The organism is Mycobacterium paraterrae, assembly GCF_022430545.2.
GTDB lineage: Bacteria > Actinomycetota > Actinomycetes > Mycobacteriales > Mycobacteriaceae > Mycobacterium > Mycobacterium paraterrae.
This window is the reverse complement of record NZ_CP092488.2, coordinates 1535924-1591400: the sequence shown is the minus strand read 5'-3', so window position 1 is coordinate 1591400 and position 55477 is coordinate 1535924. Positions and strand designations below refer to the sequence as shown.

The window sequence follows — 55477 nt, the reverse complement described above, 5'->3', positions numbered from 1 at the left end:
CCACGGCCAAACTCAGGCCCGATCGCCCTCGGTGTCGTCGAAGAACCGCCACTCGCCGTCGGCTTCGACCTCCATCCGCCAGCCCAGTTCAGAATTGTCGGCTTTCGCGTCGACGAACCAGGCGTGCGCGTCGTCGGCGCTCTCGATGTCCTTGGTGTCGACGACATCACCATGCGGATTGAGTACTCGATACGTTGCCATGCGGCGGGGTTACCCGCTGTGGCGCCGATGAATCCCGCTATTCGCCGGTGAACTGCGGCGCCCGCTTGGCGAAGGTCGCCTCGATGCCCTCGGACAGGTCCTTCGACGGCAGGAACGCGGCGTTCCATGCCGCCACATACCGCAGGCTGGCCGACACTTGCGAAATACGTTGTTGGTCAAGCACATCCTTGACGCCACGAACCGTCAGCGGCGGATTCGCGGCGATCTCGGCGGCAGTCGCGTGGGCGGCCTGCAGCGTGGCGTCGGCGTCGGCGAACACGTCGTTGACCAAACCGATCTTCTCGGCCCGCGTCGCATCGATGTCCTTGCCGGTCAGCGCGAGTTCACGCAGGTGTCCGTCGGACAGGATCAGGGGCAGCCGAGCCAGACTGCCGACATCGGCGACAATTGCGAGCTTGACCTCGCGCACCGAGAACTTCGCGTCGGCGCTGGCATAGCGAATGTCGACCGCGGAGATCAGGTCGACACCACCGCCGATGCACCAACCGTGAACAGCCGCGACCGTGGGTGTGCGGCAGTCGGCGACGGCACTGATGGCGCCCTGCATGCGCAGCACCTCGCGGTGGAATTCGGTGCGGGGGCCGGCCATCGCGCCGTCGGCGAGCACTGGCGCCAGCGTCCCGCCCATCGCCGGGAGATCCAGGCCGTAGCTGAAGTTACGGCCCGAGCCGGTCAACACGATGGCCCGTACGGCGGGGTCCGCGTCGAGTTCGGCGAACAACTCCGGCAGCTCCGACCAGAAGGCCGGGCCCATTGCATTGCCCTTGCCGGGCCCGATCAATGTCACCTGCGCGACATGGCCTGCGGTCTCGACGGCGACGGACTCGTATGGCGCACTCATCCGCAGACCGTACCGTGGTCTGCATGGCTTCCGACCTGAGACCCGGACCCGAATCACCGCCCACCGACGAGCTGCGCGCCGCCGAGGCTGCGCTGGGGGTTTTGCAGCACATCGTCCACCCGATCGCCAAGGACGAGCTGTCGCGTCCGACGGGCAGCGACGGCCTCGACGTCGCACAGCTGACCGAGCACCTGGTCGACACCATTGCCTCGATCGGAACGGCGCTCGGCGCCGAACTTCCGGAGCGCGACGCCGGCGACACCGTCGAGCGCCAGCTCATCGCGGCCGGCCGGCCGACGCTGGATGCGTTCCACCGTCGGCACAGCCTCGACGGCGAGGTCACCTGGCGCGGCAACGAGACGCCGGTGCGGACGTTGGCCGGGGTGCTGGCGTTCGGGATGTTGGTGCACGGGTGGGACTACGCCGTCGCCACCGGGACGCCTCCGGATGTACCCAACGCGCTGGCCGACTACGTGTTGGGCATCGCCCAGCGGATCGTCACCCCCGAGCGGCGCGCCAACGGCGAGTTCGGCGAGGCGATCGAGACGCCGGACAACGCCAAGGCCCTGGACCGGCTGGTCGCGTTCACCGGACGCGACCCGGCTCGGTTGAGCTAGACCCGCTCGAGGAAGAAGTAGAAGTAGCGGCCGTTATCGACGACGCTCTTGCCGTTCATGATTCCCATCACGGTGTCGTCGTCGACCTGCTTGAAGTGGTCGTGCACCGGCTGACCGTCGTAGACCATGGTCGCGGTCACCTCGCCGCGGAATTCTTCGAGCCACAGGCTGGCTTCGCCCTTGCCCATCTTGACGTTGGAAAACCGGTTGCCGTCGTCGTCGAGGCAGACCAGCGGCTGGACGTCGGAGGCTGAGTTGAACGTCTTGCCGAACCACCGCCACTTCTCCAGCTGACCGTTCATCCGGTGACCGGTGACGAATTCGCCGCCCTTCCACTCGCCGAGCATGCCCTCAATGGTGGCCGGCGGCAGGCTGGCCCAGTAGTCGTCCAACTCGGCGTCGGGGATCAGTTCGGTGCGGCCCCTGAATTCGTCGAACTTCTTGCGCGCCAACGTTTCACTCATCGCGATCTCCTCTGATCAGATCCAGTTCTCCGCGAACTTCACCATCGCATCGTTCTCCTGCGGCGCGCCGATGCTCACACGGACGCCGTCGCTGCCGTATGGCCGAACCACGATGCGCGAGGCAGCGGCCTGCTCGACAAAGTCCGCGGTCCGCGGTCCCAGCGGCAGCCACACGAAGTTGGTCTGCGATAACGGGAGGTCGAATCCGGCGTCGCGCAGCGCGTCGCTTACCCGCCTGCGCTCATCGACGACGGCGTCGGTCCGGGCCAACAACTCGTCGGCGGCGTCCAGCGAGGCGATCGCAGCCGCCTGCGTAATGCTGGACACCGTGAACGGCACGTAGGCCTTGTCCAATGCGGTGATCACGTCGGGATGCCCGACCGCATAGCCCATCCGCAACCCGGCCAGGCCGTACGCCTTCGAAAACGTCCGCAGCACAATGACATTGCTGTGTTCGCGGACCAGCGCGAGGCTGTCGGGCAGCAGACCGTCGCGAATGTATTCGACGTAGGCCTCGTCGATCGCGATCGGGATGTGCGACGGCACCGCCTCGACGAACTCGGTCAGCGCCGCGGGATCCACCACGGTTGACGTCGGGTTGTTGGGATTGCAGACGAAGATCAGCCGGGTGCGGTCGGTGACTGACGCGAGCATCGCCTGCAGGTCGAAGGTGTGGTCGGTCAACGGAATCTGCACGGGCGTAGCCCCTGCCAGGCGGACCTGCAGCGGGTAGATCTCGAAACTGCGCCAGCCGAAGAGCACCTCGTCACCGGTCGTGGACGTGATCTGGACCAGCTGCTGGCACAGGCTCACCGACCCGCAGCCGACGGCGATGTGTTCCGGTCCCCAGCCGCCCGCGCTGCCCACCCGGCCAGAGTTCAGATGCTTGGCCAGCGCGGATTTGAGCTCGACGCAGCCGTTGTCCGGATACCGGTTGATGGCGTCAGTCGCGCGCTCGATGGCGGCGCGGACGCTGGGCAGCGGGCCGAAAACGGTCTCGTTGCTGGCCAGCTTGATCGCACCCGGGACCGTCTTGCCCGGCACGTACGCGGGCAGCTCGGCCATTTCAGGGCGAAGGCGAGCAGTCATTTCGACAGCATATGTCTGTCCCGTGTACGCTCTGCTCCGCGGCGGTTCCGGGGCGCGCGTTCGGTTCCGGTACCCTCAGACGGTCCAGGGAGGCGTGCCAGAGCGGCCGAATGGGACTCACTGCTAATGAGTTGTCCCCCTTACCGGGGACCGGAGGTTCAAATCCTCTCGCCTCCGCCACGTGGCGATCGCAAGCGCGGCGAAGCCGCGCGAAGCGGGTCGGCACAACAGCACGACCAGTAGACGGTTAGACAACTAGACAACTGAACACAGGCGCCCGTAGCTCAACGGATAGAGCATCTGACTACGGATCAGAAGGTTAGGGGTTCGAATCCCTTCGGGCGCGCTCAGCAGGCTTAGGCCCCGGCGTCGAACTGCCGGCACTTTCCTCGCGTCAGTCGCTCGATCGCGTCAACCTCCCGCACCACGACGTCCCACTCCCGGCCGCCGTGCCCGCGGACCACGCCGGCCAGTTCGGCACATAACTTGTGCAGGTCGGCCGAACCGTCGGTGACCACCGAGACGTCGACTCCACGCGCCGTCTTGCCCACGAAGAAGTTGGCGACGCCGGGCGTGGCCAGCACCGCCTGCTCCAACGCAACGCGCGGCACCCGGACATCGCCGTCCTCGAAGGCTCCGTTGATCCGGCCGTTGACCGACGTGATGCGGCGATGGGCGCAACCGCACGGGCACGGGTCGTCGGTCATCGTCACCGCGTCGGCCATGTCATAGCGGATCAGCGGCTGCGTCAGGTTGAACAGATTGGTCAGCAGCATCCGCTCCGCCGGCTGGCCGAAGGGGACCGGGTTGCCGTCGGCATCCACCGGCTCGAGGATCACCAGGTCGTCGGCGACGTGCATCCCCTCTCCGACGCCGCACGGGAACGCGTACGTGCCCTCCGAGCAGCCCCAGAACTCCGACGCCTCGATGCCCCACGCGGTCCGAACCGCCTCTCGCACAGGCGCAGTGCACACCTCGCCGGCGATGCTGACCCACGTCGGTGTGATCGTGAGTCGCCCGGCGACCGCTTCCAGGGCCAGCTCGCGGATCAGGCTCGGCCATCCTTGCAGGGCCGTCACCGCGGGCTGCGCATTGTTGAGGCCGTCGATGATCTCGTGCAACGGCAACGTGGCGTCGAAGCAGTGCGAGCTCGGACCACCGCTCTCGAAAGTGCTGAACGCGTAGAAGATTCCCGACTCATGCTTGGGACTGCCGCTGAAGCACTGCGCCAGCACCGCGTCGGGGTCTTCGCCGCGCCGTCCGGTCCACCGCGAGCCCTGCATCACGAAGGTGACGAACGAGTCCCAGCCGTAGACGTGGTACGACGGCTTTTCGGTGTATCCCGACGTGACGATGGCCCGGAATTCGTCGTCCAGGTAACCGTCGCCGCTCAACTCGTCGACGTGGTGGCGAACCCGGTCGAGCGTCAGCCCGGGCACGGTGACGAGCCGGTCGAACTCCGCCATCATCTCGGCCTTGCCCAGCACCGGCAGCGACGGAAGGTCGGCTTCGGTGAACGCCGCCACGTCATGGCCGGCCAAGCGGTCGCGCCAGAACGGCGAATGCTCGGCGGCGTGCACGAGCAGGTCGCGAAGGCGCCGTTCCCGCTCGGCGGCGAGACGCTCTGCGCTCCAACGCAACCGGCGCACGCCTTTGATGTACTCGTCCTGCAACTGCGCGCGCTGGCGTCGAACCAGCTGCTCGTAGCTCGTCAACGTTCGTTTCCTTTCGGTGATTTCACGCCGCTTGGGTGGGCGGAGACAGGCCCGCGTCGGCCAGCAGTCGTCGCTCGTCGACCTTGCTGGACGAGGTCAGCGGCAAGTCGGCCACCACGACGAATTGGTCGGGCAGCATCGTGTCCGGGAGAAGTTCGCCGGCGGCCTGCCTTAACGCGAGCGGTGTCAGGTCGCCATCGGGCACCACGAAGGCAACGACCCCGAGAGCGCCCTGCAGGTCGAAGGTCGTGCACGCCGCCGATGCGACCCCGTCGATGCTGCCGAGTGTCTCGGTGAGCTCGACCAGCGACGTCCGCACCCCATGTCGCTTGATGACGCGGTCGCAGCGCCCGACGTACACGTAGTTACCCCGTTGATCGCGCGCGACCAGGTCACCGGTGCGGTAGACGGTCGACCCGGGAATGACGTCGGTGCGCAGCACCCGCGCGGTCTGCACCGGGTCGTCGACGTAGCCGGCCATCAATTGGTGTCCGCCGACGTACAGCTCGCCGACCGCGCCGGGACGATCCACCAGGGTGCCGTCCTCGTCGACGAGGTGAAACGAGCTTCCGTAATGCGGTCGGCCGAGCGGAACGGGCCCGGCGTCGAGCATCTCGGGGGTCAGCTCCAGATGGGCGACGGCGATGGTCGTCTCGGTGGGCCCGTACCGGTTCACCACCCGCAGCCCCGGACTGGCCGCCCACACCGCTCTGATGTCGGCGCTGGACGGCGCCTCGCCGCCGAGGGCCACCACCCGCAACGACGTGTCGGCCAGCGTGGCCAGCCGGCCGCTGGACCGCAACAATCGCAGGTAGCTGGGCGAGAAGCTGCTCGCGGTGATCGCCTCACCGGCGACGATCGAGAAGAACCGGCGGGGGAACAGCAGCGCCTCCCGGTCGGGGATCACCAGTGCAGCGCCGCGCATGAGCGGTGGGAAGACAGCGGAGAACGACCCGTCGAAATGCACTGGCGACACGCACAGGTACCGGTCGTCCGCGGTCAGGCCCATCGCATCGGCACAGGCCTGCACCGCGACACCGAAGGCCGATGGGGGGATCTGTACGCCCTTGGGCTTACCGGTGGTCCCCGAGGTGTAGATGACGTAGGAGATCGGGCCGGTGACGGGCGAGGGGGTGGGCTCGTCCGTCGCGCTCAACGCCCGCAGTGAGTGCGCATCGACCACCAGGGCGGGGCGACAGTCGTCGACGATCTGTGCGCGCCGGGCCTCGGGATCGGTGATCGCCAGCGGAACGAACGTGGCCCCAGCCCACAGGCAACCGAGCGCCGCCACGACGAAATCGACCGAGTTTCCGATCGACAGAGCCACCCGATCACCGGGCGTGACACCGTTCGCCCGCAGACCGGCGGCGAGTCTTCCTGCCGCGTCACGCAATTCGCCGCGGGTCAGCGCTCGGTCCAGGTCCTTGACGGCCGGGTGGTCAGGGGCTCGATCGGCGTGATGCAACACCGCGCTGAGCACGTCGTCTTCGGTCATGGCTCAACCCGTCAGCCCCGCCACCGCTTTGGCCAGCGCCTGGTCGATGTCGTCGATGATGTCGTCGATGTGTTCGATCCCGATCGACAGCCGAATCGTTTCCGGGCGGATGCCGGCCTTGGTCAGTTCGTCACCGGTCAGCTGGCGGTGGGTGGTCGACGCCGGGTGAATGGCAAGGGTCTTCGCATCGCCGAGGTTGAGCAGTCGCTTGATCAGCTGCAGCGCGTCGAAGAACGCCAGGCCCGCGTCGTAGCCGCCGTCGACGCCGAATGTGATGATCGACGGCACCCGCCCGTGCAGGTAACGCTCGACCAGGTGGTGGTACGGGTGTTCGGGAAATCCGGCGAAGCTCACCCAGCCGACCCGGGGGTCGGCGGCCAGGTAGGCGGCCACCGCGCGGGAGTTGGATTCGTGCCGCTCCAGCCGCAGGGCCATGGTCTCGAGACCCTGCAGGAGCAGGAACGCGTTGAACGGTGACAACGTGGCGCCGCTGTTGCGCAATTGAGTCGAGCGGGCCCGCACCACAAACGGCCGGTCGGGAAAATCGTGGGCGAACACGACGCCGTGGAAGGCGGGCTCGGGTGTGGTGAACATCGGAAAGCGGTCGGGGTGGTCGGCCCACGGGAACCGGCCGCCGTCGATGATCGCCCCGCCCAGCGTGGTGCCGTGGCCGCCGACGAACTTGGTCAGCGAATGCACCACCACGTCGGCGCCGTGCTGGAGCGGCTTGAGCATCAGCGGCGTGGCCACCGTGTTGTCGACGATCAGCGGTACGCCCGCCGCGTGGGCGATCGTCGAAACCGCCTCGAGGTCAACGATATTGCCGGCGGGGTTGCCGATCGTCTCGCAGAAGACGGCACGGGTGTTCTCGTCGATCAGGGGAGCGATCGATTCGGGCCGGTCGTCGACGGCGAAGCGGGCCTCGATGCCGAGGGTGGGCAGCACGTGGGCGAAGTAGGTGAACGTCGCCCCGTACAGCTGGGGTGCCACCACGATGTTCGAGCCGGCGCTCGCCACGGTCAGGATCGCGTAGCTGACCGCGGCCATTCCCGACGCGACGGCCAAGGCCGCGGTGCCGCCTTCCAGCGCGCAGATCCGTTGCTCCAGAACGTCCAACGTCGGGTTGTTGAGCCGGTTGTAGTGGAACCCGGGCGTCTCCAAGTCGAGGACGGCACCGGCGTGCTCGGCGCTGACGAAGTCGTGGGCCACTGTCTGGTAAATGGGCACGGCCACGGCACGCGTCCCGTCGGAGGTGTAACCGCCGTGGATGGCGATGGTCTCGTCGTGCATGGGTCACCCGCTCCTGTCCGGAATGGCGGCCAACAGGTTGGCGTACAGCCGCAGGGCGGCGCCACGCCACGGCCAAGCGGCGCGGCCACCGACTTCGTCGAAGGGGAACCCGGCCACCACGGCGGGGTCGCGTTCGCCGCCCAGCACTCGCGTGTGCAGCCGGTGGAGCCTGTCCCAATCCGTCCCGATTACGCAATTGGTTGGCAGACAAGGTAGTTCGTCACGTTCGCGATATACGTAGCGGCGTAGATCGCGGGCGTACTCGCGCACCAGGCTGGTGGGGTCGTACTCCGGGTGGGACTGCATCAGCACAACCATCGACTGACCCACCGTCTTGCTGGCCACGCTCCATCCGACCGCTGCCGACTGCAAGAGCACTTGATATCCGGCGGCGCGCACGGCATCCAACGGCACGGTGTTGAGCCGCGAGTGGGGCAGGAGCACAGGAGTGTGAAACCGCGCCGCCAGTGGGTGGGTCAGGTCGACGTCCTGCGCGAAGACGCCGGTGCACTTGGCTGCCAGCGTGGTTCGTTCGACTCCGTCGAACACGGCGAGGCCGGCATGAGCCGACAGGCAGGACAGCAGCATGGCCGGCACGTGGTCGCTTCCCCATTTCAGCAGGCCGTGCAGATCAGACCAGTAGGCCTCGTCCTCGATGCGGGACTCGATCGGGTTCGAGCCGGTCACCACCAGCAGGTCGGGGGGATTGACGTAAAGGTCGTCGAGAGAACAGTATCCGGCGGCAATGCGGTCGCGAACCCGTGCGCTGCGTGGCACCCCGGGCATCGTGTGGCGGGTGATTTCGACGGTTCGGCCGCCCGACCCGGCCTCGATGAGGCCGACGAACTGTCGCTCGGTGGCGCCGAAGGCGGCGTCGGGCATGTTGTTGACCAACGCGCACCGCCACCGGACCGGGCCTTCGCTGCGGTCCGGTAGCCCCGCCAGACGCACGCTCATCGCTCAGTGCCTCACGTCGGTGTAGGTGACAGTGACCTCCTGGTGCAGGAGTCGGTAGGCCGCCTGCAACTGCTGTTCGTCGTCGGTCGAGCCCACCACCGCGACGATGTGGTTGCCGGAGCCGTCACGCCAGTCGAGGGCCGCACCCGGCGCCTGGTGGACGCTCACTGTGTCCACCTCGGCGCGGTCACTGAAATCGGTGATCCCGTCGATAGCGGTCACCGTGGCCGAGACGGTCGGCGGCTGGAGGAAGAAGCGATACCCGATCCGGGTGGTGGGCACTGGTCCGTCGAGGAAGACCGGCTCGCCCAACGCCACTCGCAGGGCGAGATCGAGCAGGCTGATACCGGCCGCCCGTTCCAGCATCTCGGGTACACCGCCGCCGAGCCGTCCGTTGACCTCGATGATGCGCGGACCGTCCGGGGTGAACTTGACCTCGGTGTGCAGGCAGCCGGTGCGGACATCGAGGGCGCTGATCGCGCGGCTGGTCAGGTCCAGGACCGCCGAGCGGGTCTCATCGTCGAGGGCCGCGGGTATGAAAAAGCCTGTCTCACGGAAGTTTCCGGCCGGCGGGAAGCGTCCGGTCAGGGCCAGGTGGCTGATCACGCCATCGGCCACCACACTCTCGACCGAGACGTAGCCGGCGTAGGGCCCGCCCGCCCGGGCGGGGTCGTCGGGCAGATAGCCCTCCAGCACCATGCTGGGCCGTCGTGGGCCCAGCGCGTCCAGCAGTTGCTCGAGTTCGGCCGCGTCGCGGACCAGGAAGGTGGATCGGCTCCCTTGCGCCGAGCGAGGTTTGAGCACGGCGGGCCACCCGACCTCCGCCTCGACCGCCCCGAGGTCGCGCCCGGATTGATACGGGCGGACGAGGTGACATGCGGGCATAGCGAGACCGGCGTTGCCCAGGGCGCGGCGTTGGCGGGCCTTGTCGGTGAGGGCGGCGGCGGCCTCCGGGCTGTGAAACGGCAGGCCCAATCCTTCGGCAATGCAAGCGAGTTCGACCATGCCGGCGTCGAGAAAAGTGGTGATGCCGGCGGGCTCCCAGTCACCCAGCGTCTTCACGGCCTGCTCGACGGTCATGCCGTCGAGGTCGACGACGGCTCCGAATCGGTGCAGCAGATCGGTCATCTCGCGGATGCCGGGCACCGAGGTGTCGACCAGCCAGAGTAGGTCGCAGAAGCCGGCGGCCGCCGCGGCCAATTGCATCACGGGAACGCAGCGCGGCCCATAGCCGATCGCTACCAGTGGACGAGATCGTGTGGAGTCCGGCATCGCTCAACCGATCACGGCTTCGATGCAGTCCTGGGCGTCGTAGACGGCCCGCAGGCGGCTGCGCGGCGACGGCAGGTAGTGGGTGAAGTAGCGCACTCCTTCGGTGAGCACGCCGAGCACGGAGAGGTTGGCCTGTAACCGTCCCTCGGAGTCGTACGGGTGGAATTGTTCGTTGATGGCGACGCTGCCGACCGGGGTGTCACCGTAGCTGAACTGGGTGAGCCTGCCCTTGGCGTACAGGCGCTTGAGCAACGGCGATCCCGACCGGGCCAGCGACGGCATGTCGAGATAGCCGCGTATCACGGCATCGACGGCGACTTCGGCCGGTTCGTCGAAAGCGGTTGAGCGAAGCCGAATTCCGTCCCGGTTGGCGTCCACGTCGGGGTTCGGGCCGACCGGAATGCGCACCACCCCGGCGTCGAGAAGTGCCAGCAACTGCTGGGAGCGCATGGGTGGCACGCCCGCCTCGAGCCGGTTGATGCGACCCCGAACCCCGGCCTGGAACTCGATGTAGGAGTCGACAGACAGGCCGCCGAACTCGATGACCGAACGCAGTTGGTCGCGCAGGATGCGCAGCACCTCCTGCGCCGCCTTGACCGGGCTGCCGCCCGGATGCAAGGCCTCGGCGAGATCGGTCTCGATCATCTCGTAGGTCTGGGCCTGGTAGTCGATCGACGAGGTGAACGTGCGGTCCGAGCCGGCGAACAGGTGGGCGGCCGGATCGAAGCGCCCGTAGTGCGGTTCGAGAGCGTCGATGACTTTCTCGTAGTGCCCGTCGAGCCAGCCCTGCCGCAGCGCCAGCCGAACCTCGGCGGCCTCAGCCTCGCCGTCGGCCAGCAACGCCGCCTGCAGGTAATAGCGCGCCTGCATTTCCGCGAAGAGCAGCGGCAGCAATTCGGAGCGGAAGTCGACGTGCCGGCGCGCCCCCGACTCGCCGGGATGCGTCAGCGCCGCGAACTCGTCGGCGGTACATACCACCGGCTGGTACTGGCCGTAGGGGTCGATGCCGCTCGCGGACTTGGCGCAGTAGGGGGCGCCCGAGCGGGAATAGAGGACGATGGCCGGCTCACGACCGGACGGCACATACCGCAACCGGTCGTCGCCGCGCCGTTCGAAGGTGCCACCGCGTCCGATGGTGAGCGCGGTGAGAACGTCGAAGCCGACCAAGCCCATGCCCGCGACGGCCACCGACGATCCGGGCGGAACGCTCTGCTCGAGGCTCTCGATCGGATAGGCGCGCCGGTAGTGCACGCCGTCGGCGACGGGCTCGTCGTTGAAGGTATGCCCGGAGGTCAGGACCACGTGGTCGACCGTGAGGGTCAGGTCGTTGTCGAGCAGCACCGCCTCGCGCCCACCGAGGGCCGGTGAGATGTCGACGGCCGCGGCATAGTGCCGGACGATCTCCAGGTTCGGCGGAGCGTAGTCCACCAGTGAGTCGTAGAACCAGACCAGGTACTCGCCCATCAGGCGCCGCGGCAGGTAGTCGGTAGGCCGGACGGGGTCACCGCCTGCGCCGATCCGGCACTCGTGACCCACCCACCGGTAGCCGCTGACCATGGCCCACTGGTGCAGTCCGACCGCGTATGGCGGCGGATCGTCGCCATCGGGTGCGGCGTAGAGCGACAGCTGGCCGCACGCGTTGTTGAGGATCAGGTAGTCGGGCTGCTCGGCCGAGTACACCCCGCCGCCGAGCTGGGCGGGCTCGATCACATGCAACCGCACCGGCTTGCCCGTCCGCCGGGCCCGATCGACGGTCCGCTCCATGACGCACAAACCCCAGGACCCCAGCCCGACGATAGCCACCTCGATCGGGCGTGCAGGCAGTGTCAGGTGTGCACCTGGCGGTCCGGGGTCCTGCGCCACCATCGACATGTGCTCCTCGTGCTAGAAGCGGACGGCGAGATACCGAGCACCCGCTGAAAGAGGAGAATACATACTAAACGTACGTTATACAACCTAAAGTATAACATTTAGTTTCTTAACGACTTACGTTCCAGCCAGCCGCGCTACCACCGGTGCAAACGTCTCCATCGCGTCGCCCGAGATGACGATGTTGGAAAATCCCCAGCGCTTGCGGTAATCCTGCAGCCGATCACACAGCTCGTCGACGGTGCCGATCAGCACGATCGGGAGATCGAGCGCGTCGTCCCCGGCGAGGCCGAGCATGGTCGCGGTGCGCGCAGCGGCTCGACTGCTGCCGACGACTTTGGTGGCGAAGGCCATCAGCTGCAATTCGATCGAGTCGAACCGGTCGGGTGCGGCGTCTCGGATCCAGCCGAGGCAGCGGTCATAGTGGTCGACGCCGGCTTGGCCGGTCAGCTCGCCCGCGTTCAGGCCGCGGGCCAGGTTGGTGTTGACGCCCACGATGTCCGCGTGTCGTGCGGCGACGGACAGGACTCGCCTGCTTCCGCCTCCGACGATCACTCGCGGCGGCGACTCGGGGCGAGGCTCGCACCGGGCACCTTGCAGCGTGTAGTGCGAGCCGGTCGAGGTGGCTTCACCCGTGGTCCACAGCGCCGTCATCACGTCGAGGCTCTCGGCCAGTCGATCGACGCGGACACCGGCCCCGTCGAATTCAATGCCCGCTTGCGCGTAGTCGCTCGGTAGCCAGCCCGCGCCGAAACCCACCTCGACCCGGCCCTCGGCCGCAAGCCCGAGGGTGGCGATCTCCTTGGCCAGCACCACCGGATTGCGCAGGTCGTTGTTGAGCACCACGGTTCCTACGTTGAGCGTCGAGGTGGCTTCGGCGGCGACGGTCGTGGCTACCAGTGGTCCGAATTGGGCACCGAGGTGGTCGGCCACGTACAGGGTGGAGTAGCCGAGATCCTCTGCCTTCCGGGCCTGATCCCGCCAGGTGGCCATGGTTGGCGCGATCGAGGCGTGAACGCCGAATCGAAACGAATGCATCTGATGCCGCCCTTCCAGTCATGAAAGCCTCCAAATTACCGACTAAAAGTAATTGAAAACTAGAGATATGATCCCGTACAGTACGCGCCATGCCAAAAGCTGTACGTTCGGTCGGTTCGGCTACGTCGTCGGCAGAGCTGGCCGAGGTGCTCCGCGAAGACGGGTGCGTGGTCATCACCGGCCTCGCTCCCGCCGAGACCATGGACCGGGTGCTGGCCGAAGTCGAGCCGTATCTGCTCGCCACCGGCGGAGGTAACACCGAGTTCCTCGGGGCTGCCACGCAGCGAACCGGTGCCCTCATCGCGCGTTCGCCAACCGCACGTTCGCTGATCACCGACCCGGTCATCATCGACACCCTCGATCTGGTGCTGGGCGACCATGCCAGCACCTTCCAGATCGACCTGACCCAGCTCGTGACGATCGGAGCGGGCGAGCCCGCGCAGATGATCCACCGGGACCAGTGGTCGTTCGACCGCTACCAGTTCCCCAGGGGATTCGAAGCCGAAGTCGCCGCGATGTGGGCGGTCACCGACTTCACCGAAGAGATGGGCGCGACCCGGATGGTGGTGGGCAGCCACCGCTGGGAAGACGATCCCGATGACGTTGACCCGGCGCTGTCATCGCCTGCCGTCATGACCAAGGGTTCGGTCTTGCTGTACACCGGTTCGGTGTTTCACGGCGGCGGCGCCAACACCACCGACCGCTGCCGGATCGGCATGAACATCGGCTATTCGCTCGGATGGCTGCGGCAGGAGGAGAACCAATACCTCGCCTGCCCGCCCGAGATCGCCCGCACGCTGCCGGAGGGGCTACTCCGGTTGATGGGCTACCAGCGCGGTGCGTATTCGATCGGCTACGTCGACAACATGCGAGAGCCGCTGGATTGGTTGTACGGCAGCACGGCGCACATCTCGGACTACTACGGCTACCGTCGCGCCGCCCGCAAGCGTCTCAAGGAGACCCGGCGTTACGTCCCGCCCGCCAAATCCTCAGACGGCACAACGTTGTTGGACCCGACACCGGCTCACCGGTAGAGCCATGGCAGAAAGACGAGGTAAGCATGATTCAGAACCAGGTTCGTGAAGTCTTGGCGGCGCATGGGCGCATGGCGGTCGACGCACGTGAGGTGGACGCTCAGGCGGACCTGTACAAACTAGGTCTGACCTCGCATGCGTCGGTCGACGTGATGCTTGCCCTCGAGGACGCGTTCGACATCGAGTTCCCCGAAGAGGTGCTCAAGAAGTCCACCTTCGAATCCGTCCACAACATCGCGCAGGTCATCGAGAGCCTCGTCACGACGTCCGTGTGATGCTGCTACCGACCTTGCCGGACGCGATCGACGACAATCGCGTCCGAATCGGATGCGACGTCCTTTCGGTCCACGACGTCGCCGACTCACTGTCGATGTTCGGCGACCGCTACCTCCGCAAGGTCTTCACCGCAGGCGAGATCGACGACTGCCAAGGCCGCGACGTCCACGGACTGGCGGCTCGGTTCGCCGCGAAGGAAGCCGTCATCAAGGCGTTCGCCGACCCCGACATGCCCTTCCCGTTGCGCGAGATCGAGATCATCCGTGACGGCCCGGTGCCGCGGCTTCGGCTGAGCGGTTCGCTCGCCGAGCGGGCGCAGCATCAGGGGTGGCTCAGCACGTCGGTGTCGCTATCGCACGCCGACTGCCATGCGATGGCCGTGGTCGTCGTCGCGTGCGGGGGCCGGGCATGGCGCTGACGACGACCGAGCAGCCGACGTTTTTCGGACCGGCCGATTCGCCGTTGTTCGGCGTGCTGCATCTACCGGCCGGCAACGATATTCGCGGCGGTGTGCTGATGTGCGGCTCGCTCGGCAAGGAGGCGATGGACAGCGCTCGGCTGCACCGAAACCTGGCCGACGACCTGGCCCGCCGCGGGCTGGCGGTGCTGCGCTTCGACTACCTGGGTACCGGCGACTCCGCCTACCGGCAGGTGCGCGACGACGCGGTGGCCAACTGGGTCGCCAGCGTCGGTCACGCTCGAGAGTATCTTCGCCGAATCGGCGCGGAGTCGTTCAGCGCCATCGGGATTCGGGCCGGGTGTCTGATCCTCCAGGAATACCTCGGCCGGACCCTGCGGTCCGGTCGATCTCACCGGATCGAACGGGTGGTCTACCTCGATCCCCCCGGCACCGGGCGGCGCTACCTCCGCGAACACACCACGCTGTTCCGGTTGGCGGTCGGCGACGAGGCCGAGACACCCGGCGAGGTATCGGTCATCGGCGGTCGGTTCAGCGAAGAGGCCGCTTCGGAATTCGCGGCGCTACGGATGACCGGGGATCCCGTCGGCGCCTACGGTCTCGGCGACGTGCTTGTGGTGAATCGGCCCGGCGAAACCGATCGGCACCTCACCGCGTTAGCGGGTGCCGCCGGAGTCGAAGCGATCGTCGCTCCTGGCCTGCCGGATTGTGCCCGACCCCGGGACGTGTTGCTGCCCATCCCGTCGGCTGCGGTGCAGTCGGTCGCCGAGTGGCTCGACGATAAGTGCCCGGCGGGTACCGACCGCGCTGTGCCGCAATATCTTTCGACGGCCACCATGCCGGCCGAGGGTCCGTGCGGGGCCGACGTGGTCGAGAGGATCGAACGAATCGGGCTAGCTGGCCTGTTCGCCATCCGCACGTTGCCGCGCCGCCGCTTTCTCGCACCGGTCAAAACGGTGATATTTCACGTGGCGGCAAAGGATCTGCATGTGGGGCCCGCCCGCGAGTGGGTGGAACTGTCGCGTCGCATTGCGTCGGCCGGTTCGCAGGCGGTGCGTTGGGACCCGGCCGGGCTGGGTCTGTCGAGCCACATCGATCGCGACCCCTACCGCAGCGTCTACCGCAAAGACGACATCGCCGACGCGGTAGCGGTGGCCAGGCATGTGTGCCCGGATGCCGATGAACTCGAACTCGTCGGCATCTGTTCGGGTTCGTGGTATGCCGCGCACACCGCGCGTATTCTCGGTGCGCGGTCGGCGGTGCTGGTCAACCAGCTCGCCTGGAGTTGGCGCGTCACCTCCACCGTGCTGTCGCAGTGGTACCACCGGAAGCGAGCGCTGAGTGCGGCGTCGGCCGTCGACACGGCCGAATGTGTCGGCAGCGCAACAGGATCCAGGGCAAACCATGTCAAGGCGAACCTTGATCCGGCCCGTGAAGCGGCGAAAAATGCTCTGCACCAGCACTTTCCGCGGGGTCTACTGTGGCTGCTGAACTGGATGGGGCTGGTGTGGCTGCCGGAGGCGGTGTTGACGACGCTGGCGCGGCGCGGGACGGCGGTGACGGTGATCGTCTCGCCCGAGGACGAGGAGCGATTCACCGCCAAAGGCGGCCGGGCGGCCATCGCACGGCTGCGACGGTCGTCGTCCTGTCCGGCCCGGGTGATCGCCACGCCCACCGGCGACCACTCCGCGAATCACCCGGCGGTGCTGGCGGCGATCCGCGAGGCGGTGCTGCCGGTGACAGGCGTTACCGAGCGCATGACCCCAGCCGCCCCGGCCCGAACACGCTGAGCGTCGCGCGTCAGTGCTCGACGAGGTGCGCGGCCAGGTCGTGCTCGTCGGTGCGCACGCTGCTCGCGGTCGCCGACCGTAGCTCCCATCGTGCGATGCCACCGTCCGGGACGTCCAGCCGGCCGGCTGCCAACGCGTCGCCGATCAGGGTCCGCACCCGCTGCTCGTGTGAGGGTTCGGTGGCGAACACGACGCGGACCGCCACGAGGCCACCCGCGGGCGTGCTGCTGACGTGGTGCGGCGCCAACGGGCACGGCGGCTGGTGGTCCCAGCTTCCGCACAACGCCTTGGTAATCGCGCCGCCGAGCGCGTTCGGGCTGGCGTCGTCCCGCATCGCGACGACGGCGTCGTGGGCAAAGGCTTTGCGCGCCATCGCTGTCTGATCCATGAAGTCGATTCAACCGGAGTGGTTGCGACACGGTCACGGATGGATACCTATTGACGTCTCGCAGGTTTCACAGGTCCCATTCGCCTCTATCGTCACATGGGTAACTGCGAACGTCAACGTGGACGGCTCGCCCCCTGGAGAGGTGGGACATGTCGGCGAACCGTCGAATTGTTTCGGTACCCGTGGCCCTGGTGACCGTGGTGGCGCTCATCGTGCCGGTCGGCTACGCACCACCCGCTTTCGCGGTTCCCTGCAGCGCTCCCGAGGCGAACGTCCCGCCGCCCGCTGGAATGCCGACCATGCCGACGCCTGGACCTGTCGCGCCGCCGACCGGCCGCAGGCCGCGTGGCACCAACGACAACGCGCCGCTGCCCAAGCTGGGCCCGCTGATCTCGGGCCTGCTGAAGGCGATTCCACAACGGCCGGCGCAACTCCAGGCGGCGGTCACGCCCGTCCCGCCGGCCCCCGGCGCTGCGGCCGTGCCGCAATCGCCCAACGCCAATCAAGCTGTCCCCGAGGCGGTTCCGGTTCCACCCTCACCGCCGCCGGCGGCAATCGCGGGTGCACCGACGTCGCTCGTCGAATATGTGACCGGGCCGAACAGCCCGAACCACACCCTGGAACGCTTCGGTATCTCCGGGACTGACCTCGGGATCCCTTGGGACAACGGCGATCCGGCAAACCGTCAGGTGTTGATGGCATTCGGCGACACCTTCGGTTACTGCGCCGTGCACGGCCAGCAGTGGCGGTACAACACGCTGTTCCGCAGTAACGACCGCGACCTGTCGCACGGCATCCACGTCGCCGACGGCGTGCCGAACAACCCGTATTCGGGCTCGCCGGTGTGGGCACCGGGGCTTTCCAAGCAGGTGCTCAACAGCATCCACAAGGCCAGTCACGAAACCGGCATGATTCCGACGTCCGCGCTGTCGATGGGCCGCACCCAGTACATGAGCTTCATGTCGATCAAGAGCTGGGGCCGCGACGGGGAGTGGTCGACCAACTACTCGGGCATCGCGCGTTCGCTGGACAACGGTCAGTCGTGGGGGATTTATCCCTCCAGCATCCGGCTCGCCGGGGCGGACACCGTGCCGGGTGGGCGCTTCGTTCCGGGTAACGAGAACTTCCAGATGGCCGCATTCATGCGTGGCAAGGACGGCTACATCTACTCGTTCGGGACGCCGTCCGGCCGCAGCGGCGCGGCCTTCCTGTCCCGCGTCCAGCCGAATGCGTTGCCCGATATCAGCAGGTACCAGTACTGGAACGGCGAGGGCCGCGGCTGGGTCCCGGGTGACCCGGGAGCGGCGACGCCGATCTTCCCGGGTCCGGTCGGCGAGATGTCGGCCCAGTACAACGACTACCTCAAGCAATATCTGGTGCTGTACACCAACGGCGGTAACAACGACGTCATCGCCCGCACCGCACCGGCGCCGGAGGGGCCGTGGAGTCCCGAGCAGCCGCTGGTCTCGTCGTTCCAGATGCCCGGCGGCATCTACGCGCCGATGATCCACCCGTGGTCGAACGGCAAGGACCTGTACTTCAACTTGTCGCTGTGGTCGGCGTACGACGTGATGTTGATGCACACCGTGCTGCCCTGACTAGGTAGCCAGGCTGAAACTCATATCGACCGTCGTTCCCTTTGGCGTGCAATCCATCTCGAGCCAGTCGCTGACCGCGCGGATCAACAGCAGCCCGCGGCCCCGGACACCGGGATCGGTGGCCGCCGGCTTCCACGACCCCTTGTCGATGATCCTGATCCGGATGCGCGACCCGTCGTTGTCACCCTTGAGTCGGACTTTGCCCAGTTTGCGGCCCTGGTAGCCGTGCTCGATGCTGTTGGCGACGGCTTCGTTGACCGCCAGCACGATGTCGGCCACCCGTTCTTCACCCACGCCGGCGTCATCCAGCCACGCCGCAAGCTGATGCCGGAGTTCGCCGAGCTGGTCGGCCTTGACCACCTGATGGATCGCCAGCGACGGGTAGGGCCGGCGATACACGACGATGGCGATGTCGTCGTCGTAGCCGTCGGGCGGCGCCAGTTCGGCGAGCGCCGCGTCGGCGACGGCATCGACGGTCTGATTCGCGGCCAGTGACACGGTGGCGCCGAGGTGGGCCATGCCGTCATCCAGCGGCACGTCGCGGCGCTCGACGAGGCCGTCGGTGTAGAGCATCAGCGTCGAACCCGGCGGCAGCGTCACAGACGATTGTGGACGAGAAGCTTTGCGCTGGACCGCCAACGGAACCGACCGCGCGTCGGCGATTAGCCGGTGCCCCTTGCCCGGTTCGGCCAGCACGGCGGGCAGATGGCCGGCGCAGCTGTAGGACAACTCGCCGGAATCGGTGTCGAGTACGGCCAGAAACACCGTGGTGCAGAACGCATTCGGGATCAACTCGGCAACCGCGTCGAGCTCCTCGAGCAGCTTCGCGGGCTCGGCGCCGGTCAGCAGTAGGGCCCGCGCCGAGGCCCGTAGCTGACCCATCACCGCCGCGGCCGGCAGGCCTCGCCCTACGCAGTCGCCGACGATGATGCCGATCCGGCTCGCGCCGATCCGGAGCACGTCGTACCAGTCACCGCCGATCTCCAGTGGAGTGACGGCCGGCTCGTAGCGGACCGCGAAACCAGGCGGGAGTTCGGCGGCCGCCAGCATCGCATGCTGCAGGGTCAGTGACGTCTCACGGGCCGCTTCGAACTGGCGCACGTGCTGGATCGCCAGCCCGAGGTGACCCACGAGCACCGTGATCAGCAGCCGATCCTCGCCGCTGATCCGCCGCGGCACCCGAAGCTCGAGCCAGAGTGTGACGGTGCCGGCGCCGGTCAACACGGCAACCACGCCGCTGGATTGGCCAGGGGCGTCAGGACTTTCGATCGGCTGAACGGTCAGCGGAAGCTGCCGCCGCGCCTGCGCGAAGATTTCTCGCAGCGCCGGGTCCAGGTGACGCCAGTCCGGCGCCGTCAGCTTGCCGGCGACCTGGATGGTGGGCTCGGTGCCGTCGGCCGGCCACAACGCGGCCACCACCCGGTGTACGTCGAGGGTGAGGCGGCACTCGTCGAGCGTGATCGACAAGACGTCGGACATGCTCTTGGCGACGCTGACCGCCGTGGCCAACCGGAGCACGGCGCTTTCCCGTGCCGCGAACGCGCGCTCGGCGGTGATATCGCGCAGCGTTCCGACATACACGTGGCTGTCGCCGTCGCCCGATTCGACCCAGTTGATGTTGACCGCGACCCACACCAGGCGACCGTCGCGATGCCGGATGGGAGTGTCGTACTGCACCTGCTTCTCCACGGCCAGCCGGGCCTGTTGGGTGCGCGCTGATTCGTGGTCCACCAACCACGGGTGCGGCCACCGGTACGGCAGTCCGTCGGCGGAGTAGCCGGTGAGCCTGACGAAAGCCTCGTTGATCTCGGTCACCGCACCGCCGGGCTCGGCGACGAAGAAGCCCTCCTGCAACGAGTTGACGACCGCGTTGCGAAACTGGTCGCGGTCGGCGAGATCGTCGGCGCGCACCCGCTGCTCTTCGGATCGCCGTGTCGCGGCATCGAGCGGGGCGAGGGTGTGCAGCAGAAACGCCAGCGCCTCGGCGCTGTCGAAGCCCGGATCCTGTTGTGCCAGTTTGCCGACCAGCTCGACGTGCGTCTCGACGATCTTCAGCATGCTGACGTCGTCGCGCAGCGCTTGGCGTCCCAGCTCGTTGCCGACGCCGAGGTCTCGTGCTCCGCCGCTCTGCACATGCGCCCGCAGCGCCGCCGCGTATTGGACGAGGAAATCGTCGGTCGTCATGCGTTGGGCACCGGCGCGATGATCACCTGGACCGGCGCGGGAGCGTGGACATCGAACCTCCCGATTCTCCGCGGCGGGCATACGTCTCGCTCAGACTAACCGAGCCTCCTAGCGCGGAACCGTGCAGTACTATTTCAGCGAATTTGCCGGGTGGCCTGGGTCGGCACCGTGCTCGCCGGCAATGGGATCACTTCAGACGAAGGATGGCCGTTGTCAGCTGCGGATCCGATTACCACCTCCGTCGCGCACCGGGATGGCGCCGCCGTTGTCAGCATTAGCGGCGAGATCGATCTCAGCACCGCGCCCGCTTTCGAAGAAGCGATCGCGCAGGCCCTCGAAGCCAATCCCGCTGTTCTCGCCATCGAACTCTCCGGTGTCACCTTCATGGCGTCGGTCGGGTTGCGGATACTCGCGGCGACGAACGAGAAGGTCGGCGGCGCGACCCGGATCGCAGTCGTGGCGAACAGTCCGGCGGCCAGCAGGCCGATCCAGCTGACCGGCCTGGACAACGTCGTCGCGCTCTACCCCAGTGTGGACGCGGCGCTGACCCCGGGGGACTAGGGCCGCAAAACCTGGCGGGCGATCGCGTACGTCTGCACTTCGGCGGGACCGTCGTAGAGCCGGACGGCCCGCATGTCGGAGAAGATCATGCGGTGGCCATCAGGGTCAGAGCCTGCTCGAAGAGCTGGACGGTGGCACTGTGCAGCAAATCGCCAATCTCTTTGGGCGCCTTGCCCGCGAACGCCCTGGCATGGGTACCTTCCAGCACGATCCCCAGCTTGAAGCAGGCCAGCACCGTGTACCAGGTGATGTGCGACAGGTCGCGGGTGGTGTTGCAGGAGTACTGCTCGACGAGGTCACTCGGGGCGGCCATGCCGCTGTATTCGAACAACTGACCGCTGAACGCCGGCGACTGTCCCCAGGTGGCCAGCAACCAGCCCAGGTCGAGCAGTGGGTCCCCGATCGTGGACATCTCCCAGTCGACGATCGCGACGACGTCGGGACCGGTGCGGGAGAACATCACGTTGGCGGCGTGGTAGTCACCGTGCATGATGCCCGGCGTCCAGTGCGTGGGCCGTCTCTCGTCGAGCCAGGTGGCGACGTCGTCGACACCTGGGATGTCGGGCCCGGGGTAATTGTCGAACTTCCGGTAGCCGTCCAGCTCCGAAAGCCACCGCGACACTTGACGTTCCAGGAAGCCGTCCGGCTTGCCATACCCGCCCAGACCGACCGCCTGGTAGTCGACCGCGCCGAGATTGGCCAGCGACTCGGCCATCGACAGTCCCATGCCGAATCGCACGGCCGGGTCGCCGGCGTGCAGGTCCGGCAACTCTTGACCGGCATTGAAGCCGTCGACGGGTTCCATCAAATAGAACACCGCATCGCCCAGCACGCCGGTGTCGGCACAGGTGGCGATCAGCCGCGGATGCGGGACGTCGGTGCCGGCCAGCGCCGCCAGCACTTCGGTCTCCCGCATGATCACGATGTTGCTGCGGGGGCGCAGGTGCCGGGGCCCGCGGCGCAGTACGTATTCGCGCCCGGAGCGGCTGAACCGCAGCATGATGTTTTGTGTTCCGCCGCTTATCGTGGCGACGTTCTCGAGCGGGCCCTCGCCTAAACCCTGGTCCGACATCCACTCCGCGAGGCCGTCCGGGGCCGTGAGCTCCTCCACGAAGGTGAAGCTACTACGCACGCCAGCGCCCTGACAGGCGGCTCGCGTAGTGTCCGATGCTGGCTACAAAGGGGAGGACGAGGGATGGCGCGGACCGACAACGATTCGTGGGAAATCACCGAAAGTGTCGGCTCGACCGCCCTCGGAGTGGCCGCGGCCCGCGCCGCCGAAACGGTCAGCGAGAACCCGCTGATCCAAGACCCCTACGCGCAGGTGTTCCTCGACGCGGCCGGTCCGGGCATGTGGAGCCTGACGTCGGACCCGAAGCTGTCGGCGGCACTGTCCGAATTGGAGCCGCAGGCGGGCGCGCTGCGACAGGTGATGGTCGACTTCATGGCGGTACGCACGAAGTGGTTCGATGAGTTGTTCCTTGACGCGGTGTCGTCCGGCATCCGGCAGGTGGTGATTCTGGCATCCGGCCTCGACTCACGTTCGTGGCGGCTGCCCTGGCCCGACGGCACCACGGTGTACGAACTGGATCAGGCGAAGGTGCTCGAATTCAAGTCCGGCACGCTGCGGCGGCACGGCGCCCAGCCCGCCGCGCGATTGGTCAGCGTGGCGGTGGATCTACGTGACGACTGGCCGGAAGCGTTGCAGCACGCGGGTTTCGACGCATCCGCGCCGACCATGTGGTCGGCCGAGGGGCTGCTGCGTTACCTGCCGGCGGCGGCTCAAGATCTCTTGCTCGAACGGATCGACGAGCTGAGCGCGCCGGGCAGCCGACTGGCCACCAATGGCCCGTCCAAGCAGGCGGTAAACCCCGAGTTGCTGGCCAGTCAGCGCGAGCAGTCGACTCGCTTCCGCGCGGCCGCGGCCGAGGTGCTCGGCGCGGAGGTTCCCGACGTCGAAGAACTCTGGTACCCCGAGGAGCGCACGGACATCGTCGACTGGCTGGGCGGACACGGCTGGGAGGCGTCCGCGATCGGCATGGCCGATCTGCTGGCCCGGCATGGCCGGCAGGTGCCGCCGCCCGACGCGATGCCGCCCGTTGTCTTCACGGCCGCGCGCCGGCCCTGATTTGCTGACACAGCGAAATCCCTCGGCGCGAGACGTTTTTCGCACACCGGTTTTGTAGTACTGCAGTACTCATTCCGCGCGGCCGACGCCCGAAAATCGCTGCTGAGCGGGGTCGCACGAAATACCTCTGTCAGACGGCAATTCAGATATCCAGTCCAAATGTTTGGACGTTTGCCAGCCTGGGTACCTTAGCGCTGCTCTACGGTTTTGCCCCAAAAAATGGAGGTCAGGATGCGTGGCGGAGGTTTGATCAGTTCGATCGTGGTGGTGTGGCTGGTAATCGGCGTGATAGCCGCATTCCAGCGGGACTATTTGAAAAACACCGAACAAAACTGTGCCACCCTCGGCACGATCGCAGTCACTGTGCTGGCGGGTCCACTTAACTATGCGGGTGTCAACCCGAAAGTTACCGACTGCCATTTGCCGCAACCAAGTTCGATGCCTGGCTTTGACATCGACCAATTGATCGGGACGGAGGCGTCATGATCGGCTTGGGCATCATCCTGCTGATATTGGGATACGTCCTCAAAGTTGCTGTGCTGCAGACGATCGGCATCATTCTGCTGGTGATCGGAGCGGTCTTGTGGGTGCTCGGCTCCGTCGGTCGCCCAGTGGGTGGCCGGCGCTATTGGTATTGACCCAGACTGCGCGGAGTCGGCCTGACGGGCCGCTCGAAACAAATGAAGTACGTCAACAATTGAAGAATAAGGAGTCATGATGATCGTCCTCGGAATTATTTTGCTCGTCCTCGGCTATGTGCTTCCGGTACCCCTTTTGATCACCCTCGGATGGATCTTGGTGGCGATTGGCGTCATCCTGTTCGTCCTCGGTGCGGTGGGGCGGCCGGTCGGCGGGCGAAAAGTTTGGTTCTAGCCGTGCGGGTTGGCTCACAGCCGGCGCATAGCTATGCCATAGCAACGCCTCATCGCCGTGCCCATACTGGGTAGTTGTGAGCCAACCCCACAGTTCCGTCTCTCAGGCGCCCGTCGAGCGCGTGGTGATGCGCCGCGCCGACGGCAATCCGATCAACGTCTTGGTCGTCGACGACGAGGCCGTTCTCGCCGAGATGGTCTCGATGGCACTGCGCTACGAAGGCTGGAACATCGCGACCGCAGGTGACGGGGCCGCCGCTTTGGAGTCGGCCCGTGCGCAGCGACCCGATGTCGTCGTGCTCGACGTGATGCTCCCGGACATGAGCGGGCTCGACGTCCTTCGCAAACTTCGCGAGGAAACTCCCCAGCTGCCCGTGCTGCTGCTGACCGCAAAGGATGCGCTCGAGGACCGGATCGCCGGTTTGACCGCAGGCGGCGACGACTACGTCACCAAACCGTTCAGCTTGGAAGAGGTGGTGCTGCGGCTGCGCGCCCTGCTTCGCCGCACCGGGGTGACGACCGAGGACAGCGGCGCACAGTTGGTGGTCGGGGATCTGGTGCTCAACGAGGACAGCCACGAGGTGACTCGCGCGGGGGAGCCGATCTCGTTGACGTCCACGGAGTTCGAGCTGCTGCGCTTCATGATGCGCAATTCCAAGCGGGTCCTGAGCAAGGCCCAGATCCTCGACCGGGTGTGGAGTTACGACTTCGGCGGCCGGTCGAACATCGTCGAGCTCTACATTTCCTACCTTCGTAAGAAGATCGACAGTGGGCACGAGCCGATGATCCACACGCTGCGCGGCGCCGGTTACGTCCTCAAGCCGGCACGCTAGTCATGGGCGGGGCCTGGTCCCTCCGTTTCCGCCTGCTGTTCGGTCAGATCCTCATCCTCATAGTCGTCTGTGTCGGCATCGGCGCGGCGACTGAGCTCGCCCTGTACAAGTACCTGGTGGCGCAGCTCGACACGCAATTGCGTGACGCGTCGCACCGCTCGGTGCGGATTCTTCTCGAGCCGCCGAGGGCCCCGTGGCGGCACCACCCGCGGCCCTTCCCGCGACCCGGTCCGGGGCCGGTCTTCCTAGACGCGCCGGCCCAACCCGTCGGCATGGTGGGGGCTGTGATCGGCCCGAACGAGACGATCGAGGCGGGCTTCCTGACCGCGGCCGGCGGGCGGGCCGCGCTGACTGACTCCGCACGCGCCGAGTTGGCCTCGGTGCCGGTCGACCGGCCGCCGGCGACCCGCTCCGTCGACGGTCTGGGCCGTTATCGGGTGGTCGCCACCGACACCGGCCGCAGCGGCCAGGTGGTCGTCACCGGCCTGTCGATGTTCGACGTCGACGCGACGATGATCCGGGTCCTGTTGATCTTCGGCGTGGTCACCGTGATCGCGGTGGCCGCCGCCACCACAGCGGGCATCGTGATCATCCGGCGCGCGCTGGCGCCGCTGCGTCGCGTCGCCCAAACCGCCACGGAGGTGGTCGACCTGCCGCTAGACCGCGGCGAAGTGGCCCTGCCGGTTCGGGTACTGGAGTCAGATGCCAACCCGCGCACCGAAGTCGGTCAACTCGGGTCCGCCCTCAACCGGATGCTCGACCACATCGCCGCCGCATTGTCGACGCGGCAGGCCAGCGAGACCCGAGTCCGGCAGTTCGTCGCCGACGCGAGCCACGAGCTGCGGACCCCGCTGGCGGCGATCCGTGGGTACACCGAGCTGGCCCAGCGCATGGGCGACGACAGCGATGCGGTCGCCCACGCGATGAAGCGGGTGCACTCGGAGACCGAGCGGATGACCCACCTCGTCGAAGACCTTCTGCTGTTGGCCCGCCTGGATTCCGGGCGTCCGCTGGAACGCGAACCGGTCGACCTCTCGCGGGTCGCCGTTGACGCGGTCAGCGATGCGCACGTCGCCGGACCGGACCATCAGTGGGAGCTGGACCTGCCGGAGGAACCGGTGATGGTGTCCGGCGACGCGGCTCGGCTGCATCAGGTGATGACCAACCTGCTGGCCAACGCGCGGGTTCATACCGGCGCCGGCACGGTGGTCACCACCCGACTGAATTCCGATGGCACCGAAGCCGTGCTGAGCGTGTGCGACAACGGCCCCGGCATTCCCGAGAAGTTGCAGTCCGAAGTGTTCGAGCGGTTCGCCCGTGGAGACACGTCGCGGTCGCGCAAGGGCGGCAGCACCGGATTAGGTTTGGCCATCGTTTCCGCGGTGGTCAAAGCACACCACGGCACGATCACGCTGCAGAGCGCGCCGGGCCGCACGGACTTCACCGTCCGTCTGCCGCTGTTCAAAGAGCCTTAAGAGCCGGCAATGCAATTGGATTCCGCCGAACGGCAGTGACGCCGGGTCGCCGCTGCCGTGTCGGTGGAATCCGCGACCGGCCCTAGGGGCAGGTCACGTCGATTTCGAACGGTTTGTTTACGGGTTGCATCGGGTTGGCCATGTCCACCCCGGTTGCGGTACCGCTGATCTTGTACTTTTGGCCGTCCTTGGTTGCGTCGGCCTTGCCCGCGCCAGGAACGCCGGGGGTGTAGCCCAGCGTCACGCCGTTGACGTTGCCGAGGCCGACCGACTTCACCGACGGCGGAGTGGCGTCCGTCAGCACCGCGCCGATGCCGGTTGCGGCTCCACCGATGGCGATATTGACGGTGCCGGCAGCGGTCGTGCAGGCGACCGTTCCTTGCACGTTCTGGTCCTTGCCGTCAATAGTGACCTTCGCCGTCGACGATCCACTCGAGGCGGTGGCGCCACCACTGCCCGACGACGCACTGGTCCCGCCTGACGACGACTTGTTGCTGGAACAGCCAGACAGACCCACGACGACGATCGCCAGCGCTGCTGCGGCGACCGTTACTGAACGCTTCACCCGGTTCTCCTTTTGTTTTTCCATGGCGGCGCATCACCAATGACGAGCCGCTTCGGCAGTATGCAGGTTTGCTGGAACGAGGGCCGGTAAATTTCGCAAAATTTGAGCTGCCTGTTGAGAGTGCATGAACCCGATTCACCTGACATTTGCCGAATGGATTCCGATCCGTCTCGGCAGCGCTGGACGGGTCTGGATTCCGGAAACCGCATCCGCAGCGGGATATCCTTTGCCGGACGTGCGGGTCGGGGAGGGTGGCGGTTGAGTCGGCGTGACTTCCGGTTTGCGACCGCTGCAATGCGCGAAGGCCGGATGCTGCGGGTGTTCACCAGGCTGGTGGCGGCGTGCTGCTTCGCCCTGGCGGGCCTCGGTGTCATCGTCCAATTCACGCCGGCTGCCCCCGTAGGTGTGCTCGCTCGATCACTGCTGCTGGCCGTGACGGTGTCCGCTGCTCTGGTTGCTCTGCGCTTGCTACGCGGCCCGTGGCCGCGCTATCCCGGCGCTGTCGCATTCGTGGTCTGGGCCGATACGGCGGTGGGAATCGCCGCGGTGTCGATGTCCACGCCGGACGCCCGGTTGTGCACCACGCTGTATCTCGGCCTGGTGGGTGTCTACGTCGGCTTCCTGCTGGGCGGCCGAATCCTGCTGTTGCACTGCGCCTTCTGTGGGGCACTGATCGTCGGCATCACCACCTGGGCAGTGTCGTCCGACCATCGAACGGTCCTGGGGCTGTTCCCGGTGTTCATGCCCGCGCTGGCGTGGACCGTCGCTGTGCCGGTCGGCGGTCTGGCCGTGATCGACATCGGGCGCAACTCGATTCGCCGGACGGCGCGCTCAGCCCACTACGACGCGCTGACCGGGCTGCGCAACCGGCGTGGGATGCATGCCGCGGTTGCCTCGGCAGTGCGGCGCTCGTCGCCGGCGAGCGTGGTCATCGCGGTGTGTGACATCGACCGCTTCAAGGCTTTCAACGACGGGGAGGGGCATGCGGCCGGGGACGCGGCGCTGATGGCGATGGCCCGGACGTTGCGGTCGCTGGCCGGTGATACTGAGATCACCGCGCGCATCGGCGGCGACGAGTTCGTGCTGGTGTCCTTGGTCGACGTTCGCGACGAAACGCCGGTCCTGCTGAGCCGACTCACCCCGTTGACCCGCGGCGAGGTCGACGGCGCCGAGCTGACCGCCAGCGTCGGGGTGGCCTGGCTCCCGGCTGACGATCCGCACTTTTCTCTCGACGATGCGATCAGGAACGCCGACGAGGCCATGTACGCGGCCAAGCGTTCCGGCGGGGCCAGGTGCGCGGTCTACGGGTCGGCTACCGGCCTAGGCGCCTGACGCAGCCGGACGTTTGCTGTTCCTTCCGGCTCGGGTAGATGGCAATCTCAAGGCCGTGGACCACAAGCCGCCGACGGCCGTCATCGCATCCGCACATCAGAACCGACAACTTCCCCTCGAAGACAGTGCCGACTTCGCCGACGCCGACCGGGGTTTCATCGGGGCGCTGACGCCGTGCGTCGTCACAGCCGCCGACGGGCGGGTGGTGTGGGACAACGACAAGTACGCGTTCATCACCGGTGACGCGCCGCCGTCGGTGCATCCGAGCCTGTGGCGCCAGTGCACGCTGACAGCCAAACATGGCTTGTACGAAGTGGTACCCGGGATCTACCAGGTCCGCGGCCTGGACCTTTCGAACATCAGCTTCGTCGAGGGCGACACCGGGTTGATCGTCATCGACCCGTTGGTCTCCACCGAGGTAGCCGCGGCAGCGCTGCAGTTGTACCGCACGCACCGCGGCGACCGCCCCGTGGTCGCGGTGATCTACACCCACAGCCACGTCGACCATTTCGGCGGCGTGCTGGGCGTCACCTCACAGGCCGCCGTCGATGCGGGCACCGTGGCGGTGATCGCGCCGGAGGGCTTCACCGAGCACGCCGTGCAGGAGAACGTGTACGCGGGACCCGCAATGACCCGCCGCGCCACTTACATGTACGGCAGCATGCTCGAGGTCGGCCCGCTCGGCCACGTGGGTTGTGGTCTCGGACAAGCGACGTCGACGGGTGAAATCGCCCTGATCGTCCCAACGGTCGACATCACCCGGACCGGGGAGACACACACGATCGACGGCGTCGAGATTGAATTTCAGATGGCCCCGGGCACCGAGGCGCCGGCCGAAATGCACTTCTATTTCCCGAGATACCGCGCGCTGTGCATGGCCGAGAATGCCACCCACAACCTGCACAACCTTCTGACGCTGCGCGGAGCGCTGGTCCGCGACCCGCACGCCTGGTCGCGGTATCTGACCGAGGCGATCGACTCGTTCACCGACCGCACCGACGTGGTCTTCGCCTCGCACCACTGGCCGACGTGGGGGCGCGATCGGATCGTCGAATTCCTCTCGCTGCAAAGGGATTTGTACGCGTATCTGCACGACCAGACCTTGCGCATGCTCAACCAGGGGCACACCGGAGCAGAAATCGCCGAGAGCATGCAGATGCCGCCGGCGCTGGACAAGGCGTGGCACACCCACGGGTACTACGGCTCGGTCAGCCACAACGTCAAGGCCGTCTATCAGCGTTACATGGGCTGGTTCGACGGCAATCCCGCGCGGCTATGGGCACACCCACCCGAGGCCCTCGGTGCCCGCTACGTGGACGCGCTCGGCGGCATCGACCGGGTGGTCGATCTTGCCCGGCAGGCCTTCGATGACGGTGACTACCGTTGGGCGGCAACACTACTCGATCATGCTGTGTTTGCCGACAGCGACCACGCCGGCGCTCGGTCACTGCTCGCCGACACCTTGGAGCAGCTGGCCTACGGCGCGGAGAATGCGACCTGGCGCAACTTCTTCCTGTCCGGGGCAACGGAGTTGCGCGACGGCAACTTCGGTACCGCGGCGCAGACGTCGGCGCCGACGTTGTTGGCGCAGTTGACTCCCGAGCAGATCTTCGACGGTCTGGCGATCAGCGTGAATGGACCGCGGGCGTGGGACCTTGATATCGCCCTGGACGTCACGCTCGGCGAGCCGGCCGCGAATTACCGGCTCGCGCTGCGCAACGGGGTGCTGGTGCATCGTCGGGTGCCGGCCGACCCGGCCACGGCGGGCGTAACCATCACGCTGAGCAACGCGTTTCGCCTCGTGCAATTGGGCGCGGGTGACTTCACCTCGCCCGGCTTCGAGGTGTCCGGCGATCAGGAGGCCCTGCAGCGGTTCCTCGGTGTCCTCGATCGACCCGACCCGTCGTTCAACATCGTCACGCCGTGACGTCGCCGGCCGGTCTCCACGGGCCCCACCGCTGCGGCAGACGGCAATCGATGTGCCCGCCTCATAGCGACAACTTTCCGGCTCGCCCGAGTTGTCGCTCGAAGGAGGGCAATTCTCATAACCCCGCCGCGACGCGGCGCTCACGCCGTGACGTCGATGACCACCTTGCCGACCGCCTTGCGATCTGCGACCAGCCGCAGCGCCGCGGCGGTGTCCTCCAATGGGAATCGTGCCCCGATGTACGGCTTGATCACACCCGTCGCGAACATCTCCGTCAGCTCATGCAGATCGCGTGCGCAATCGCCGGGCCGGTCATCGGCGAAGGTGCGGATCTCCATGCCGCGAACCGTTATTCCCTTGAGTAGCACCAGGTTTAGCGGGATCGACGGGATCGCACCGGCCGCATAGCCGAGTGTGACGAACGTGCCGCCGCGGGCGAGGGCGCGTAGTGCCGGTTCGGAATAGCTTCCGCCGACCGGATCGAGTACCGCACGGGCGCCGTCGCCGGTGTGCTCGCGAATGCGGCTCTTGAGGTCTTCGCGGTCGTAGTCGACGGTGGCCGCCGCGCCGCGCCGGCGGCACAGCTCGAGCTTCTCCGGGCTCGACGCGGCGGCGAGCACGCGTGCCTTCATCGCGACCGCGAGATCCACCGCCGCCAGACCGACGCCGCCGGCGGCGCCCAGGACGACCACCCAGTCGCCCGGTTGAACCCCGGCGATCGACCGCAGCGCGTGGTAGGCGGTGCGGTAGGTGACGCCGAACGCCGCGGCGGAGGCGAAGTCGACGCCCGGGGGTATCGCCGTGACCGCCGATGCGGGTAGCAGCGCCTGTTCGGCGAACGCTCCGACGAATGTGGTGGCCGAAACCCGTTGGCCGACAGGGACAGACACGCCGTCACCCACCGCGGTCACCTCGCCGGCGAGCTCGCTGCCCGGGGTGAACGGTGGCGGGATCTTGACCTGGTATTTGCCGTCGATCAGCAGCACGTCCGGAAAGTTGACCGCGGCCGCGTGTACCCGCACCACCACCTGGCCTGGGCCCGGTTCGAGGTCGGCGACCTCGCAGATCTCGATGTCTTCGGGCGGGCCGTAGGCGCGGCAGAGCGCTGCGCGCATCAGCTGACCCCCAGTCCGCGCAGGCAGAACCCCACCAGATGGTCGACATCGGCCGGGCGAGGCCGTTGCGAAGAATCCAGGTAACGCCGCATCGCCGACACCGTGCACACAAACACGGCGTCGGTGTCGCGGTCGACGTCGGTGCTGCCCAACCCGGCAATCGGTTCTGTCAGCAGGTCGCGCATCGGACGCATGATGGCGTCGTCAGCGGCTCGCCAGTCGGCGGTCGCCGAAACCTGGCCGGCCGCAGCGCGACTCATGCTGATCAAGTGCGGATCGGCGACCTGGGCCAGCGCCCCCTCGATCCACCGGCGCACCTTGCCCGCCGGTGTGTGCTCCTTGGCCATCTGATGCTGCAGATACGAGACGACGATCGCGACGCCACGCTCCATCACCGCGAGGATCACGTCGTCCTTGCCGGCGAAGTAGCGGTAGAACGCTTTGTTCGACGACCCGGCTTCGGTCACGATGTCGCTGACCCGCGGTGGTTCGGGGGCGACCCGTTCCATCACTCGGACGGCCGCGGCCAGAATGCGTTCGACCTCCTCGGTCGCCTCGCGCTGCCGATCGTCGAGGGCCCGCTCGACCGCCGCGGCGACCCTAGTGGTCAATGAGCTCTCCATATTTGGCGCGCAGGGTCTCGCGGCGAACGTCGAGCATCTCGCTGGGCCACTCCGTGCTCTCCGCCTCGACGCCCTTGAGCAGCATCCGGGCCAGGTTCACCTTGTGCGCCTCGGTGGGTCCGTCGGCGAGGCCCAGCGCGATCCCGCCGAGCAGGACGTTGACCAGCGGCAGCTGATCGGTCAGTCCGAGCGCGCCGTGCACCTGAATCGCCCGCAGTGCAATTGATTTCAGCACCTGCGAGGCCAGGATCTTGCAGGTGGCGATCTCCGCCCGGGCAGCGTGCTCGTCACCGCTGTCGATCAGCCACGCCGCGTGCAACACAGTGAGCCGGAACGGCGTCAGCTCGGTGTAGGAGTCCGCGATGAACTCTTGGACCAGCTGCTTGTCTGCGAGCACAGTCCCTTGGGTGAAGCGGCTTTTCGCCCGCTTGGCCATCATATCGACTGCGCGCTGCGCCATACCGATCGAGCGCATCGCGTGGTGCAGCCGGCCGCCGGCCAGCCGGGTCTGCAGGATCAGGAAGCCCTGACCGGGCTCGCCGAGCAGCGCGGTCGACGGCACCCGCACGTCGTCGTAGTGCACCAGGGAATGTCCTGGTTCGTGCGGGTCGGCACCGACCAGGTGGTGATTCGCCTCGACCTTCAGGCCCGGGGTGTCCGCCGGGATCAGGAACGTCGACGCGCCGTGATGCACCGCGACGTCAGGATTGGTGATCGCGACCACGATGAAGAACGACGCCACGGAGGCGTTGCTGGAGAAGTACTTTCGCCCGGTGATCACCCAGTCGTCACCGTCTTCGACGGCGCGGGTGGTGAACACGCGTGGGTCGGCGCCGCCCTGCGGCTCGGTCATCGAGAAGCAGGAGAAGATTTCACCCGACAACAGGCCGGACAGGTAGCGGTCCTTCTGCTCCTGGGTGCCGAAGCGCGCGATGATCTCGGCGTTGCCGGTGTCGGGGGCCTGCGTTCCGAACACGATCGGCGCCCACGGGCTGCGGCCCAGGATCTCGTTGATCAGCGTCAGCTTGACCGCCCCGAAGCCCTGGCCGCCCAGTTCCGGGCCGAGATGCGGCGCCCACAGGCCGTTGTCGCGGACCTGCTGCTTGAGCGGGTCGACGACCTTGCGCCGTTCGTCGTTCAGCGGCAGGAATTCGCAGCCGGGAAAGAGCACCTCCAGCGGTTCGACCTCGTCACGGACGAACTCGCGGACCCAGTCCAGTTTCTTCTGGAATTCCGGTTCGGTGGAAAAGTCCCACGTCATCGTGAAGCCTCTCTTTATCAGGGGATTCCACCGTCGGCCCGAACGATAGAGCCGGTGGTGAAGCTGGATGCGTCCGACGCCAGAAACAGTGCGGCGCCCACGATTTCGGCTGGGTGGCCGGCTCGCTGCAGCGATAGGCCGGCGAACGGATTGTGCGACGCCTGCTCGATGTTCCACGACTTGCTGACGTCGGTGAGGAAGGGGCCCGCCATCAGTGTGTTCACGCGGACCGTCGGGCCGAGCGCCCGCGCGAAGCCCTCGGTCATCGCGTTCAGGCCGGCCTTCGACGATGCGTACGGGATGATGTCCGGGGTGGGCCGCAGCGAACCGGCAGTGCTCACGTTGATGATCGAGCCCCGGCCGGCCGCGACCATCCGCTCACCGACCAATGCGGACAACCAAAAGGGGCCCTTGAGGTTCAGGTTCACCACGGCGTCGAACAGCTTCTCGGTGACGTCGGTGAGCTTGTCGTAGACCGGCGACATGCCCGCGTTGTTGATCAATGTATCGACCTTGCCGAACCGGTCGTATACCGCCTCGACCAGACCGTCGAGTTGGTCCCATCGGCCGACGTGCACCTGGTATGGCATTGCCGCGCGGCCGGTTTCGCTTTCGATCTGTTCGGCGACCGCGACGCAGTTCTCCATCTTGCGGCTGGCGATCACCACGTCGGCGCCGCAGCGCGCGACACCGAACGCCATCTCCTTGCCGAGCCCGCGGCTGCCCCCGGTGATCAGGATCGTCTGGCCGGTGAGGTCGAAAAGCTGGTCAGCATAGGTCATTTCAGCGACCCGGCCAGCCCGGCGGCTGTTGTGATCAACTGGGGGACCATCGTCCCGAACGCGTCCTGGATCTTGGCGTCGACCTTGCCGCTGCGCACTCCGGCGGCGTACGTCTTTTCCAGCACAATGCCGAGCTTCCAGTTGGCCAGCACCAGGTAGTAGTCGATGTTGTCGCATGTCAGGCCGCTGACTTGCTCGTAGCTGTCCAGCAACTCGCTGCGGGTCGGCATACCCGTCATGTCCAGGTAGAACCCGTCCTGCTTGGGGTGTTCGCCGTCGTAGCCCAGCAGGCACCAGGCCAGGTCCAGCAATGGATCCCCGACCGTCGTCATTTCCCAGTCGACGATGGCGGCCAGCCGCGCGGGTCCGCCGTGCGCGAACATCACGTTGGCGAACTGATAGTCGCCGTGCATGATGCCGGGGGTGTAGTGCGCGGGTCGGTTGCGGCGCAACCATTCCGCGGCCTCGTGCAGGCCGGGAAGCTCGCGCACCTGGTAGCTGCTCAGGAACGCCAGCCAGCGGTCGACCTGGCGTTCGTGGAACCCGTCCGGCCGGCCGAAGCCCGCCAGTCCCTGGGCCTGCCAGTCCACTCGACCCAGCTTGGCCGCGCCCTCGACGAGTTGGAAGGCCAGGCCGCGACGCGCCTCGAGGTCGTCGTCGAACGGCGCCTCCCAGCCACCGTCCATCGGGCTCCAGCCGTCGATCGCCTGCATCACGTAGAACGGCTTGCCGAACAGTCCGCCGGCTTCGTCGGCCGCGATCAACTCGGCGTGGGGGACGTCGGTGCCGCCCAGCGCGCGGACCAGTCTGATTTCGCGGAGCAACCCGTCGATGCGGGCGGCGTCGGCTCGATCGCCCGGCATGCGCAACACCATGCGCTCGGCACCCCGGCGGATCAGGTACAGGGTGTTTTGCGAGCCGCCGGACAGCGTCTCGAGCCGTGGCTTTTCACCGGCTCCAGGAGCATCGTTCGCGTCCAGCCAGCGTCCCAGGACCTCGTCGTCCAGCATCCGCACACCCCAATCTCCACGCGGAGAATAGCATTCTCCACCGCCGTCGGTAGGGGATCGCGGCGCGTGCGAGGCTGTCCGGATGCAGTTGCTACTGGTCCGGCACGCCTTGCCGCTCCGCAGCGAGCCAGGTCAGGGCGCCGACCCGGACCTCTCCGATGAGGGCCGTGAGCAGGCGGCGCGGTTGCCCGAGGCGCTGTCCCGTTTTCCGATCACCCGGGTGATCAGTAGCCCGCAGTGCCGCGCGGTCCAGACTGCGCAACCGGTGGCCGAGGCGCTCGGGCTCGACATCGAGATCGACGATCGGTTCGCCGAATACGACCGCGAGTTGCCCGTGTACATCCCCGTCGAGCAGATCCGGACCGAGAATCCGCAGGAGTGGGCTCGGATGGCGGAGGGACATCTCCCCAGCGCGGTCGATGAAGACGCGTTCCGGGTGCGCGTCAAAGCAGCCGTCGACAATGTCGTCGCCACCGCAGGTCACGAGGAGACCGTCGCGGTGTTCAGCCATGGCGGGGTGATCAACGTCGTGCTGCACGAGATTCTCGGCACCAGACGGATCCTGTCGTTCCCGATCGACTACGTGTCGGTGACGCGGTTGCTGTTCTCCCGGTCCGGCCGGGCCAGCGTGGTGACGGTGAACGGCACCGAGCACGTATGGGACCTGCTGCCGAGAAACCGGCGAACCGCTGATAAGAAGACGTCGTGACTCTTGACGGGCTGGACCTGGACGCACTGGACAAGCACCTCCGATCGGTCGGCGTCGCCCGAGCCGGTGAACTCACCGCACGACTGATCTCCGGCGGCCGGTCCAACCTGACGTTTTTGGTGGCGGACGACTCGTCGAAGTGGGTGCTCCGCCGCCCGCCGCTGCACGGGCTGACTCCCTCGGCGCATGACATGGCGCGGGAGTACACCGTGGTCGCCGGGCTGGCCGACACCGACGTGCCGGTCGCCCGCGCGGTCACGCTGTGCAAGGACGACTCGGTGCTCGGCGCGCCGTTCCAGATGGTCGAATACGTGGCCGGCCAGGTGGTGCGCAGTCGCGCCGAGCTCGAAGCCATGGGTGACCAGCCGGTGATCGACGGTTGTGTCGACGGGCTGATCAAGGTGCTGGCCGACTTGCACGCCGTCGATCCCGCGGCGGTCGGTCTCGCCGACTTCGGCAAGCCCGACGGCTATCTCGAACGCCAGGTCCGTCGGTGGGGTTCGCAGTGGGAGCATGTCCGTCTTCCCGATGACGACCGCGACGCCGACGTGGCCCGGCTACGTCAGGCGCTGGCGGACGGGGTTCCGCAGCAGAGCCGGACGTCGATCGTGCACGGCGACTACCGGATCGACAACACGATCCTCGACGCCGACGACCCCACCCGGGTGCGAGCCGTCGTCGACTGGGAACTGTCCACCCTCGGCGATCCGCTCAGCGACGCCGCGCTGATGTGCGTCTACCGCGACCCGACGTTCGATCTGGTGATCAACACGCAGGCCGCCTGGACGTCGCCGCAAATACCGGTGGCCGACGAGCTGGCGCAGAAGTATTCGGAGACATCCGGACAGCCGCTGGCGTATTGGAACTTCTACATGGGCCTGGCCTATTTCAAGCTGGCCATCATCGCGGCCGGCATCGACTTCCGCCGGCGGATGGCAGGTGGGGCCGACGATGTCGAGGCCTCAGACCGGGTCGGAGAGACGGTGGCGCCGCTGATCGCGGCCGGGATCGCCGAGTTGCAGAACGGATGAGCTACCGGCTGGCGGCCTGCAGGTTCTTCTTGGCCGCCCGGCGAAGTTGGTAAATCCGCGCCGTACCGGCGAGGAAGGTGATCAACCCACCGCTGACGGCCGCCAGCAGGATGGCCACCCCCAGCGGCAGGGACCAGTGCCAGCCCAGGAACGCGAAGTCCCCGGATGTCGTGTTCTGGGTGATGAAGATCAGCAAAATGATCAGGATCAGAAAACCCAGCGCCAAGAACGACCACAAACCGGCCGTTCGAGTGAATTTGACCGCTGACTCGGGCGGCGGCGGCTGGTTCGGACCTGGTGCCGGAGTGCTCAGTGGCGGTTCGGGAGATGACGTCGCATCGCTGCTCATGCTGCCATCTTTACCCGTTGGCGGAGCAAACGGAACCAAACGATTCACGAAGGGGCATTAGTGTCGATCGCTATGGGCATGCGGCGACGGCGCGGGCACCGCATCGCGGTGTGGCTGGTGGCCCTGTTGGTGGCGGCGACGGGCTGCGGCACCGCGAACCCGCTGGGCGGAGCGTCGAGCGGGCCCAACTCGATCGTGGTGGGGTCGGCCGGGTTTCCGGAGTCCAAGATCGTCGCCGAGATCTACGCACAAGCGTTGCAGGCCAACGGGTTCAATGTCGGCCGTCGGATGGGTATCGGCAGTCGGGAAACGTATGTGCCCGCGCTGAAGGATCATTCGATCGACCTGGTTCCCGAATACGTCGGCAACCTGCTGATGTATTTGGAGCCGGACGCCACTGCGACGCTACTCGACGACGTCGAGCGCGAGTTGGGCCGGCGGTTGCCGCCGGACCTGTCGATCCTGAGCCCGTCGCCGGCGTGCGACACCGACACGGTCACCGTCACCACCGATACCGCCGCGAAGTGGCACCTTACGACGATCGCCGACCTCGCCCCGCACTCGGCCGAAGTGAAATTCGCGGCGCCGTCGGATTTCCAGGTGCGGCCGTCGGGTCTGCGGGGATTGCGGCAGCGCTACGGACTGAACGTTTCACCGGGCAACTTCGTGGCAATCAGTGACGACGGTGGCGCAGTCACGGTGCGCACCCTGACGGAGGGGAAGGTCAACGCGGCCAACATCTTCAGTACCTCGCCGGCATTCCTGCAGAACAACCTGGTCGCGCTCGGGGATCCGCTGCACAACTTCCTGGCCGGAAACATCGTGCCGCTGGTCAATACCCAGAAGAAGTCGGACCGGCTGGCAGGCGTACTCAACGCGGTGTCGGCCAAGCTGACCAGCCGCGACATGGCCCGGCTCAACGCATCGGTCTCGGGCAATTCCGGTATCGACCCCGATCAGGCTGCCCGACAGTGGTTGCGGGACAACAACTTCGACCACCCGATCGTGGGCGGACAGTGATCAGCTTCCGCGACGTACACAAGGTTTACGACGACGGCACCGTCGCGGTCGACCGGTTGAATCTGGAGGTGCCGCAGGGCACGCTCACGGTGTTCGTCGGCCCGTCCGGTTGCGGCAAGACCACCTCGATGCGGATGATCAACCGGATGGCCGAGCCGTCGTCGGGGACCATCGTGGTCGACGGGCGCGACGTCGCGAGCGTCGACCCGGTGCGGCTGCGCCTCGGCATCGGCTACGTGATCCAAGGTGCCGGGCTGATGCCGCACCAGCGGGTAATCGACAACGTCGCAACCGTTCCGGTGCTCAAGGGTCAGTCGCGCCGGGCCGCGCGCAGGGCGGCCTATGCCGTGCTGGAGCGGGTGGGTCTGGATGCCAAACTGGCCGAGCGTTATCCGGCGCAGCTGTCCGGTGGCGAGCAACAGCGCGTGGGCGTGGCCCGCGCGCTGGCCGCGGATCCGCCGATTCTTCTGATGGACGAACCGTTTTCGGCCGTCGACCCGATCGTCCGCCGCGAGCTGCAGCGTGAAATCCTGCGGCTGCAAGCCGAACTGCAGAAGACCATCGTGTTCGTCACGCATGACATCGACGAGGCGATCCGACTGGCCGACCGGGTCGCGGTGTTCGGCCGGGGCGGCGTGTTGCAGCAATACGACGAGCCGGCGCGGTTGCTGTCCCGTCCGGCCAACGACTTCGTAGCGAGGATGATCGGCGCCGGGCGCGGGTACCGCTGGCTGCAATTCCTCAGCGCCACAGGCCTTCCGCTACACGACATCGCCACCATCACCGATCCGGCCGCTATCGGTGAGGAGCGGTTGCGCGACGGGTGGGCGCTGGTGGTCAAGACGGACGGCGCGCCGTTGGGCTGGATCGACGTGAACGGCGTGCGCAAGTATCGTGCCGGTGCGACACTGCGCGACAGCGTGACCTCGGTGGGCGCGGTGTTCCGTCCGGGCGCCAACTTGAGCCAGGCGCTGGACGCGGCGTTGTCGTCGCCGGCGGCCATGGGGGTGGCCGTCGACGATGCGGGCGCAGTCTGCGGCGGCGTGTGCGCCGGGGATGTGTTGTCCGCCCTGGATTCCCACCGGCGGGACTGATCGTGCACTATCTGCTGCACCACCTGACCACGGCCTGGGCACTGACCGTGATCCACCTGCGGCTCTCGCTGGTGCCGGTGCTGGCAGGTCTCGTGCTGGCGCTGCCATGGGGCGTGCTGACATGGCGGACCAGGGTGCTTCGACAGTTCACCACCGTCGCCGCCAGCGCGATGTTCACCATTCCGTCGCTGGCGCTGTTCGTGGTGCTGCCGCTGATCATTCCCACCCGGATTCTCGACGAAGCCAACGTCGTGGTGGCGCTGACGCTGTACACCTGCGCGCTGCTGGTGCGCGCGATCTTCGAGGCGCTGGATGCGGTGCCGGCCCAGGTGCGCGACGCCGCCACCGCCCTCGGCTACCGCCCGCTCGCCCGGATAGTGAAAGTTGAACTGCCGCTGTCGATTCCGGTTCTCGTCGCGGGTTTGCGGGTGATTGTGGTGACCAATATCTCGATGGTTTCGGTGGGCGCGGTGATCGGGATCGGCGGCCTGGGGACCTGGTTCACCGAGGGCTACCAGGCGAACAAGAGCGATCAGATCGTGGCCGGCATCATCGTGATCTTCCTGTTGGCGGTGGTGATCGACGCCGGGTTGATGTTGGCCGGCCGCCTGGCGACTCCATGGGAGCGGGTATCACGGCCGGGCCGGCGGCTGCTGACGGCCCCGGTGGTGGGCGGTTCACGATGAACTTTTTAGTGCAGGCGCTGTCCTATCTGTTCACCGCCGAAAACTGGTTAGGGCCGGTCGGCTTGGGGCAGCGGACGCTGGAGCATCTGGAATACACCGCGGTTGCCGTGGCGGTCTCGGCGCTGGTGGCCGTGCCATTGGGATTGTTGGTCGGCCATACCCGCCGCGGCACGCTGCTGATCGTCAGCATCGTCAACGCGTTGCGGGCACTGCCGACGTTGGGAGTGCTGCTGCTGGCGGTGCTGCTATGGGGGTTGGGCCTAATACCGCCGATCGTGGCGCTGATGCTGTTGGGAATCCCGCCGCTGCTGGCCGGAACGTATGCCGGGGTGTCGGCGGTGGATCGCATTGTGGTCGACGCCGCGCGCTCGATGGGCATGAGCGAGTGGCGAGTCCTGTTTCGGGTCGAAGTGCCGAACGCGCTTCCGCTGATCCTCGGCGGGTTGCGTACCGCGACGCTGCAGGTCGTCGCCACCGCGACGGTGGCCGCCTACGCCAGCCTCGGCGGGCTGGGGCGCTACCTGATCGACGGCATCAAGGTCCGCCAGTTCCACATCGCGCTGGTCGGTGCGCTGATGGTCGCGGCGCTCGCCCTGATCCTCGACGGCGCGCTGGCCTTCGCGGTGTGGGCGTCGATGCCCGGTACCGGGCGACTGCGCGGAAAGCCACACCACCAGACGTCGATATCTGCCAGGTCGTCGCCTAACGTAGACGCGTGAGCCAAACAGCGTCAGACCCGAAAGGCAATGCGTGGTCGACGATCCTGACCTGGCGTTCACAGGATCACCGGCGGATGGAGTCGGTCCGGGTGCAGTTGTCCGGCAAGCGAATCAAGGCCAACGGCCGGATCGTCGCCGCCGCGACAGACTCCAACCCCGCGTTCGCCGCCTACTACGACCTGTTGACCGACGAGGCCGGCGCGACCAAGCGGCTCGGCATGACCGTCACGTTGGCCGAACGCGAGCGACAGCTGGTGGTCGCCCGCGATGACGAGAACGTCTGGCTGGTCACCGACCATCAGGGCGACTCGCGGGCGTCCTACGACGGTGCGCTGGACGTCGACGTGGTGTACAGCCTTTTCTTCAACACGCTGCCGATCCGCCGTCGAGGACTGCAGGAAAACGGCGAGACGATCACGGTACCCACGGTCTACGTGAGGCTGCCGGAGATGAGCGTCGCGGCGGCCACGGTGAGCTACAGCAACATCGGCGACGGCATCAAGGTGCGCACGCCGGTGTCGGACACCACGCTCACCGTCGACGACGCCGGCTTCATCGTCAACTATCCAGACTTGGCAGAGCGGATCTGATCACCCCGCCGGCCCGGCCGGCCGCCGCCAGTTCACCGCGCCAATTCTCTGCGCCGACGAATACGCCGACGATCTCCGGGCGGGAGAAGCTGTCGTACCGTGCCCGGGCAGCATGCCCGCTGTCGACCAGCTCGGCGACGGTGTCGTTGTGCGCCAGCGAGTCCCGCGCTTCGGTCAGCAATTCGATGGCCCGGTCCACCCGCGGCAACAGCTGGCCCGCGTTGGCTTCGCACATGGCCCGCACCAGATCCGGCGCGCTACCCGCGACCCTGGTGCCGTCCCGGAATGAGCCGGCCGCCAGCGCGAACGCCAACGGCACCTCGGCGGCCGTCACTGCCAAGGCCTCGGCCAGCAGATGCGGCAGGTGGGAGATCGCCGCCGCGGCGGCATCGTGCTCGTCGGATCTGGCCGGCACCACGACCGACCCGCAGTCCAGCGCCAGCTGCAGCACGGTCAACCAGACTCCCGGGTCCACGTGGTCGTCGACGCTGATCACCCAGGGTGCGCCCACGAAGAGCCTCGAGTGCCCGGCCTCCCAGCCCGAGTGCGCGGTGCCCGTCATCGGGTGTCCGCCGACGAACTTGGCCCGTAGACCAGCGGCGGTGACCTCGTCCAGAACGGCGCCCTTGACGCTGGTGACGTCGGTGAGCGGACAGTCCGGAGCGGTCTCGCCGATGCGGCTGAGCAGGATCGGCAGCGCCGGCATCGGCACCGCCAGCACGATCAGAGCGCCGACGTCCGCGGCCCGGCTGAGTGCGTCCGTCAGGTCGGTCGTGGCGTCGAAGCCGTCGAAGCGGGCGGCCTGGGCGCCTTCGACGGAGCGGTTGTAGCCGAAGGCTTCGCGGCCGGCATCGGCGGCGGCGCGCAGCAGCGAACCGCCGATCAGACCAAGGCCCAGCACGCACACCGGTGCCTTGAGAGTGCTCGTCGTAACGGGAGAAGCCACGTCTCCAGGTTGGCATATCCTGCTGCGTACTCGACACCCGTTTGCTGCGCATGCGCTGGTCAACCGGCTTCGGCGCGACTAGCGTAGGCGGCCATGGGAGCACAGCGGGCGTCCGCACAGGCCGATACTCCAGACGGGTTCGGTGTGGCTGTCGTGCGCGAGGACGGCAAGTGGCGTTGCTCGGCCATGGGGCCGAAGGTGTTGGTCAGCCTGTCCGCTGCCGAGACCGAGTTGCGCGAGTTACGGAGTGCCGGGGCGGTTTTCGGCCTCCTCGACGTCGACGACGACTTTTTCGTGATCGTCCGGCCGGCGCCATCGGGAACCCGCTTGCTGCTCTCGGATGCGACCGCAGCCCTGGACTACGACATCGCCGAAGAGGTGCTGGACAACCTCGACGCCGACATCGAACCCGACGATCTTGAAGACGCCGACCCGTTCGCGGAGGGCGATCTCGGATTGCTATCCGACGTGGGGCTGCCCGAGGCGGTGCTCAGCGTGATCCTCGACGAGACCGACCTCTACGCCGACGAACAGTTGGGCCGCATCGCCCGCGAGATGGGCTTCGCCGACGAACTGTCGTCGGTGCTCGACAAGCTGGGTCGGTGATCGCTGACGACGATCTGATCCGGGCCGCGCTGGCGGCGGCCGCGACCGCCGGTCCGCGGGACGTGCCGGTGGGCGCGGTGGTCGTCGCGGCCGACGGCACCGAGCTGGCCCGCGCCGTCAACGCACGCGAGGCGCTGGGCGACCCGACTGCGCACGCTGAGATTCTGGCCATCCGCGAAGCCGCCCGGGTGCTGGGCGACGGCTGGCGGCTGGAAGGTGCGACGCTCGCCGTCACCCTCGAGCCGTGCACGATGTGTGCGGGCGCGCTGGTGATGGCGCGGATCGGCCGGGTGGTGTTCGGCGCGTGGGAACCCAAGACCGGAGCGGTCGGATCGCTGTGGGACGTGGTTCGCGATCGCCGTCTCAATCACCGGCCGGAGGTTCGGGGCGGGGTGCTGGCCGGGGAATGCGCCGCACTGCTGGAGCAGTTTTTCGCCCGCCAGCGATCGGGGTGAGGCGGCTACGGCTCGGTATTTTGAATGGCAGCGCCGTGCCGACGGAAGGGGAAGCAGCCATGCTGAAGGCGACCGCGAGGATTGCCAAGTCTTTGGTCGAGGCCGGCGGGTCGGTGGTGGGATTCCGCGGCCTCACCGAGGAGCCCGCCTACAGCGCCGAACCGCTCGCCGACGGCGTCGAAGTCCGACGTTATCCTTCGCGCATCGCGGCGCAGACGGCGGTCGACGCCGACGAGGTGACCGCCCGGCGAATCGGTTTCCAACGCTTGGCCGGCTACATCTTCGGAAAGAACCACACGGTCGTCGAACAGTCCCGGCGCGGATCCGGTGAGAAGATCGCCATGACGGCGCCGGTCGCCCAACAGGCCGATGCCGACGGGCAATGGCTGATCCGGTTTTTCATGCCGGCCGACAAGACGCGGGAATCGTTACCGGATCCGGACGATCCGGCGGTCAGCCTCGTGACGGTTCCCCCGGAAACCGTTGCCGTCAAACGATTCTCCGGGAGCACCGATCCCAAGGCGGTTGCCGCGAAGGCGACGGATCTGCTCCGGACGCTCGATGGTCAGGGGATGAAAGCGGTCGGCACACCCGCCGCGTGGTTCTACGATCCGCCGTGGACCGTCCCCCCTTTGCGGCGCAACGAAGTGTGGGTGGCCGTCGAACCGCGTGGCTGAGGCCCTGCTCGGCTGCGATTGGGATAGCGACGCTGGTGTTGGGTAAGCTCACCGGCGGTGGCGTGTCCGAGCGGCCTAAGGAGCACGCCTCGAAAGCGTGTGACGGGTAACCCCCGTCCGAGGGTTCAAATCCCTCCGCCACCGCCAAAGCTCGCTTGATCGTCACTGCAGTTAGCACGCCTATGGTGGTTGCGATCCTTCGACGTGGCGAAGACCTGCGTCCACATTTTGCACATATCCACGGTCAGGCGTTCTCGTCTACGACGCGCGGTCGTCTCTTTAAGCCGCGGGAACGCGGGCAACGCGACATCGTGCTCCTCGTCCCTTGGGCGGATACGACAGCGTGACCAAGGTCTAGTTGAGGTTGAGCCCACCATTTGTTAGCTGTGAGTCCGCTACTAAACGCTTGCGAGAGATCTGTGAACGATTTAAAGTTTGCTACGAAGCTCTCAGCAATTGAGAGCCAGTTGTCAACGAGACGGACCGGTGAAGCATGCTCGTCGCGTGCGGCTACTGAAGACGCTGTCTGACGGGCGACTATCGGGGGACGAATCGTCGTTACCCGCTACGAAGGACCCGCAGCGTCGCAGGACGCCGATGACGACAGTGCTTTGCCGGGAGGGCTCGTGGAGGGAACGCCGTTCGGGCACTACCGCCTGCTGAAACTGGTGGGGCGTGGCGGGATGGGCGAGGTGTGGCGCGCTCACGACACGGTCAGTGACCGCGTGGTCGCGCTCAAGGTATTGCCGCCCCACCTAGCGACTGACAAACATTTTCAAAATCGGTTTCGTCGTGAAGCGCGGGTCGCGGCCGGTTTGTATGAACCGCACATCGTTCCTATCCATAGTTACGGTGAGCTAGACGGCCGCCTCTATGTCGACATGCGCTTGATTGACGGCCAAGATCTGGAGTCCCTTCTTGGCGGCGGACCCCTAGAACCGGCTCGCGCAGTGAAGATCCTTGATCAAGTCGCGTCAGCGCTGCACGCCGCGCACGAAGTCGGATTGATCCACCGAGACGTGAAACCGTCCAATATCCTGGTCACACCTTCAGACTTCGCCTACCTCATCGATTTCGGTATCGCTCGCGCCGCTGATTCGACCGGTTTGACAAGCACGGGCTCGACGATCGGCACATGGGCTTACATGGCTCCCGAGCGGTTCGGCACTGGTGAGCCTGACCTTCGCTCTGACGTGTACGCATTAGCCTGTGTGCTTTACCAATGTTTGACTGGTCAACTTCCCTTCGTCGGCGACAGTGTGGAACAGCAAGTGGCCGGGCACCTTTCAATAGCGCCACCCAGGCCCTCGGTCACCAATCGCACTGTGCCTCAGGCGTTTGACGACGTAGTCGCCGTTGGCATGGCGAAAAACCCAAGCGAGAGATACGGCACTACAACTGAACTCGCCGCCGCGATGACCGCCGCCGCCTCGCAGCTAGCAGCGGGTGTGCCACAGCAGGGTCTGCCCTACCAGCCACCAACGCAAGCGGCACATTTGGGCCAACACCCTCGGGAAGACGCGACCCCATGGCCGCCCAGCAACGCATCATCCGACTCCCTGTCGTGGGCGCGCACCGAACAGCGCGCGCATAGCGATGCTGAGCCGGCTCCGTTTTTGCCTCGCGAAAGAAATCCATCGCTGGCAGTCACGGCGCGCAGGCCGTTGCTGCGCCACCCGGCAGCCCTTGCTGCCGCCCTTCTTGCAGTAGTGCTACTCATCGGTGGCGCGGTAGTCCTGATCACCCGCCACGACACCCAACAGGCCAACATGAGGTCTGCCGGTTCCCAGCCAGCACACCTACCCAGGCCCGCCGGACCGGCATTTGACGGTACGTTCACCGCCACCTACGGCCCGAAGACCAGTTTCGGCGGTGCGCCGCAGAAGAGTTCCTCGTCGACGGTCACCTTCGTCGCGAGGTCCTTCTGCGACCGCAGCGGCTGTGTAGCCAGTGCCACTACTGTGAATCGTCCGGAGGGCGTCTTGACGTTCGCCTTCGACTATGCGAACGGGCGCTGGACCGCGGTGAGTATAGAAAATGACGGCGAATGCCGGGGTCAAAAAGCGGTTGAGCACTGGCGGGTGTATCAACTCCAACCCAAACCCGACGGCTCCTTCAGCGGTGATTTTCGTGCTGTTTACCCGAGCGGAGGCTGCAACAGCAAACAGCCTGTGACCTTTACTCGTACTGGCGGCCCTGACCCGAGTGTTCAAGTCACCGACCCCAAAGTAATTGCACCCTTTGTACGCTCGCCAGCACAACACTTTTCAGGCCGCTACCGCAGGCAAATCATTTACCGCGACGACGGTACGAGATTCGACCGCGATTATGTTGTTGATACGTACTGTCTGCGTACCGGACAACGGTGTCTGAGTGTCGCTAACGAGGCTGGCCAAGGCGCTGTCTATCTGAATTTCGCAGGTGATAAGTGGACCGGGCACCTCTCCTCAGACGGGAAATGCACCAGGAGTGGACTGGCAGAGCATAACGAGACCGATTGGACAGTCCAAGTCCCACAGGAACCCCCGGACCCCATTCAGCAAATGAGTGGTGAGGGAACGCAAACTGCGAGCGGTGGGTGCGTGAAGACTTTTCATTTCGACATCACATACACCCGGACCGGAGATTGAACTGCGCTAAGCGTGGTGCGGATTTAGCGGCGGCCCTGCCCGCCAGCAACGTCACGTTACTTCGAACAGTCGACCCGGTTCTCGATTCAGCCGTCGCCGCGCAGGCCGTCGCGGATGCCCTGCAGATCCTGGTTGATCCCCTGCAGGTCACCCTCGATGGACTGCAGGTTGGTGGCGGCCTTTTGATACGCCTGCTGCGCCTGGTCGGTGCCCGCAGACTCGAACTGCGGGCAGTAGGTGACGATGGCCGCGCTGGTGAAGTCGGCGCTTTGCGCGGCATCCCAGATCGTCGATCGTTGCACGAAGGCAGTCGCATTCGCGATGTTGGCGTCGCGTCCCAGGAAGTCGCACACCGCATGTCCTTGCGTCGCGGCGTAGTCGCTGTTGGGCACCGGCACACCCTCACGCTGCAGCACCTCGACCATCGCCTTCTCGGCGATGTCGGTCTGCGACGGGTGGTTCACCGGCGGAACAAGCGGTGCAGGAGCAACAGTTGTGGGGTGCTCCTCTGCCACCGGACTAGGCGCCGGCTCGGACGGACGATGATGCCGGTGCACGACGAACATCATGACCAGCATCGCGACGACGGCCAGCGCCGACAGCGGGACCGCGGCGCGCAGCGCCAGATGCAGCAGCGGACTCCTGCGACGACGACGCGGGCGCTCGAAGGTTTTCTCGAAGGGCGCCAGGATTTCGTCGAGAACCGCTGTGTCGGAAAGCACGTCGACCGGATGCCCCAGCCGTTCGTCGAGAAGCGCGTCGAGCTGTTGGCTGGACGGCTGCCCGCCACGCTCGCGGATCGAGCGAAGCTCGGCAGCCACGCGGCGTAAGTCGGAGTCGATCGTCTCCCGGTCACGCATCCCAAGAGCTTAGGGCCGCGCGGCCTTTCGGGTCACCGTTACCAGCCGATCTCGTCGCAAATCCGCCCCATAGTCAGTTGACCCGATTCGTGGATTCGCTGGCCGCGTCTTGCGGCAGCGCCTTAGATGGACGCATGGAACTGATGAGTCCCCTCGACTCGGTCTTTCTGGCGATCGAATCGCGTGAGCACCCGATGCATGTCGGCGGCCTGCAACTGTTCGAGCCGCCAGAGGGCGCCGGGCCAGAATTCGCCCGCGAAGTCCGCGACGCGTTGGTCGCGAACCGCGACTTTCAGCCGACTTTCCGCAAGCACCCCGCGTGGACGTTCGGCGCTGTGCCCAGCTTCGCCTGGACCTACGACGACCCGGACGATGTCGACATCGACTATCACGTACGGCGCTCGGCGCTGCCGACCCCGGGCCGGGTGCGCGAGTTGCTGGAGCTGACGTCTCGGTGGCACAGCGGCCTGCTCGACCGGCACCGCCCACTGTGGGAGGCGCACTTCGTCGAGGGGCTGAACGACGGGCGGTTCGCCGTCTACAGCAAGTTCCACCATTCGCTGATCGACGGTGTTTCCGCGCTGCGACTGATGCAGCGCACACTTTCCGACGACCCGGACGACACCGAAATGAAGGCGATCTGGGACCTGCCCCGACGTCACCGCGAGAACGCCGGGAAGTCGAAGCGCCCCGGGCTCACCGACATCGCGAAATCTGTTGTGGCGTATGGCCCGTCGACGTGGTCGCTGGCCCGTGCCGCGCTGCTGGAACAGCAGCTGACGCTGCCGTTCGCCGCGCCGCGCACCATGTTCAACGTCCCGATCGGTGGAGCGCGGCGGGTCGCCGCGCAGTCGTGGGCGATCGACCGGCTCAAAGCCATCAAGGTCGCCGCCGGCGTGACCTTCAACGACGTCATCCTCGGCATGTGCTCCGGGGCGCTGCGTCACTACCTACAGGACGAGCACGCGCTGCCCGACAACCCGCTGATCGCGATGGTGCCGGTGAGCATGCGGACGGAGGACGAGGCTGACAGCGGAGGCAACCAGGTCGCCGCGCTGCTGTGCAACCTCGCCACCGATCTCGACGACCCGGTACAGCGGCTGGAAACGATCAGCGCGTCGATGCGCGGCAACAAAAAGGTGTTCTCCGAACTGCCCAAGCTGCAGGCGTACGCGCTCTCCGCGGCGCTCATCAGCCCGCTCGGACTTTCCTCGCTGCCGGGCATCGTTCGGGCGTCGCCTCCGCCGTTCAACATCGTGATCTCGAACGTGCCGGGGCCGACCAAGCCGATGTATTGGAACGGCGCGCGTCTGGACGGCAACTACCCGCTGTCGATCGCACTGGACGGGCAGGCGCTGAACATCACGATGGTCAACAACGCCGACAACATCGACTTCGGTCTGGTCGGATGCCGCAAGAGCGTGCCGCACCTGCAGCGGCTGCTCGGCCACCTGGAAACCTCGCTGAAGGATCTGGAACGCGCGGTGGGGGTTTGACCGGGGAGCTGTCCTAGTGCCCAAGCTCAGCGCGGGCCTGCTGCTCTGCCGAGTGACCTCCGGCGCTGGTGCAGCGTGCCGACCCGCTGCGCCCGGCTCCGCCGAGCTTGCGATCGGCACGGTCGAAGTCCTGCTCGTGCACCCGGGCGGACCGTTCTGGGCGCGCAAGGACGACGGCGCGTGGTCGATCCCGAAGGGCGAGTACACCACCGGGGACGATCCGTGGGCCGCGGCGCAACGCGAATTCGAAGAAGAGGTGGGGTCGGCCGCGCCGGTCGGGCCGCGCATCGACTTGTCGCCGGTCAAGCAATCCGGCGGCAAGGTCGTCACCGCGTTCGCGGTGCGCGGCGACCTCGACGTCAGCAAGGCCCGCAGCAACACCTTCGAGCTCGAATGGCCCAGAGGCTCGGGACAACTGAAGACGTTTCCGGAGGTGGATCGGATCGAGTGGTTCACCGTGGCCCAAGCCAGGGTCAAGTTGCTCGCCGCGCAGGTCGCTCTGCTCGATCAGCTGATGGCGCATCCCGACTTCACGGATCTGCGTGAGGCGTGAACAGGCTGGCGTATCTTCACACTCATGCAGACGCTTCGCACGCCGGACGACCGCTTCGCTGACTTACCCGAATTCCATTACATCCCAAGCTATTCCGATGTCTCCGATAGCGAGGGTGGCACACTGAGAATGGCGTGGGTCCAGGATGGGCCCGCCGACGCCGATCCGGTGCTGATGTTGCACGGTGAGCCGTCGTGGTCGTTTCTCTACCGGAAGATGATCCCGGTGCTGGTCGATGCCGGACATCGTGTCATCTGCCCCGATCTGGTCGGGTTCGGCCGATCGGACAAGCCGACGCGCATCGAGGACCACAGCTACGCGCGTCACGTCGAATGGGTGCGCGAGTTGGTGTTCGACGTGCTGAACCTGCAGCGGGTGACCCTCGTCGGCCAGGACTGGGGCGGTCTGATCGGATTGCGGCTGGCGGCCGAGCATCCGGAGCGGTTCGCCCGTGTGGTCGTCGCGAACACCGGCCTGCCCACCGGCGACATCCCGATGCCGGAAATCTGGTGGCAGTTCCGTAAGGCGATCCAGAGCGCACCGTCGATCGACATAGGTCGGTTCGTGCAGGGCGGTTGCCGCCGCCCGATGAGCGACGAGGTCCGCGCGGCCTACGACGCGCCGTTTCCCGACGACTCCTTCTCCGCGGGACCGCGTGCCATGCCGGGCCTGGTCCCGACCTCACCCGACGATCCGGCCGCCGCAGCCAATCGGGCTGCCTGGGCGACGCTCACCGCGAGCCCGACGCCGATGCTGGTGGCGTTCAGCGACGGCGACCCGATCACGGGTGGGATGGCACCGATCCTGCAGCGCGAGATGGCGGGCGCCCAGGGAATTGCTCACCCGGTGGTCGGCAACGCCGGGCACTTCCTCCAGGAAGACGCCGGGGAAGAACTCGCCGGCTACATCGCCGCCTTCCTCAGCACGACACCGTCAGAGTGAACGTCTCCGCTTTCAGCCGTGTCCGGTCCGATTTGTTGAAACCCAGTGCGGCGCCGGTGATCTGATAGGTGGCACCGTTCATCGTGACCGATGCCTCGCCCTGCAGCGCGCGTTCGTAGGAACCCTCGAACCCGTCGACGTCGTGCAGGCGGACGAACTCAGCCGTCAGCTTGCCGGCGTTGGAAAGCATGGCGTTGACGGTTGCACCGTGCAGGTCGGTGTGGATCCTCGTCATCCAATCGACCGTCTGGCAACGCACCGAATAGGTGCTGCCGACCTGCCCGCCGTCGATGGAGATCTTTGCGGTGCCCGGGGGCAACGCGCCCGGCCCCGGTGTGGAGGCCTGACCGGACGCGCAGCCGCTGACGATCAACATCGCCGCGGCCACGGTACAGACACTCTTGTCCACGATGGCAGCCTAACCCTGATGGCCGGGCGACGGCGCTGTCTTTTCGGCTAGACGGTAGCTACCTGCAATTTCTTTTACACCTGCACAATGCAAATATGTCTGCCACGTCGAGTGTCGCCGGGCCGCAGGAACTCCTGCTGCGATTGCTGGATCCGGCCAACCGGGCCAATCCGTATGCGGTCTACGAGCAGTTCCGGGCCTGCGGGCCGATGTTCATGCCGGACAGCAGCCTGCACATCTTCTCCTCGTTCCGCGACTGCGACGACGCTCTGCGACATCCGGCATCGTCGGTCGACCGGCAGAAGTCGAAGCTGGTTCAGCGCCTGGCGGCCGAGGGCACGAATACCCGTCCGCAGGTCCCACCGATGTTCCTGTTTCTCGATCCACCCGATCACACCCGGTTGCGCAAACTGGTCAGCAAGGCGTTCGTGCCCAAGGTGGTCAACGAATTGACCGGGCACATCACCGGTCTGGTCGACGGGATGCTGGACCGCGTCGCCGAGCGCGGCCGCTTCGAGGCGGTCGACGATCTCGCTCATCCGTTGCCGGTCAACGTGATCTGCCGGCTGCTAGGCGTGCCGATCGAGGACGACGCAGAATTCAGCCACGCCTCGGCGCTGTTGGCGCAGGCCCTCGACCCGTTCTTCGCGGCCACCGGCGCACCGGCCGACGGCATGGACGAGCGGATCGCCGCGGCCCAGTGGCTGCGGGGCTACCTGCACGACCTGATCGATCAGCGCCGTGCCCGCCCGGGTGACGACCTGATGTCGAGGCTGATCGCGGTCGAGGAGTCAGGCGACCAGTTGACCGAGGACGAGATCGCGTCGACGTGCATGCTGCTGCTGATTGCCGGCCACGAGACGACGGTCAACTTGATCGCCAACGCCATGCTGGCGATGCTGCGTGAGCCCGCGCAATGGGCGGCGCTGGCAGCCGATCCGCAGCGCGCACCAGCCGTCGTCGAAGAGACGCTGCGTTACGACCCGCCGGTACACCTGGTAGTGCGAATCGCCGCTGCAGACATGACCATTGGTGACACTTCCGTGGGCGAGGGCGACTCGCTGCTGCTCCTGCTGGGCGCCGCGCAACACGATGCGGCCGAGTTCGACCGACCGGACATCTTCGATCCCGATCGAAAAGCGTTTCGGCACTTGTCGTTCGGTCGCGGGCTGCACTACTGCCTGGGAGCGCCGCTGGCTCGGCTGGAGGCAACGGTGGCGTTGTCGGCGGTGACGTCACGCTTCCCGGACGCGCGGCTGGCCGGCGAGCCGGTCTATAAGCCGAACGTGACGCTGCGCGGACTGGCCTCGCTGGACATCGCGCTCTAGCGCCGCGGCCGAATGGCCAGTGACTGCACGCTTTTCGTCAATTTCCGTGCCATAAGTGGCCGCTCGACGCAGGTCAGTCGCGCGGCTGGGGCGGGCCTGTCGGCGTGAGCGCGACGACGGGGATCACCCGCGACGTCTTGGCCTCGTAGTCGGCGAACCCGGGATAGCGCTCGGCCTGCAGCGCGTACTTCTGGTCGCGCTCGTCGCCTTCCAACTCGGTGGCGTGTACGTCGATGATGTCGTCGCCGACCTCGATGCGAGTGTCCGGGTTGGCTTTCAGATTCCAGTACCAGGCCGGGTTCTTGTCCGCACCGGCGTAGGAGGCGAAGACGAGATACCGGTCGCCGTCGGCCTGATACATCATGATGTTGGTCCGCGGCTCGCCGCTCTTGGCTCCCACCGTGTGCAGGATGAGCAGCGGCGCACCCTCGAAGTTGCCGCCGACCCGTCCGTGGTTGGCGCGGAATTCGGCGATATTGCGTTCGTTGAAGTCGTCAGATGCCACAGGTGCTGCTCCTCCTCATTGGCGCCGCTCATGCGGCGCACGATCGCGTCGCATCACGCATGAAAGCCAGTCTTCCCGTTCACGCCCAAACCCGGGACGATATCGCCGAGGCTGAACGTCAGCGGGCTGTCGAGCTGCGCGTAGGTGCACGACGACGGTTCGCGGTCCGGCCGCCAGCGATTGAACTGTGCGGTGTGGCGAAAACGCTCACCTTCCATGTGGTCGTAGCGAACTTCGACGACGCGCTCGGGCCGCAACGGCACGAATGACAGGTCCTTGCCGGCATTCCAGCGGGAGAACTCGTTCTTGCGCGGCGTGCGCTCGCCCGCCTCGTGGGCGGCCCAGTTCCACGGGTGGCCGTCGAAATCGGTGACCAGCGGCTGCAGTTCGTCGAACAGCTGCCGTCGCTTGGCCATCGGGAAGGCGCCGATCACGCCGACCGACGCCAGCGTGCCGTCGTCCTTATAGAGCCCGAGCAGCAGCGAGCCGATCGCGTCGCTGCCGGACTTGTGCACCCGGTAGCCCGCGACCACGCAGTCGGCGGTGCGCTCGTGCTTGATCTTGAACATGATCCGCTTGTCCGGCTGATAGGTGATCGACAGCGGCTTGGCGATCACGCCGTCGAGGCCGGCCCCCTCGAATTCGTCGAACCAGCGCTGCGCGAGGTCCAGATCCGTCGTTGCGGGTGTGACGTGAAACGACGGACCTGCACCCCTCAGCGCGTCGAGCAACGCTTCGCGGCGCCGCGCGAATGGGCGCCCGGTGTAGTCGTCGTCACCGAGCGCCAGCAGGTCGAACGCGATGAACGAGGCGGGCGTCTTCTCGGCCAGCATCCGCACCCGCGAATCAGCCGGATGGATGCGCTGCTGCAGCGCTTCGAAATCCAGGCCGTGATCGGTGGCGATCACGATCTCGCCGTCGATCACGCAGCGCGGCGGCAACTCGGCGACGGCCGCGGCGACGAGCTCCGGAAAGTAGCGGGTCATCGGCTTTTCGTTGCGGCTGCCGACCTCGACTTGATCGCCGTCGCGGAACACGATCGACCGGAACCCGTCCCACTTGGGTTCGTAGGACGCATCCGGCGGAAGCGACTTCACCGCCTTGGACAGCATCGGCGAAACCGGTGGCATGACGGGCAAGTCCATAATCGGAGTATGGCTGCCCCAGCGGAGGAAATCGACGTCGACGGGATCGCGGTCCGCGTCACCAACCCCGACAAGGTGTACTTCCCCAAGCTGGGCTCGGGCGGCACCAAGGGCAAGCTGATCGACTACTACCGCGCCGTCGCCGCCGGACCGATGCTGGCGTCGCTGAAGGACCGACCGGTGCACCTGCAGCGTTTTCCCGACGGCATCGACGGCGAGGAGATCTACCAGAAACGCGTCCCGCAGCACCACCCCGACTACCTGGAAACCTGCCGGATCACTTTCCCGTCCGGGCGGACGGCCGACGCGTTGCGGGTGACCCATCCGGCCGCGATCGTGTGGGCCGCGCAGATGGGCACCGTCACGCTGCACCCGTGGCAGGTGCGCTGCCCGGACGTCGAGCATCCCGACGAGCTGCGGGTCGACCTGGACCCGCAGCCGGGCACCGGTTTCGACGAGGCTCGTAGTGTCGCGGTCGACGTTCTCAAACCGCTGCTTGATGAACTCGGGCTGGTTGGCTACCCGAAGACGTCCGGTGGTCGCGGCGTCCACGTGTTCCTGCGGATCAAGCCGGACTGGGATTTTATCGAGGTGCGGCGCGCCGGCATCGCGCTGGCCCGCGAGGTGGAGCGGCGTGCGCCCGACGCCGTAACGACGTCGTGGTGGAAGGAAGAACGGGGCAAGCGCATCTTCATCGACTTCAACCAGAACGCCCGCGACCGCACATTCGCCTCGGCATATTCGGTGCGGCGCACCGAGATTGCGACGGTGTCGATGCCGCTCAGCTGGGATGAACTGGCGACTGCCAACCCCGACGACTACACGATCGCCACCGCGGCCGACCTGGTGGCCAGCCGCGACGACCCGTGGGCCGACATCGACAGCAACAACCAGTCGATCGAGCCGCTACTGGAGATGGTCGCCGCCGACGAGGAGAACGGGCTCGGGGATCTGCCGTATCCGCCCAACTACCCGAAGATGCCCGGCGAGCCGAAACGTGTTCAGCCGAGCAAGGATACGGACCGCAAGAAGTAGCCGGTTACTGGCCGCAGTGACCGGCCGCCTCGTCCACCGCGATGAGGTCGGCACCGGTCTTGCCGAAGTTGGACTGGAGGAACTCGTCGGGTTCCTTGTACCAGCCGCCGTACTCGTAAATCATCGTGACGGCATGGATTACCCCGTTGGCGTCGAAGTGAATGACGGCACGTTCGGGACTGTCCATCCGGCCGCCGGCTGACTTCATCACCAAACCGGTCGGCGAGCACTTTTGGGAGAACTCGACGAACGACTGCTGGGTGATGTTGTCGCGCAGATCTTTCGTGAACAACAACCACTCGCCGGCAAAGTCGCCGGCCGCGTGTCGGTCAGCTTTCTGCTGGGCCGCGGCAGTGGCGGCCGCGAGTGTCTTCGGGGCCCCGGAAACCGGTTGATTTGCATCGGGTTTCGAGTGACAGCCGCCGAGCAGCAGTAGCACGCATGTGGCAACGAGGAATCGGCGCCACCAGTTGACCATGAAGTCGCAGGCTACTCGCGTCCGGCCCGAATCGCGCGCTGAGCTACTGCAGCTTCTGCGCGACGAAGGTCGCGGCCTGGTTGGTCGCGTCCGGGACGTAACCCAGGTGGGCGATGATGCTGCCGCCCTCGGCGCAGATGTTGTCGTTCGGCAGGCAGATGTCGATCGCCTTC

The 55477-nt window shown here is 66.6% G+C and carries 59 protein-coding genes and 3 tRNA genes (1 of these 62 only partly in view); 34 read left to right on the top strand and 28 right to left on the bottom strand.

The window, feature by feature from the left end; translation table 11 throughout:
* Positions 1-12: 12 nt before the first annotated feature.
* A complete protein-coding gene (locus tag MKK62_RS07650; protein WP_240261639.1) occupies positions 13-201 on the bottom strand; it encodes a hypothetical protein in 189 nt (62 codons plus the stop codon).
* 37 nt (positions 202-238) lie between these two features.
* The gene (locus tag MKK62_RS07645) at positions 239-1063 is read right to left on the bottom strand and encodes a crotonase/enoyl-CoA hydratase family protein (RefSeq protein ID WP_240261640.1); all 825 of its coding nucleotides are present in this window, start codon (positions 1061-1063) and stop codon (positions 239-241) included.
* Positions 1064-1086: 23 nt separating this feature from the next.
* Between MKK62_RS07645 and MKK62_RS07640 the strand changes: the two genes are divergently transcribed.
* Positions 1087-1680 (top strand): TIGR03086 family metal-binding protein, encoded by a 594-nt coding sequence (locus MKK62_RS07640; RefSeq protein WP_240261641.1) that lies wholly within the window; start codon positions 1087-1089, stop codon positions 1678-1680.
* Here the strand turns inward: MKK62_RS07640 and MKK62_RS07635 are convergent.
* Positions 1677-2144 (bottom strand): DUF4334 domain-containing protein, encoded by a 468-nt coding sequence (locus tag MKK62_RS07635; RefSeq protein ID WP_240261642.1) that lies wholly within the window; start codon positions 2142-2144, stop codon positions 1677-1679. The genes MKK62_RS07640 and MKK62_RS07635 overlap by 4 nt on opposite strands.
* Positions 2145-2159: 15 nt before the next feature.
* On the bottom strand, positions 2160-3233 hold the full coding sequence (locus MKK62_RS07630) for a pyridoxal phosphate-dependent aminotransferase (RefSeq protein WP_240261643.1): 1074 nt from the start codon (positions 3231-3233) through the stop codon (positions 2160-2162).
* 88 nt (positions 3234-3321) lie between these two features.
* Between MKK62_RS07630 and MKK62_RS07625 the strand changes: the two genes are divergently transcribed.
* Positions 3322-3413: transfer RNA gene (locus tag MKK62_RS07625), tRNA-Ser, on the top strand.
* Between the two features lie 93 nt (positions 3414-3506).
* A tRNA-Arg gene (locus tag MKK62_RS07620) sits at positions 3507-3579 on the top strand.
* Between the two features lie 10 nt (positions 3580-3589).
* Here MKK62_RS07620 and MKK62_RS07615 read toward each other — a convergent pair.
* The 7 genes from MKK62_RS07615 to MKK62_RS07585 form a co-directional block, all read right to left on the bottom strand.
* Positions 3590-4948 carry a phenylacetate--CoA ligase family protein gene (locus MKK62_RS07615; RefSeq protein ID WP_240261644.1) on the bottom strand — a complete coding sequence of 453 codons (1359 nt, stop codon included), beginning with the start codon at positions 4946-4948 and terminating at the stop codon, positions 3590-3592.
* A gap of 22 nt (positions 4949-4970) precedes the next feature.
* Entirely contained in the window at positions 4971-6443 is a 1473-nt protein-coding gene (locus tag MKK62_RS07610; protein WP_240261645.1) for an amino acid adenylation domain-containing protein, read from the bottom strand.
* A 3-nt stretch (positions 6444-6446) separates the two neighbouring features.
* A complete protein-coding gene (locus MKK62_RS07605; protein WP_240261646.1) occupies positions 6447-7733 on the bottom strand; it encodes an O-acetylhomoserine aminocarboxypropyltransferase/cysteine synthase family protein in 1287 nt (428 codons plus the stop codon).
* A 3-nt stretch (positions 7734-7736) separates the two neighbouring features.
* Positions 7737-8690, bottom strand: a complete 954-nt coding sequence (locus MKK62_RS07600) for a homoserine O-acetyltransferase/O-succinyltransferase family protein (protein WP_240261647.1) — start codon at positions 8688-8690, stop codon at positions 7737-7739.
* 3 nt (positions 8691-8693) lie between these two features.
* Complete coding sequence (locus tag MKK62_RS07595; RefSeq protein WP_240261648.1) at positions 8694-9962, bottom strand: ATP-grasp domain-containing protein; 1269 nt, start codon at positions 9960-9962, stop codon at positions 8694-8696.
* A gap of 3 nt (positions 9963-9965) precedes the next feature.
* Entirely contained in the window at positions 9966-11828 is a 1863-nt protein-coding gene (locus MKK62_RS07590; RefSeq protein ID WP_240261649.1) for an FAD/NAD(P)-binding protein, read from the bottom strand.
* 120 nt (positions 11829-11948) lie between these two features.
* The gene (locus MKK62_RS07585; RefSeq protein WP_240261650.1) at positions 11949-12869 is read right to left on the bottom strand and encodes a TIGR03621 family F420-dependent LLM class oxidoreductase; all 921 of its coding nucleotides are present in this window, start codon (positions 12867-12869) and stop codon (positions 11949-11951) included.
* 89 nt (positions 12870-12958) lie between these two features.
* Here MKK62_RS07585 and MKK62_RS07580 point away from each other — a divergent pair, with 89 nt between their 5' ends.
* The 4 genes from MKK62_RS07580 to MKK62_RS07565 are packed head-to-tail and all read left to right on the top strand — an operon-like array spanning position 12959 to position 16387.
* Positions 12959-13903: a phytanoyl-CoA dioxygenase family protein gene (locus MKK62_RS07580; RefSeq protein ID WP_240261651.1), complete on the top strand. Its 945-nt coding sequence runs from the start codon at positions 12959-12961 to the stop codon at positions 13901-13903.
* A gap of 26 nt (positions 13904-13929) precedes the next feature.
* Positions 13930-14178: an acyl carrier protein gene (locus tag MKK62_RS07575; protein WP_240261652.1), complete on the top strand. Its 249-nt coding sequence runs from the start codon at positions 13930-13932 to the stop codon at positions 14176-14178.
* Complete coding sequence (locus MKK62_RS07570) at positions 14178-14597, top strand: holo-ACP synthase (protein WP_240261653.1); 420 nt, start codon at positions 14178-14180, stop codon at positions 14595-14597. The genes MKK62_RS07575 and MKK62_RS07570 overlap by 1 nt, the downstream gene beginning before the upstream one ends.
* Entirely contained in the window at positions 14588-16387 is a 1800-nt protein-coding gene (locus MKK62_RS07565) for an alpha/beta hydrolase (RefSeq protein WP_240261654.1), read from the top strand. The genes MKK62_RS07570 and MKK62_RS07565 overlap by 10 nt, the downstream gene beginning before the upstream one ends.
* Positions 16388-16397: 10 nt before the next feature.
* On the opposite strand, the gene MKK62_RS07560 is transcribed toward MKK62_RS07565, so the two are convergent.
* A complete protein-coding gene (locus tag MKK62_RS07560) occupies positions 16398-16775 on the bottom strand; it encodes a hypothetical protein (protein ID WP_240261655.1) in 378 nt (125 codons plus the stop codon).
* A gap of 149 nt (positions 16776-16924) precedes the next feature.
* Here MKK62_RS07560 and MKK62_RS07555 point away from each other — a divergent pair, with 149 nt between their 5' ends.
* Positions 16925-18373, top strand: coding sequence for a DUF4185 domain-containing protein (locus MKK62_RS07555; protein ID WP_240261656.1), 1449 nt, complete (start codon positions 16925-16927; stop codon positions 18371-18373).
* Here the strand turns inward: MKK62_RS07555 and MKK62_RS07550 are convergent, their stop codons facing one another.
* Positions 18374-20557 (bottom strand): SpoIIE family protein phosphatase, encoded by a 2184-nt coding sequence (locus MKK62_RS07550; protein ID WP_240261657.1) that lies wholly within the window; start codon positions 20555-20557, stop codon positions 18374-18376.
* A 210-nt stretch (positions 20558-20767) separates the two neighbouring features.
* Here MKK62_RS07550 and MKK62_RS07545 point away from each other — a divergent pair, with 210 nt between their 5' ends.
* On the top strand, positions 20768-21118 hold the full coding sequence (locus tag MKK62_RS07545; protein WP_240261658.1) for an STAS domain-containing protein: 351 nt from the start codon (positions 20768-20770) through the stop codon (positions 21116-21118).
* A gap of 85 nt (positions 21119-21203) precedes the next feature.
* On the opposite strand, the gene MKK62_RS07540 is transcribed toward MKK62_RS07545, so the two are convergent.
* Complete coding sequence (locus MKK62_RS07540; protein WP_240264252.1) at positions 21204-22190, bottom strand: phosphotransferase family protein; 987 nt, start codon at positions 22188-22190, stop codon at positions 21204-21206.
* Positions 22191-22313: 123 nt separating this feature from the next.
* Between MKK62_RS07540 and MKK62_RS07535 the strand changes: the two genes are divergently transcribed.
* The 6 genes from MKK62_RS07535 to MKK62_RS07510 all read left to right on the top strand — a co-directional run bounded on the left by MKK62_RS07535 (position 22314) and on the right by MKK62_RS07510 (position 26426).
* Positions 22314-23246, top strand: a complete 933-nt coding sequence (locus MKK62_RS07535; protein WP_240261659.1) for a class I SAM-dependent methyltransferase — start codon at positions 22314-22316, stop codon at positions 23244-23246.
* Between the two features lie 219 nt (positions 23247-23465).
* Positions 23466-23732 (top strand): hypothetical protein, encoded by a 267-nt coding sequence (locus MKK62_RS07530; RefSeq protein WP_240261660.1) that lies wholly within the window; start codon positions 23466-23468, stop codon positions 23730-23732.
* Positions 23729-23884, top strand: coding sequence for a DUF6131 family protein (locus MKK62_RS07525; protein ID WP_240261661.1), 156 nt, complete (start codon positions 23729-23731; stop codon positions 23882-23884). Before MKK62_RS07530 ends, MKK62_RS07525 begins: the two co-directional genes overlap by 4 nt.
* Positions 23885-23963: 79 nt before the next feature.
* The gene (locus MKK62_RS07520; protein WP_240264253.1) at positions 23964-24119 is read left to right on the top strand and encodes a DUF6131 family protein; all 156 of its coding nucleotides are present in this window, start codon (positions 23964-23966) and stop codon (positions 24117-24119) included.
* A gap of 127 nt (positions 24120-24246) precedes the next feature.
* The gene (locus tag MKK62_RS07515) at positions 24247-24951 is read left to right on the top strand and encodes a response regulator transcription factor (protein WP_240264254.1); all 705 of its coding nucleotides are present in this window, start codon (positions 24247-24249) and stop codon (positions 24949-24951) included.
* A 2-nt stretch (positions 24952-24953) separates the two neighbouring features.
* A complete protein-coding gene (locus tag MKK62_RS07510) occupies positions 24954-26426 on the top strand; it encodes a sensor histidine kinase (RefSeq protein WP_240261662.1) in 1473 nt (490 codons plus the stop codon).
* Between the two features lie 82 nt (positions 26427-26508).
* Here the strand turns inward: MKK62_RS07510 and MKK62_RS07505 are convergent, their stop codons facing one another.
* On the bottom strand, positions 26509-26991 hold the full coding sequence (locus tag MKK62_RS07505) for a lipoprotein LpqH (protein WP_240261663.1): 483 nt from the start codon (positions 26989-26991) through the stop codon (positions 26509-26511).
* A gap of 153 nt (positions 26992-27144) precedes the next feature.
* Between MKK62_RS07505 and MKK62_RS07500 the strand changes: the two genes are divergently transcribed.
* Positions 27145-28323, top strand: a complete 1179-nt coding sequence (locus MKK62_RS07500) for a GGDEF domain-containing protein (RefSeq protein ID WP_240261664.1) — start codon at positions 27145-27147, stop codon at positions 28321-28323.
* Positions 28324-28378: 55 nt separating this feature from the next.
* Positions 28379-30250 carry an alkyl/aryl-sulfatase gene (locus MKK62_RS07495; protein ID WP_240261665.1) on the top strand — a complete coding sequence of 624 codons (1872 nt, stop codon included), beginning with the start codon at positions 28379-28381 and terminating at the stop codon, positions 30248-30250.
* Positions 30251-30390: 140 nt separating this feature from the next.
* Here MKK62_RS07495 and MKK62_RS07490 read toward each other — a convergent pair whose 3' ends face one another.
* From MKK62_RS07490 to MKK62_RS07470, 5 genes are read right to left on the bottom strand one after another with little or no spacing between them, the layout of a single operon-like run.
* Positions 30391-31365, bottom strand: a complete 975-nt coding sequence (locus tag MKK62_RS07490; protein ID WP_240261666.1) for an NADPH:quinone oxidoreductase family protein — start codon at positions 31363-31365, stop codon at positions 30391-30393.
* Positions 31365-31988, bottom strand: coding sequence for a TetR/AcrR family transcriptional regulator (locus MKK62_RS07485; protein ID WP_240261667.1), 624 nt, complete (start codon positions 31986-31988; stop codon positions 31365-31367). Before MKK62_RS07485 ends, MKK62_RS07490 begins: the two co-directional genes overlap by 1 nt.
* On the bottom strand, positions 31966-33249 hold the full coding sequence (locus tag MKK62_RS07480) for an acyl-CoA dehydrogenase family protein (RefSeq protein WP_240261668.1): 1284 nt from the start codon (positions 33247-33249) through the stop codon (positions 31966-31968). Before MKK62_RS07480 ends, MKK62_RS07485 begins: the two co-directional genes overlap by 23 nt.
* Positions 33250-33266: 17 nt before the next feature.
* Positions 33267-34031, bottom strand: coding sequence for an SDR family NAD(P)-dependent oxidoreductase (locus MKK62_RS07475; RefSeq protein WP_240261669.1), 765 nt, complete (start codon positions 34029-34031; stop codon positions 33267-33269).
* A complete protein-coding gene (locus tag MKK62_RS07470) occupies positions 34028-35041 on the bottom strand; it encodes a phosphotransferase family protein (RefSeq protein ID WP_240261670.1) in 1014 nt (337 codons plus the stop codon). Before MKK62_RS07470 ends, MKK62_RS07475 begins: the two co-directional genes overlap by 4 nt.
* Positions 35042-35123: 82 nt before the next feature.
* On the opposite strand from MKK62_RS07470, the gene MKK62_RS07465 reads away from it, so the two are divergent.
* Together MKK62_RS07465 and MKK62_RS07460 are read left to right on the top strand one after the other, a co-directional pair.
* A complete protein-coding gene (locus MKK62_RS07465) occupies positions 35124-35750 on the top strand; it encodes a histidine phosphatase family protein (protein WP_240261671.1) in 627 nt (208 codons plus the stop codon).
* Complete coding sequence (locus MKK62_RS07460) at positions 35747-36781, top strand: phosphotransferase family protein (protein ID WP_240261672.1); 1035 nt, start codon at positions 35747-35749, stop codon at positions 36779-36781. Before MKK62_RS07465 ends, MKK62_RS07460 begins: the two co-directional genes overlap by 4 nt.
* 1 nt (position 36782) lies before the next feature.
* On the opposite strand, the gene MKK62_RS07455 is transcribed toward MKK62_RS07460, so the two are convergent.
* A complete protein-coding gene (locus tag MKK62_RS07455) occupies positions 36783-37130 on the bottom strand; it encodes a LapA family protein (protein WP_240261673.1) in 348 nt (115 codons plus the stop codon).
* Between the two features lie 72 nt (positions 37131-37202).
* On the opposite strand from MKK62_RS07455, the gene MKK62_RS07450 reads away from it, so the two are divergent.
* The 5 genes from MKK62_RS07450 (at position 37203) to MKK62_RS07430 (ending at position 41239) form a co-directional block, all read left to right on the top strand.
* A complete protein-coding gene (locus MKK62_RS07450) occupies positions 37203-38150 on the top strand; it encodes an ABC transporter substrate-binding protein (protein ID WP_240264255.1) in 948 nt (315 codons plus the stop codon).
* On the top strand, positions 38147-39244 hold the full coding sequence (locus MKK62_RS07445; protein ID WP_240261674.1) for an ABC transporter ATP-binding protein: 1098 nt from the start codon (positions 38147-38149) through the stop codon (positions 39242-39244). Before MKK62_RS07450 ends, MKK62_RS07445 begins: the two co-directional genes overlap by 4 nt.
* 2 nt (positions 39245-39246) lie before the next feature.
* Positions 39247-39930, top strand: a complete 684-nt coding sequence (locus tag MKK62_RS07440; protein ID WP_240261675.1) for an ABC transporter permease — start codon at positions 39247-39249, stop codon at positions 39928-39930.
* On the top strand, positions 39927-40649 hold the full coding sequence (locus tag MKK62_RS07435; RefSeq protein WP_240261676.1) for an ABC transporter permease: 723 nt from the start codon (positions 39927-39929) through the stop codon (positions 40647-40649). Before MKK62_RS07440 ends, MKK62_RS07435 begins: the two co-directional genes overlap by 4 nt.
* 74 nt (positions 40650-40723) lie before the next feature.
* Complete coding sequence (locus MKK62_RS07430) at positions 40724-41239, top strand: putative glycolipid-binding domain-containing protein (RefSeq protein WP_240264256.1); 516 nt, start codon at positions 40724-40726, stop codon at positions 41237-41239.
* Here MKK62_RS07430 and MKK62_RS07425 read toward each other — a convergent pair.
* Positions 41208-42146 (bottom strand): prephenate dehydrogenase, encoded by a 939-nt coding sequence (locus MKK62_RS07425; RefSeq protein WP_240264257.1) that lies wholly within the window; start codon positions 42144-42146, stop codon positions 41208-41210. The two genes, MKK62_RS07430 and MKK62_RS07425, sit on opposite strands and share 32 nt — an antisense overlap.
* A gap of 132 nt (positions 42147-42278) precedes the next feature.
* On the opposite strand from MKK62_RS07425, the gene MKK62_RS07420 reads away from it, so the two are divergent.
* The 5 genes from MKK62_RS07420 (at position 42279) to MKK62_RS07400 (ending at position 46553) form a co-directional block, all read left to right on the top strand.
* Positions 42279-42791: a tRNA adenosine deaminase-associated protein gene (locus MKK62_RS07420; RefSeq protein ID WP_240261677.1), complete on the top strand. Its 513-nt coding sequence runs from the start codon at positions 42279-42281 to the stop codon at positions 42789-42791.
* Positions 42788-43246: a nucleoside deaminase gene (locus MKK62_RS07415; protein ID WP_240261678.1), complete on the top strand. Its 459-nt coding sequence runs from the start codon at positions 42788-42790 to the stop codon at positions 43244-43246. The genes MKK62_RS07420 and MKK62_RS07415 overlap by 4 nt, the downstream gene beginning before the upstream one ends.
* A 59-nt stretch (positions 43247-43305) precedes the next feature.
* Positions 43306-43923, top strand: coding sequence for an SOUL family heme-binding protein (locus MKK62_RS07410; RefSeq protein ID WP_240261679.1), 618 nt, complete (start codon positions 43306-43308; stop codon positions 43921-43923).
* A gap of 56 nt (positions 43924-43979) precedes the next feature.
* Positions 43980-44070, top strand: a tRNA-Ser gene (locus MKK62_RS07405).
* Between the two features lie 479 nt (positions 44071-44549).
* Positions 44550-46553 carry a serine/threonine-protein kinase gene (locus MKK62_RS07400; protein WP_240261680.1) on the top strand — a complete coding sequence of 668 codons (2004 nt, stop codon included), beginning with the start codon at positions 44550-44552 and terminating at the stop codon, positions 46551-46553.
* A gap of 86 nt (positions 46554-46639) precedes the next feature.
* Here MKK62_RS07400 and MKK62_RS07395 read toward each other — a convergent pair whose 3' ends face one another.
* Positions 46640-47413, bottom strand: coding sequence for a DUF732 domain-containing protein (locus MKK62_RS07395; RefSeq protein ID WP_240261681.1), 774 nt, complete (start codon positions 47411-47413; stop codon positions 46640-46642).
* A gap of 134 nt (positions 47414-47547) precedes the next feature.
* Here MKK62_RS07395 and MKK62_RS07390 point away from each other — a divergent pair, with 134 nt between their 5' ends.
* From MKK62_RS07390 to MKK62_RS07380, 3 genes are all read left to right on the top strand, one after another.
* Positions 47548-48909 carry a WS/DGAT/MGAT family O-acyltransferase gene (locus MKK62_RS07390; protein ID WP_240261682.1) on the top strand — a complete coding sequence of 454 codons (1362 nt, stop codon included), beginning with the start codon at positions 47548-47550 and terminating at the stop codon, positions 48907-48909.
* 112 nt (positions 48910-49021) lie between these two features.
* Entirely contained in the window at positions 49022-49462 is a 441-nt protein-coding gene (locus MKK62_RS07385; RefSeq protein ID WP_240264258.1) for an NUDIX hydrolase, read from the top strand.
* Positions 49463-49486: 24 nt separating this feature from the next.
* Positions 49487-50404 carry a haloalkane dehalogenase gene (locus tag MKK62_RS07380; RefSeq protein WP_240261683.1) on the top strand — a complete coding sequence of 306 codons (918 nt, stop codon included), beginning with the start codon at positions 49487-49489 and terminating at the stop codon, positions 50402-50404.
* Here MKK62_RS07380 and MKK62_RS07375 read toward each other — a convergent pair.
* Positions 50382-50813 (bottom strand): lipoprotein LpqH, encoded by a 432-nt coding sequence (locus MKK62_RS07375; RefSeq protein ID WP_240261684.1) that lies wholly within the window; start codon positions 50811-50813, stop codon positions 50382-50384. The genes MKK62_RS07380 and MKK62_RS07375 overlap by 23 nt on opposite strands.
* 95 nt (positions 50814-50908) lie before the next feature.
* Between MKK62_RS07375 and MKK62_RS07370 the strand changes: the two genes are divergently transcribed.
* On the top strand, positions 50909-52141 hold the full coding sequence (locus MKK62_RS07370; RefSeq protein WP_240261685.1) for a cytochrome P450: 1233 nt from the start codon (positions 50909-50911) through the stop codon (positions 52139-52141).
* Positions 52142-52214: 73 nt separating this feature from the next.
* On the opposite strand, the gene MKK62_RS07365 is transcribed toward MKK62_RS07370, so the two are convergent.
* Together MKK62_RS07365 and MKK62_RS07360 are read right to left on the bottom strand one after the other, a co-directional pair.
* Positions 52215-52646, bottom strand: a complete 432-nt coding sequence (locus tag MKK62_RS07365) for a nitroreductase family deazaflavin-dependent oxidoreductase (protein ID WP_240261686.1) — start codon at positions 52644-52646, stop codon at positions 52215-52217.
* 53 nt (positions 52647-52699) lie between these two features.
* Positions 52700-53791, bottom strand: a complete 1092-nt coding sequence (locus MKK62_RS07360) for an ATP-dependent DNA ligase (protein ID WP_240261687.1) — start codon at positions 53789-53791, stop codon at positions 52700-52702.
* A 9-nt stretch (positions 53792-53800) separates the two neighbouring features.
* Here MKK62_RS07360 and ligD point away from each other — a divergent pair, with 9 nt between their 5' ends.
* Entirely contained in the window at positions 53801-54826 is a 1026-nt protein-coding gene (gene ligD / locus MKK62_RS07355) for a non-homologous end-joining DNA ligase (protein ID WP_240261688.1), read from the top strand.
* A 4-nt stretch (positions 54827-54830) separates the two neighbouring features.
* On the opposite strand, the gene MKK62_RS07350 is transcribed toward ligD, so the two are convergent.
* Both MKK62_RS07350 and MKK62_RS07345 read right to left on the bottom strand, forming a co-directional pair.
* Entirely contained in the window at positions 54831-55304 is a 474-nt protein-coding gene (locus MKK62_RS07350; RefSeq protein ID WP_240261689.1) for a hypothetical protein, read from the bottom strand.
* Positions 55305-55347: 43 nt separating this feature from the next.
* Positions 55348-55477, bottom strand: partial view of a cutinase family protein gene (locus MKK62_RS07345; protein WP_240261690.1) — the end only. 509 nt of this gene lie beyond the right edge of the window; only the last 130 of its 639 coding nucleotides appear in the window; its start codon lies off the right edge, out of view — the gene reads right to left on this strand; the stop codon is at positions 55348-55350.

Coding starts and splice junctions, on each gene's coding strand:
- MKK62_RS07650 (WP_240261639.1), bottom strand. CDS start 201: ATGGCAACGTATCGAGTACTCAATCCGCATGGTGATGTCGTCGACACC.
- MKK62_RS07645 (WP_240261640.1), bottom strand. CDS start 1,063: ATGAGTGCGCCATACGAGTCCGTCGCCGTCGAGACCGCAGGCCATGTC.
- MKK62_RS07640 (WP_240261641.1), top strand. CDS start 1,087: ATGGCTTCCGACCTGAGACCCGGACCCGAATCACCGCCCACCGACGAG.
- MKK62_RS07635 (WP_240261642.1), bottom strand. CDS start 2,144: ATGAGTGAAACGTTGGCGCGCAAGAAGTTCGACGAATTCAGGGGCCGC.
- MKK62_RS07630 (WP_240261643.1), bottom strand. CDS start 3,233: ATGACTGCTCGCCTTCGCCCTGAAATGGCCGAGCTGCCCGCGTACGTG.
- MKK62_RS07610 (WP_240261645.1), bottom strand. CDS start 6,443: ATGACCGAAGACGACGTGCTCAGCGCGGTGTTGCATCACGCCGATCGA.
- MKK62_RS07605 (WP_240261646.1), bottom strand. CDS start 7,733: ATGCACGACGAGACCATCGCCATCCACGGCGGTTACACCTCCGACGGG.
- MKK62_RS07600 (WP_240261647.1), bottom strand. CDS start 8,690: ATGAGCGTGCGTCTGGCGGGGCTACCGGACCGCAGCGAAGGCCCGGTC.
- MKK62_RS07595 (WP_240261648.1), bottom strand. CDS start 9,962: ATGCCGGACTCCACACGATCTCGTCCACTGGTAGCGATCGGCTATGGG.
- MKK62_RS07590 (WP_240261649.1), bottom strand. CDS start 11,828: ATGGTGGCGCAGGACCCCGGACCGCCAGGTGCACACCTGACACTGCCT.
- MKK62_RS07585 (WP_240261650.1), bottom strand. CDS start 12,869: ATGCATTCGTTTCGATTCGGCGTTCACGCCTCGATCGCGCCAACCATG.
- MKK62_RS07580 (WP_240261651.1), top strand. CDS start 12,959: ATGCCAAAAGCTGTACGTTCGGTCGGTTCGGCTACGTCGTCGGCAGAG.
- MKK62_RS07575 (WP_240261652.1), top strand. CDS start 13,930: ATGATTCAGAACCAGGTTCGTGAAGTCTTGGCGGCGCATGGGCGCATG.
- MKK62_RS07570 (WP_240261653.1), top strand. CDS start 14,178: ATGCTGCTACCGACCTTGCCGGACGCGATCGACGACAATCGCGTCCGA.
- MKK62_RS07565 (WP_240261654.1), top strand. CDS start 14,588: ATGGCGCTGACGACGACCGAGCAGCCGACGTTTTTCGGACCGGCCGAT.
- MKK62_RS07560 (WP_240261655.1), bottom strand. CDS start 16,775: ATGGATCAGACAGCGATGGCGCGCAAAGCCTTTGCCCACGACGCCGTC.
- MKK62_RS07555 (WP_240261656.1), top strand. CDS start 16,925: ATGTCGGCGAACCGTCGAATTGTTTCGGTACCCGTGGCCCTGGTGACC.
- MKK62_RS07550 (WP_240261657.1), bottom strand. CDS start 20,557: ATGACGACCGACGATTTCCTCGTCCAATACGCGGCGGCGCTGCGGGCG.
- MKK62_RS07540 (WP_240264252.1), bottom strand. CDS start 22,190: ATGTCGGACCAGGGTTTAGGCGAGGGCCCGCTCGAGAACGTCGCCACG.
- MKK62_RS07535 (WP_240261659.1), top strand. CDS start 22,314: ATGGCGCGGACCGACAACGATTCGTGGGAAATCACCGAAAGTGTCGGC.
- MKK62_RS07530 (WP_240261660.1), top strand. CDS start 23,466: ATGGAGGTCAGGATGCGTGGCGGAGGTTTGATCAGTTCGATCGTGGTG.
- MKK62_RS07525 (WP_240261661.1), top strand. CDS start 23,729: ATGATCGGCTTGGGCATCATCCTGCTGATATTGGGATACGTCCTCAAA.
- MKK62_RS07520 (WP_240264253.1), top strand. CDS start 23,964: ATGATCGTCCTCGGAATTATTTTGCTCGTCCTCGGCTATGTGCTTCCG.
- MKK62_RS07515 (WP_240264254.1), top strand. CDS start 24,247: ATGCGCCGCGCCGACGGCAATCCGATCAACGTCTTGGTCGTCGACGAC.
- MKK62_RS07510 (WP_240261662.1), top strand. CDS start 24,954: ATGGGCGGGGCCTGGTCCCTCCGTTTCCGCCTGCTGTTCGGTCAGATC.
- MKK62_RS07500 (WP_240261664.1), top strand. CDS start 27,145: ATGGATTCCGATCCGTCTCGGCAGCGCTGGACGGGTCTGGATTCCGGA.
- MKK62_RS07490 (WP_240261666.1), bottom strand. CDS start 31,365: ATGCGCGCAGCGCTCTGCCGCGCCTACGGCCCGCCCGAAGACATCGAG.
- MKK62_RS07485 (WP_240261667.1), bottom strand. CDS start 31,988: ATGGAGAGCTCATTGACCACTAGGGTCGCCGCGGCGGTCGAGCGGGCC.
- MKK62_RS07480 (WP_240261668.1), bottom strand. CDS start 33,249: ATGACGTGGGACTTTTCCACCGAACCGGAATTCCAGAAGAAACTGGAC.
- MKK62_RS07475 (WP_240261669.1), bottom strand. CDS start 34,031: ATGACCTATGCTGACCAGCTTTTCGACCTCACCGGCCAGACGATCCTG.
- MKK62_RS07470 (WP_240261670.1), bottom strand. CDS start 35,041: ATGCTGGACGACGAGGTCCTGGGACGCTGGCTGGACGCGAACGATGCT.
- MKK62_RS07465 (WP_240261671.1), top strand. CDS start 35,124: ATGCAGTTGCTACTGGTCCGGCACGCCTTGCCGCTCCGCAGCGAGCCA.
- MKK62_RS07455 (WP_240261673.1), bottom strand. CDS start 37,130: ATGAGCAGCGATGCGACGTCATCTCCCGAACCGCCACTGAGCACTCCG.
- MKK62_RS07450 (WP_240264255.1), top strand. CDS start 37,203: ATGGGCATGCGGCGACGGCGCGGGCACCGCATCGCGGTGTGGCTGGTG.
- MKK62_RS07435 (WP_240261676.1), top strand. CDS start 39,927: ATGAACTTTTTAGTGCAGGCGCTGTCCTATCTGTTCACCGCCGAAAAC.
- MKK62_RS07430 (WP_240264256.1), top strand. CDS start 40,724: ATGGAGTCGGTCCGGGTGCAGTTGTCCGGCAAGCGAATCAAGGCCAAC.
- MKK62_RS07420 (WP_240261677.1), top strand. CDS start 42,279: ATGGGAGCACAGCGGGCGTCCGCACAGGCCGATACTCCAGACGGGTTC.
- MKK62_RS07410 (WP_240261679.1), top strand. CDS start 43,306: ATGCTGAAGGCGACCGCGAGGATTGCCAAGTCTTTGGTCGAGGCCGGC.
- MKK62_RS07395 (WP_240261681.1), bottom strand. CDS start 47,413: ATGCGTGACCGGGAGACGATCGACTCCGACTTACGCCGCGTGGCTGCC.
- MKK62_RS07390 (WP_240261682.1), top strand. CDS start 47,548: ATGGAACTGATGAGTCCCCTCGACTCGGTCTTTCTGGCGATCGAATCG.
- MKK62_RS07380 (WP_240261683.1), top strand. CDS start 49,487: ATGCAGACGCTTCGCACGCCGGACGACCGCTTCGCTGACTTACCCGAA.
- MKK62_RS07370 (WP_240261685.1), top strand. CDS start 50,909: ATGTCTGCCACGTCGAGTGTCGCCGGGCCGCAGGAACTCCTGCTGCGA.
- MKK62_RS07360 (WP_240261687.1), bottom strand. CDS start 53,791: ATGGACTTGCCCGTCATGCCACCGGTTTCGCCGATGCTGTCCAAGGCG.
- ligD (WP_240261688.1), top strand. CDS start 53,801: ATGGCTGCCCCAGCGGAGGAAATCGACGTCGACGGGATCGCGGTCCGC.
- MKK62_RS07350 (WP_240261689.1), bottom strand. CDS start 55,304: ATGGTCAACTGGTGGCGCCGATTCCTCGTTGCCACATGCGTGCTACTG.